Source organism: Cetobacterium sp. ZWU0022 (genome assembly GCF_000800875.1).
Taxonomy (GTDB): Bacteria; Fusobacteriota; Fusobacteriia; order Fusobacteriales; family Fusobacteriaceae; genus Cetobacterium_A.
In genome coordinates, this window is record NZ_JRJZ01000117.1 from 1 (window position 1) to 57,671 (window position 57,671).

Consider the following 57,671-nt stretch of genomic DNA (forward strand, 5'->3'; position numbering starts at 1 on the left):
GAATATCTTTATCCCTTTTCAAAGAACTGGACCTATTTTTCATCTTTAGTTAACAGATTCCATTTCTTTGAATAAATATTCAAAGAAAATAATAACACATAATGACTTTTTTATCAATGTTTTTACCCTATTTTTAAAATATATATTCAAATCCACATTTTATTTTTATGTAATAACTTGAATCTGAACTTTTAAACACCTCTGTTTTATTTTCTTCATAGTTATACCCTAAAACTCCTACCTTAGCAAAAACTCTAAACTCTCTGTTTATATCTTTGCTATATAAAAGATAAGGACCAACATTAATTTTGAAACTTTTATCTTGGTCTGTATTTTTAAAATAGTTATAGGAGTCAAGCTCTGATTCTATTGAAAATGCGAAGTCTTGACTTAAATCATAAGTCCATCTAAAATTATTTTCAACTCTAAATAGATATGTTCCATTATTATTTGCATAGTCTAAATACTCATTGTATATCGTGAAAAAATTCTGGAAACCATACCCTAAATTCATTCCACCAGTCAAATTTCCTTCTAGTGAAACTCCATCTCTATTATTTGAATCTATTGTTGATAAAAAAAAGTCAAATCCCCAATATGTATTTCCTAAAAGAAAATCTGAATTTGTACGAACTCTATATCTCATAGAATATTTATTCTCTTTTGAAAAATTCGCGAATTCTCCTTTGGATTTAACTGTATTTATCTTTATATACGGTCCTATATCTCTATACCATTTTTTTCCAAACCATTCAACATCTTCAAGCTCTTTATAGATAGAAAATGTATTCTCCCATCCATTACTATTTGATCCTTTATCAAACTTTCTTTCTAAATCATAAGTAAAATTCCATTTTTCATTTAATTCTGCCGAACCTGTTCCTATCTTCCATTTGTAAAGCTCTCGTCCACTTTTATTTTCTAATTCTAAATAGCTTTCATAACGATTATTTTCTGGTTCTTCAATATAAAAATTTAATATCTCTCTTCCTACTGAATAACTTCTCAGAGGAGATAAACTCAACAGCAAAAGTATTGAAAGCAAGTTTTTAATATTCATCACCTACATATACCCCCTTTCTATTAAAGCCATCTCTATCAATACCATTTTCATCATATCCATCTTTATCATAACCACTTTTATCATATATCTCTATATAATAATCACCATCGTCGTCGTCATTCGTTTCTAAGGTTGCCTCAAATTTTTTCCCTTCTTTATCATATCCATCTTTGTTATATCCGTTTTCATTATACCCTTCAAAATTATATCCCTCTTTATTATAGTATGAATTTGTATCTTTATTTAATCCATACCAAGTCCAACCATTTTTATCATACTCTAATCCTGTATCTTTATTTATTCCATTAAAATCAAATCCATTTTTATCATATTTAGAGTTTGTAATCTGATTTTCACCCAAATAATTAAATCCTCTTTCATCTACCAGTTCTTCGGTTTTACTATTAATTCCACTAAAATCAAATTCAAAATAGTCATATGGAGAATCAGTATACACATTCCATCCATCTTTTGTAAAACCTCTTGAATTAACTCCCTCTGTATTGTATTCTTCATAATCAAATCCATTTTTATCATAAAGAGTCATGGTATTCCAATTTCGTCCTGTCTTAGTATTAAATCCATCTTTTGTATGATTTATATTTGTACAGCCATTTAATAATAAAAAGATAACTATCATAATTGGAAGAAATAGACTTTTATTAAAAAATATCTCTATTTTTTCTAAAATAGGGGATTGTATTTTAAATGAAAAATTTTGCCGGTAAAATGTAATGTAATTTAAATTTTTAGAGATTCTGTCCAACACCAACTCTGATGCTATCAAACTTATAAAAGCTGCGATAAAAAAGCCGATACCACTGTAACTCTCTCCAAAATATGACCCACCTATCGAACAAAATACACTCAATACAAAAAATAAAATTGAGATAAAAAGTCCCTCTTTTCTAGAATCAAAATACAAAAATATAGTTATATAAACAGAAACAAAAACTGTACAATATGCTGCGAATATCATTACTCTAAATAGATCTAATAAATATAAATCCATTCCAAAATGTAAAAATATCAACTTAGAAAGAAGAGCCATTGAAAACGATACAAAAAATTGTAACTCCATTATATAATATATCTCCTCTTTCAGAACTCCAATCATACGCTTACGTTCATTATTTATCTCTCTCAAATTTCCATTTAAAGTCAATAGTGCATAGTATTTTTTATAGATTGGAAAGAATTTTGTTTCCATAAAAACTAAAAAATAAACCATAGTAGGTATTGTTATAAAAAATGAATAAAAAACCGCAACTTCATATAATGGAGAACTCAAAAATACTCCACTAACTTTATAGGAATCTCCGAATCTCCAATTCACAAATATATGACCCCACATAGCTAAATTGAAAAATATTCCTATGAAACTAAGTGATGTGTATCTTCTAAAAGCTCTTATAAATTCAAACTCACTCTCTTTGGAATCTTCAAATATGAATACCAAATATGAATACAGCAAGAAAAATGTTACTCCAATTCCTAAGGTATAAGCTAGTACAACTGCATATGCTAAATTCTCATTAAATATCTCTAATTTAGAAAATTTTAAAAAATAAACTCCAAATACAATTGCTACAAAATTTCCTGTTGCATATGATATTATTGAATAAGTATAGTTTTTTACTGCTGATATATAATTCATGCTTATCCATATTCCACATAAAAAACAAAACAACGCAATTAAAGTAAAGGAAAAGTAGTTTGGAAATTCAACTCCTTTAAAATATAAAACTCCTATCATAAAAGCTATAATCGTTACAAGCTTTATTGATCCTATATACGTTGATTTCAATTTTTTTTGCTCCCCCGAATATATACAATCAGATATAAATCTAGTTATTAAGTATTGAAAAGCACTCGTTAAAAGTTGAGAAAAAATGAAACTATAAACTATAGCTGTCATAAACAGATTTCTTTCAGCTCTTAAAACTATATATTGTTTCCCTATAAGCATCAAAATATTCAATGTTATAACCGTAATTAACCATGGTCCTACTCCTATTAATATAGAATAGGTCATAGCTTTTATATCGTCAAAACTACTATTATCATCTGAAAACAGATTTTTTAATTCAAATCCTATTCCTGCCATGATTACTCTCCTAACTCTTTATATAACTCTTTATATGAATCTATAAACTGTTTTTTAGTATAATATTTTGCTACTATTTTTTTACCATTCTCTCCCATCTCTTTTATCTTCTCTCTATTTTGGAAAAAAGTGACTATTGCTTCACCTAAATCAGAGTATGATGTTGGAGGAACTATTATTCCAGCTTCCCCCTCCTCCTTTTCTTTTAATATCTCTCGGCAATTTCCTACATCTGTAGCTATAAATGGTATCCCGCAAGCCAATCCTTCAAGTATACTAAGAGGTTGGCCTTCAGATAAAGATGTCAACATCAAAACATCTAAAAATTTATAGTATTTTTTTACATCAGCTCTTCCTGTAAAAACTACAAACTCCTTCAACTCTAAATTTTCAACTAACTCTAAGCACTCTTTGTAATACTCCTCGTTTTCTTCTGTCGGACCAATTAAATAAAGTTTTGTGTCTCTCAATTTAGGAAGAGCTACTTTAAATCCTTTCAGCATCATCTTTACATCTTTAATTGGAACAACTCTCAAAACTGATCCTATATTAAATCCTGGTAATCTTTCTCTTTCTACTTCAGAATACATCTGAATATCAATTCCGTTTGGTATAACCTCACATCTTTTTTCATCGGCACCATTCTCTATTTGAAGTCCTTTATTATATTCAAATAATGAAATTATCCTATCACAATGATCATAAGTCAATCTAGATAAAAAATAGAAAAAATCTATCCAAATCTTTTTGAACTCCTTTTCAATCCATTTTGCTCCTATCACTTCCTCTTCTCTTTCTCTCGGATATATCCCATGTTCTGTTAAAAGAAGTGATCCTCCATTTTTAAGCTTAGCTAAAACAGAGACATATCCCGAATAACCCGTTGCAACTGGATGATAGACATCTGCTAAAGGAAACTCCTCTTGTGCTAAAGCGATTATATTTAAAAATATATTTCTATATGTCCAATAAAAAGTATTAAATCCAACATCTTCATAATTTTGCTTATAATAAGATAGTAAGCTATTCCAAAAACTTTCATTTATTATTATTTCTAAAGGATTTCCATATTTTTTATCAGAAATTTTATTTATAACTTTTAAAACCTTTTCTGAATCATTACTTTTAAAATTTAATACACTCTTTATATCCTCTTCAAATTTTTTAAAAGATATCTTATTCCTTAAAACTTTTAAATGAGATATCTCATAAGGTTTATCTAAAAGAATATTTTTTATCTCTACTACATTTTTTGGAATTTCATATTTCACCTTTGCAAACTCTTCATTTGGGATTATACAAACTATTGAGAAGCTATGCTCTTCATTTGATTTTATCAAATCCTGTATCCACGATGATACTCCCCCTACAACATAGGGATAAGAGCCCTCGCATATCAGACAGACTCTTGCCATTCTTCAACCTCTTTCAACATTTTTTTATCGTTCTTATCATAATAATATTTTTTTTATAAACTCTATAATTTTTTCATCTTCGATTTTTTCTTGAAACAATATCTTTATTATTTCATTACACCTATAATCATTTTTCATCTCTTTAGATATTATAAGTTCCATGTATCTATCCTCTAATGAAAGATTTTCTTTTTGTGACAACAGTTCTAAGTATTTTCTTTGATAAAATTCCAACACTTCATCTTTTAAAAGTCCCGACTCACAATATTCAAAATAAATTTTACAAAGTTCATTCAAATCCTTCAGTTCAGTTTTTTCAATTATACTCTTTTGAAAACTTTCATCAATTTTATTAATCTCTGTAGCAGCATAATGAATTACCTCTATATCATTATCCCAAAGAGCCTTCTTCAAAACTTCGATTTTAAACTTTAAACTTTTTGCTTCAAATCCTATTAAAAAATCTTTTTTTTCATGAGGGGTTCCAACAGCCAACACATCATAAGCCCCTATTAAATTTAAGTCTATTGATTTATTAACGATAATTTCACTCTGTTCTTCCGATATATATTTTTCTAAATCCTCATTAACCTCTATATCGCTTTTAAATAGATCTCGAAAAAATAGAAATTGATTTATAAAAAGCATTAGAAATCCAACAACAGGAAAAACTAATATAAAAATATCAAACTCTTTTTCTTTATTCAATCTATTATTAAAAATGAAAAATAGAAAGCATAAAATAAAATGACAAATCCAAAATATTGAACGATAGCTTAAAATATTATTTTTAAATCTAAAAAACAGAGCAATTTCAGATAAAAGAAATAATAGAACTATAAATGAATACCCTATTTTCTTCATAACTCCTCCAATACTATTTCTAACTCAGGCTTTTTTGCTGTAATTATATATAGTGTATCATCTTCAGTTCTAGTAATTAGCTTAAATTCTCCTCCACTGATACTACTTATTTTTTTGCCTTTAACTCTAAAATGAGAATCAAATTCTCCACAATAGTTTTTTATATTTACAAATACTTTTTCACCTTTCATCTCATAATCAATCTCTAAATTCTCCATAACACTATAATCATATGTCATCTCACTTTGAATTTGTGGTTTAAGCAATGAATAGTTTTTATTCACAGTCGCAAATATCTTTTCAAACTCTGTTTTTAATTGTTCCCAAGTTTTACCATCGCCTCTTTCTTTGTCCATTATGTCATCTGGATGAATAAAATGAGATAGATATCCATAAGCAGCAATTCCATTATATATTTGCCATAAAAGAGTCTCATCATAAAAAAATCCAGACGACATTCTCGGAAGTGCATAAATCTTTGAAAAATCATTATCTCTACCTATTTCTTGAAGTAGTAATCCAGGTTCATTCTCTCCATAAAAAATTCCACAAAATACATTTAAGTCCTTCAAAACATTAATTAAAGCAAACTTCCCAGCTTGTGTTAAAAGATTGCTTGGAGCAACATAGCTGTATATATGAAAATCATCTCCATAAAGTTCTTGAATCTCTTTTTTTGCTACTTCAATACCTTTTTCCATAGCTTTAACATCTTCCCAAGGAGCATATCCATAATCTTCAAAATTTATAGTCTTCTCCAATCCAAGAGAATAGTGATTATATCCATGAAGTCCTATCTCACCACCTATAGATTTCAATTCTCTTCCTCTTTTACTCAAATCAGAAAATGTTTGTTTATTTATACCTACTATTTCATTTTTAGTTGTTATATCGTTATATTCCGCTATTAAAAAACCTGTCATTTTCAATTTTTGTCTTTGAGCTATTCCAAGCATATCTTGCCACCAGATTATATTGAAAAATTCCTTTGTATCCATTCCATACTCTTTTTTTATAATTTCGTTTTTTACAGACGGAATAGGTGATGGAAAATCATCTATATGCAAAACTTTAGAATTCAAAATTGGAAAAAATGAAACATTCGAAGTATAAGCTATCATTTGTTTCATTACTCCTCTAAATATTCTTCCTTGAAATAAGGTGGAATTTGTATAAAACACTCTTCCCTTTCCAAATTTATTTATCCACATCAATGGAGTTCCACTTTGACTTTCTGCTATTATCTCCACTTCTTTCTTCAATTTCACATTTAATCCTGAACTTATCAAAATGATATCATCAGGTTTTAAGTTTTTTATTCCCGGGAAAATATCTTTTTTCAAATTGAAACTTTTCGTTCCTAAGAAATTTCCAATAGCTTCAATTCCAGCTAATTGATTGAAAGGACTTCTAAAAGATCTTTGAGCTATAAAAAGATTCCCCCCATTTTCAATTCTTTCTTTAATTTTTATATAATTCTCTCGAAGTAATCCCGAATAGTTCTCGGTACTTATTATTATCATACTATATTGATCAAAGTTTAATATCTCTTTTGTATCAATAGAATATATATCATATTTAACTTTAGAAAATTTAAATAACTCTTCTAAAGCTACTTTAATAGTATAACTTCCCTCATTATTATTTCCATATAAAATCAAATATTTTTCTGGATTTTTAATTATCCTATCTCCTGATACAGGTTTTTCTAATTCAAAACTATAATTTTGTCTTAAATCAAATATATCCTCTAAACGATTTAGTCTTAATTCTTGAAAAAAAATCACTGCTATTAATACTAAACCCAATATATATTTAGATTTCATAAAACTCAACTCCTGGAAGAATATTTGAAACTCTTTCCATCAATAAATGCTTCTTATTTTTATCTGCATTTACAAACAGAAATTTAATTGTATTTGAATCCATTCCAACAACATCTATATCACGGATTTTCCCTTTCAATTTTTCATTTAATTCGATTGTTGATATTCCAGGATTATTTCCTTCTAGTGCTAAATATTCCGTTCCAAAAATTTTTCTTCTTTTTTTATCTTCTTCTAAAATATATGAAAAATAATTTAAATTATAAATTCTTGTACCTATATAAACATTATTTTCAATTTCAATCTCAGCTTTTTGAAAAGCATTTACTAAAGCATTATTTATCCAATCGCTTATAACTCTAAAAAGTTCTAAAAGATATTTCTCCTTATTTCCATACTTTAAACGTTCAATATTTATTATTCCTACCACTTCACCTTGATTCAATATTGGTGAAATATATACAGGTTCTTGTCTTTCAGCATCTCCCTCTAGTATCTTTTTTGAAGTTAAAACTTTTGAATAGATACTTGACTCTTTCACCTCGATAAAATTTGGAATAATACTATTACCAACTTTTAGTCTCGCTCTCAATACGTTCTTCTCTTTATTATAAATATATATTGAAACAACATCGCTTCCCAAAAAATCTATCAAAATTTCTATAACTTGTGTCAATATTTTTTCTACATTTTTAGTTAAAATTGAAGATGTTATTTGATGAAGTGTTAAAATACTCTCTTTACTTCCTACGATTCTTTCCTTTAATCTTTCATTTATTTGAACTAAATCAATATTTTTTTCTCTCTGATTTTTTAAAAGTTCTCCTAATTTAGTGTTACTCTCTTTTAAATCCTCTATTTTTTTTCTAAAATTATCTGAAAATCGTCCTAAAGATAAAGCTATAAAGAAGAATATTAAAATGAATTTATAATGTTTAAAGTCTAAAAAGAAGACAACTGGATCGTTGCCTAGTTTGTAATAAGATAAAATATAAAAAAACGAAGCTATAAAAACTGTTTGCAGACTCATATAAATACCGTATTTTAAAGCCATTATACCTATAAGAATTGCTAAAGGATGAATATTCATTGTCAAAAAATCAATCTTGTAACTCGACAGTTCAAAAAATATCATGTATATAAAAAAACAATAAACAAAACTTTCAATAATACTTAAAAAAAATCTTCTTTTCATACGACCACCTTTTAAAATTGTTCAAATGTATCTATAGTATCTAAATAATATCCGTCCACACCTATTTCATCTAACTTTCGTTGATAATCACTAACAATTTTTTTCCATTCTATGTTCCAATATTTTATTATATAATTTCCTTTCCAATTTGGATTTTCCTTCACAATCCACTCTGGTTTCTTCAAATTCCACTCTTTTTTCCAATAGAATCTATAATCTTCGGCTTCTCCAATACTAAAATATGCAACAACTAATCTTTTCCCTCCATTCTTTTTTATTTTTAACTCCTCTATCTGCTCCTTAGTTAAAAATACTCCGTTTAGACTTGGCTCTATTATCAAAAGATCAAAATCTGTATTTTTTAAAATTCTTACATAGTCTTTAATATTTTTAAATTTTTCTGGATTTAAAAGATAAAGAAAATTTTCAACTTCACTTAAGTTTTCTATATCTTTTTTGTTTGTTTTTTTTAACGATGAGTATATTTTATTTGCTTCATACGAAGGAACACACTCTCCAGTAAATCTATATTTTTGAAGCTCTTTCAACACTTTGTTTCTTATTTTCTTGTTATAGGCGTAATTTACAGAGAGTACAGTCTTTTTACTATCTCTCAATTGAGTTAAATTTTTTAAAAGATAATTTTTTTCATCTAAAGGTGTTTCTTCATTCACTCCTCCAACGCCATAAAATAAAGATTCTTGGGAAACTCCATCAACAACTCTAACAAAATTTTGATCAATATTTCCATCATTAAAAAATATGTTGCTTCCATTTTGTGTTATTAAAATACTTTCCTGGGATTGAAAACGAATTTGCTTTACAAGTTCACGCATCTCTAATTTACTCTCTTCATTCGCAAATATTAATGATGAAAAAATCAAAAATAAATACAGTATATTTTTCTTAAACTTATATTGAAACTTGTTTCTCATAAGTACCTCCTATTATTTATCTCTTCTTTATTTCGCTTAAAAGTACAGATCCAAATATTAAAATACCTCCCACTAAAACTTGTAAAGTCATTTTATCTCCCAAAACTAAAATTGAGAATAAAGCACCAAAGATAATTTCTGTTGTTAATATTAGTGATACTTGACTCGGATTAATCTGTTTTTGTGCATATGTTTGAATCGAGTAACAAATAAAAGTATTAAAAGCAATTATATAAGTTAGCGCTAAAATTTGTTTTAGATCATAACTTCTTGTAAAAATTGTACCACCCTCAACTAATAAATTCATTAAAATCCCTATAATTCCTGCTGAAAACATTTGAAAACCATTAATAGTAAATGGGTTTCTATTTTTTATACGACTTCCAATAACAACTATCTGCAATGCAAAGCCTATTGCACATATAAATGTTAAAAAGTCTCCAAAATTAACTGTCAAATCTTTCTCAAAAGATAGGATTCCAATTCCTAAAAAGCAAATTATTGATGAAAATATATACAATAGTTTAGGTCTTTGTTTTGTAAAAATCCAAGCTATGTACGGAACAAAAATAACGTTAGCACCAGTTATAAATGCATTTTTAGATGCTGTAGTATAGACTAATCCCACTGTTTGAAAAGCAAATGCTAAAAATAAAACTATACCTGCCACTAACCCTAGTTTAATCTCTCCTTTTTCAATTTTCATCTTTTTTATCCCCATAATTCCTAACATCACAACAGCTGTAATAAAAAATCTAATGGCTAAAAACTCATATGGTTGAACCCCTGTATCTAAAATTATTTTTGTAGCTGGAAAACCACTTCCCCAAATCATAGCAACTAAAATTAATAATACTTTACTTATATTCTCTTTTTTCATATCGATTCCCCTCTCATATTCATATTATAAGTTCAACATATATAAAAAAAAATAGCACCAAAGTACTATTTCTTTATTTTTATAGGTATGTTAGCTATTAAAGCCGTCTCCCTTCCTGTTTCAGACTCTTGTGAAACTTCTATATTTAAAGCATCTTTATCTATATCTACATATTTAGATATAACTAAAATAATCTCATTTTTCAATGCTTCTAATGTTTTTGGAGTAAGCATAGCTCTATCATGAATCAGTACCAACTTCAAACGATCTTTTGCTACTGAACTAGATTTTTCTTTATTTAAAAAATTAAAAAATCCCATAATTGCCCCTCCTTTTATTTTTTAAATATCTCTTTAATTTTATCAAAAAACCCGATTTTTGGGTCTAGATCTAAAAATTCCACATTTTGACCTAATGTTCTAGCCGCAATATTCATATAAGCTTTTGCAGCTAATGATTCACCTTTATAAACTAAAGGCTCACCTTTATTTGTAGATATAACTATATTTTCATCATCTGGAACAATTCCAATAGGTTTTATTCCAAGTATATCTGTTACATCCTCAACACTTAACATATTTCCATCTTTAACCATCTCTACTCTAAGACGATTTACAATAAGTTTAGGATTTCTAATCTCATTAGCTTCTAATAATCCAATAATACGATCAGCATCTCTAACAGCTGAAATCTCTGGAGTTGTAACTACATAAGCTTCCTCTGCTGCTGCTATAGCATTTTTAAATCCTTGTTCTATTCCTGCTGGACAATCTACAAGTATAAAATCATACTCAGCTTTTAATGTATCTATTAACTCTCTCATTTGTTCAGGTGTAACTGCATTTTTATCTCTAGATTGAGCTGCTGGTAGAAGATGTAAGTTATCATTTCTTTTATCCTTTATTATAGCTTGTTTGGGTTTACATGTTCCTTCTATAACATCTATTAGATCATAAACAATTCTATTTTCTAATCCCATTACAACATCTAAGTTTCTAAGTCCAATATCTGTATCAATCAGTAGGGTCTTTTGATTTTCCATAGCTAGTGCAGCCCCTAAATTTGCACTACTTGTTGTCTTTCCTACTCCACCTTTACCTGAAGTAATTACTATAACTTTTCCCATAATTCCTCCTGTCTTCCCCTTATATTTTTATCATATGCTCTAAGGTCGCTTTATTGAACTTTTCAATAAATATATTTCCATCTTTTAAGTATGCTACTTCAAAATCTACAGTTTTCTTAACCTTATTTACATCTAACACATTTGTACTTGGATTTTTTGCTATAACCTGCCCTATTTTTATTTGAATAGGATTCAATGAAAACGCACCCACAAATGCTTCAGAACCATCATCTTCACCTGCATACACAGTTCCGTTTAGATATCCTAAAACGACAACATTTCCTTTTGCCTTTATTACAGCTCCTGGATTAACATCTCCTAACACAACAACGTTTCCTTCAAATTCCAAATTGTGTCCAGAACGTAAAGTTCCTTTATGAAACTTCGTTACTCCTTCATCTGTCACATCTTTTATATTATTAAAAGGAAGCTTAAACTCCCCTACTGGCAACTGTGAAAAAATAGATCTTTCAGAAAAAATGAAAGCTATTTTTATTTTCGTCTCTTTATTAATTACTCCGATTAAGATATTTTCCTCTATTTCTGTAAGTTTTCTATTTGTAAACTCGATGGCTATTTTTGTATCACCTATAAATGCTTCTGCCTGTTTAATCTTTTCAGAAAATTTATCTTTTAAAGAACTAAAATCGATAGCACTATCTAATTGTACAACTAATCTGTCCTTTTTTCCTTTTAAAATTACACAGTCGTTCATATTTGTACGCTCCTAATTTTATTTTTTACATATCAATCAATTATAGCACTTTTATGTTCAAACTTCAATCGTTTTATGATTATATAGGTTTATTTTATAAAAAAAATGAGCCTATTTACTAAGGCTCATTTCTATTACATTAAATAGTTATATTTTGCTCTGATTCTATATCAAATAAATGGCACTTATCCATTTCGAAATAAAACTCCTCTTTCTGGTTAAAGTTTGCTCCAGTTGATTTTTCAGCTGGAATTCTAGCAGTGTATTGAGTATCTCCAATGAAGAAGTAAATAAACTCTTCATTACCCATTTGCTCTACTATATTTACTTTTCCTACTAATGATGCATCTCCATCCTTAGCTGTATTTTTATTTCCTACATTTTCAGGTCTAATTCCAAACCAAACATCTTTTCCAACATGATTTTTTACTTTTTCAGCTTTTTCTTTTGGTAGCGCTAATTTATCTCCATTAGCTAATTTAACAAAAGTTACATCCGCTTCTTTGATTAAAGAAGCTTTAACAATATTCATCGCTGGTGATCCGATAAATCCTGCAACGAATTTGTTTGCTGGGCTATTGTATAGATTTAATGGAGTGTCAACTTGCATTATCTTTCCATAATTTAATACACAGATTCTATCTCCCATTGTCATAGCTTCAACTTGATCATGTGTTACATATATCATAGTTGCATTTTGTCCCTCTTCTTTTAACTGTTTGTGTAGTTGAGTGATTCTTACCCTCATCGACACTCTAAGTTTTGCATCTAAGTTAGAAAGAGGTTCATCAAATAGGAAAACTTCTGGTTTTCTAACAATCGCTCTACCTACCGCAACCCTTTGTCTTTGTCCTCCTGACATCTCTTTTGGTTTTCTGTCTAAAAGATCTGTTATCTCTAACTTCTCAGCTGCTTCTTTAACCCTTTTATCAATCTCACCTTTAGGCACTTTCGCCATTTTAAGACCGAACGCCATATTATCATAAACTGTCATATGTGGATAAAGTGCATAGTTTTGGAAAACCATTGCAATTCCTCTATCTTTAGGAGGTAAGTCATTAACTAGCTTCTCCCCTATGTAGATCTCTCCACCTGTTATCTCCTCTAAACCTGCAACCATTCTTAGAGTAGTTGATTTTGCACAACCTGATGGTCCAACGAAAACCATGAACTCTCCATCTTTGATTTCTAAATCGATTCCATGAACTGCTTTAAACCCATTTGGATATTGTTTCTCAACTTTTTTTAACACTACTTCTGCCATATTAATTCTTCCTCCTTGTTTTTTACTAAATCTGAGGTCATTATATAGCAACTTTTTTCAAAAATCAAGTTTTTTTGTTTGTTTTTAACACTTTTTTTACTTTTTATTAACAATTAGTTAAAAATGAAAATTGTTTCTGCACTGTATACTAAATTTTTATTATATATCTTCACTCTCTCAGGTAAAAAATTATTTACATCTGGATAATCCTGCATCTCAAAACATATTCCATTGTGTTTTTTATCCAGATAGTTACCAGTGTATATTACCGCTACTGGCTCGCTACTTTTTACTTTCATAGATCTTCCTGAGATTTCATCTCGCAACTCTATATCGTATTCAGATTTTTTTGACATTTCGAAAGGATGATCTATACCCCCTCCTACAATTGAGAGTTGTGAACTTTCTCTATTTAAAACATCCTCTAACTTTTCAAAAACATTAAATTTTAAAAAATCAGAAATCTCTTCTAATTTTAAAGGCAGTGTCGTTTCGTCAACAACTCCATATGCCGAAGCATTGACTTTTAAATCACTACTTTTTATATCTCTTTTATTATCTCCACTCAAATTGAAATAACTGTGATTTGTTAAATTTAAATATGTATCTCTATCGCTTTCACCTATATAATCTATTTTTAAAATATTTTTTTCTAAAGTATACTGAACTGTAAAATCCACTTCTCCTGGGAATCCAGATTCTAAGTGTGAACTTTTATAAAATAAAGTTAAAATACCTTTCTCTCCAACAACTTCACCTTTCGCTTTCCACACTCTTGTATTCAATCCCTCTGGTCCACCATGTAGATTGTTTCCACTATTATTTTTTTCTAAATTATATATGCTATCTCCTATTTTTAAAACTCCATCTTTTATTCTTCCAGCAACTCTTCCAGTAATAGCTCCAAGATAACACTCATCCTCTTCATACTCTTTTAAAGTTTCATACCCTAATACAACATTTTCAAATTCTCCATTTTTATCGGCTGTTTTTAAAGATTTTATAACCCCCCCATAAGATATAATCTCTAACTCTACAAACTCATTTTTAAATTTAAAAATAGAAACCTCTTCACCACTTTTCGTTTTTCCAAACTCTGAAACCTTCATTCTCATAAACTATCCCTCCATATATTTTTTCTAAATAGATTGTGTCTAACTACCGATATAGGATTATAAGTATGCATCTCATTTAACATATCTGAAACTATCAAATCATACTTTTGTTCTTCTAAAGTTACTTTCTGTAACTCCAATTTCAAAGTACTTAAAAGAAGATTCTCTTTAAATATCTCTCCTATCAAAACTATTTTTTCAGGATTTATAAGAGAGATTATCATATCAATACTGTGAGCAATTGTAACCATTGCCTCTGTACTTACCTTAGTGCTTAAAAAATCTCTTTTTTTAACTGCTTCGATAACATCTAAAATATTTATAGAACCATTTTTTTTCAATCTTTCTTTCAGAGAACTGTAGTTATTCAGTTTTATCATTGAAACCAATCTATTTATTATAGCTGCATTTGATGCTTCAGCTTCTAAACAACCTCTTTTTCCACACGAACATTTTCTTAAGCTACTTCTATCCATAACAACATGTCCAATCTCACCGGATATAAAACCATATCCCGACAGTAGATCTCCATTCATAAAAATAGAACTTCCAATCCCTTCTGAAACATTTAAAACAACATAGTTTTCGCTCTCTCTTGCTTTACCGAAATATTTTTCCGTTAAAGCCATCGCTCTTACATCATTTTCTATTAAGACAGGAATTTTAAATCTTTCCTCTATCATTTTTTTTATCTCAATTTTTTTTCTTTTGTAATGAGGTGAAAAAAGAATGACTCCATTTTCTGAATTTATAAGCCCAGTTATAGCCATCGATATCACTTTGATTCCATTTTCATCTTTCAACTCTGTTTCTATTATATCCTCTAAATATGAGGCTAATTCATTGCTTCCCTCTATTTTATAACTATTACTTTTAAAAATTTCACCCTCTATATTTCCAACAGAGGTTATAATTGAGGTTGGTGTCAAAGAGATTCCAAAAATTTTTCCTACCCAATACTTATTCAAAGATAGATCAATCGCTCTTCTTCCCCCTGTCGATTCTCTTTGAGCCACCTCTAAGACTATTCCAGATTGCAATAGAGGTTCTATTGATTTTGTTATCGCTGCAGGTGTTAGCTCCAACTCATCCGCTATTTTTTTTCTAGATATTCTATTTTTATTTTTAATCATCTCCAATATTCTCAACTGAGATTGCGTAAATTGCATATATTCCCTCCCTAATCTATATACTTTATAATACCCCTTCGGATATCTTTTAGTCAATGTATTTAAGAATAACTTTTTTTACTTTTTCAATTAAGTTTGTTCTAAAACAGCATTTTTATCTTTTAAAACATTTTTTTTTGCAGTATACTCAAATCAAAATAACAAAACGAGTTAAAAAAGGGGAGAGATATTTATGGAACTTATCAAAAACTTAGTACACAATTTTAAAAAAGAGTTTAAAAAAGATAGTGATACAACTACAGAGGTTTTCTTTGCTCCAGGAAGAGTTAATCTAATCGGAGAACATATAGATTATAACGGTGGAAAAGTTTTTCCTTGTGCTTTAGACTTTGGAACATATGCTGTTTTAACAAAAAGAGAGGACAAAACATTTAGAATGTACTCTGAAAACTTTAAAGATTTAGGAATAATAGAGTTCTCTTTAGACTCTTTAATATATGATAAAAAAGATGATTGGGCAAACTATCCAAAAGGAGTTGTAAAAACTTTCTTAGATGCTGGCTTCAAAATAGATTCTGGTTTTGATGTTTTATTCTACGGAAATATTCCAAATGGTGCTGGACTTTCATCATCAGCTTCTATTGAAGTTTTAACATCAGTTATCATAAAAAATCTTTTCAATTTAGATGTTGATATGGTAGAGATGGTGAAACTGTGTCAAAAAACTGAGAACGAGTTTATTGGAGTAAACTGTGGAATTATGGATCAATTCTCTATTGGAATGGGTAAAAAGGACCACGCTATTCTTTTAGATTGTAACACTTTAGAGTACTCTTACGCTCCGTTTATTTTAAACGATATCTCTATTGTAATTGCAAATACCAATAAAAGAAGAGGACTTGGAGAATCTAAATACAACGAGAGAAGAGCTTCTTGTGAAAGTGCTTTAAAAGATTTAAAAGCAGCTGGTGTAGCGATTAACTCACTTTGTGATATGGATATGCAACTTTTTGAAAGTGTTAAACACCATATAAAATCAGAGGAAGCTATTCCTAGAGTGAGACACGCTGTAAGCGAAAATGTTAGAGTTTTAAATGCAATGGAAGCTTTAAAAGTTGGAGATATAAATAGATTTGGACAACTTATGATTGGATCTCACAACTCACTTAGAGATGACTATGAGGTTACTGGATTTGAATTAGATAGTTTAGTTGAAGCGGCTCTTGAAGAAAAAGGAACTATCGGTTCTAGAATGACTGGAGCTGGATTTGGAGGATGTACTGTTTCTCTTGTTAAAAATGATTCTTTAGAGGAGTTTATAGCTCATGTTGGAAAGAAATATTTTGAAAAAACTGGATTAGAGGCTGCATTCTATATTGGTAACCCTGGAGATGGGGCTAGAAAGTTAGGTGATTTCTAATGATATTCTCACTTATAAATGAACTTTTAAACTACGGTCTAGAGAAAGAGCTTATCGACAAGGATGAGCTTATCTATTCTAGAAACCTTATTTTAGACAGTTTAAATCTAGATGATTGGAAAGATGATGCTCCAAAAGTTGGTAGAGATATTGAAGCTATACTTTTAGATATTTGTGAATGGGCTATAGAAAACGACTTAATAAACAATTCACCTGCTGAGATGGAACTTTTAGATACAAAAATTATGAACTGTATCCTTCCAAGACCAAAAACTGTTATAGAAAAATTTAAAACTGATTATGCTATATCTCCAGAAACTGCAACTTTAAATTACTATAACTTCTCTAAGGCCACAAACTATATAAGAGATGCTAGAATCAAAAGAAATCTTCACTGGTTCTCTAAAACACCTTATGGAGATTTAGAGATTACGATAAATCTAGCTAAGCCAGAAAAAGACCCAAAGGATATTGAAAGAGAGAAAAATATGCCAAAGTCTTCATATCCTAGTTGCTTACTTTGCTTAGATAACGTTGGATATGCAGGAAGATTAAATCATCCAGCTAGAAGCACACATAGAGTTATTCCGATGACTTTAAAATCTGAGAACTGGTATTTCCAATTCTCACCATATGTTTACTACAATGAGCACTCAATAGTTTTCTGTGAAGAACACAGACCTATGAAGATGAGCAAAGACACTTTCGATCGTCTTTTAGAATTTGTAGAACAGTTCCCACACTACTGTATTGGATCAAATGCTGATCTACCTATAGTTGGAGGGTCGATTCTATCACACGATCACTATCAAGCTGGAAAGCATATCTTCCCTATGGAGAAAGCTGAAATTGAAAATAGATTTGATTTAAAAGATTTCCCAGAAATCGAATGTGGAACTGTTAAATGGCCTATGTCTGTTGTAAGACTTACAGGTTCTGATAAAGAGAGTTTATCAAACGCTGCTCTGCACATATTTAACTCTTGGAAAAATTACAGTGATGAAAGTGTACAACTACATTCACACTCTGGTGATACACCACACAACACTGTTACTCCTATCGCTAGAAGAGTCGGAGAAAAGTTCCAAATCGATTTAGCTCTTAGAAACAATAGAACATCTGATGAACACCCTATGGGAATTTTCCACCCTCACTCTGAGGTTCACAATATAAAGAAAGAAAATATTGGTCTTATTGAGGTTATGGGACTGGCGATTCTACCTGGAAGACTTCAAGAGGAGATGTCTCTTCTTGAAAAGGCTCTAAAGAATCCTAATTGGAAGGAGAATCTAAAAAATAATTCTGTACTTGAAAAACATTTCGATTGGATAAATGAAATCTCTTCTAGAAGAGACGAGATAATAGATAATGAAGTTTTAAAAGAGGAGATTGGAAAAACATTCTCAACAGTTTTAGAGCACGCTGGAGTATTCAAAAGAGATACTCTTGGAAAAGAAGCTTTCCAAAAGTTCATGAATACTCTATAATTAAAGTAAAACTTTATTGTGGGAGAATTACATGGAAAAAAAGTGGTATATTTATATTCTAAGATGTGAAAACAACTCTTTATACACAGGAATTACTACAGATGTCGAAAGACGATTTAAACAGCACCAAAGTGGAAAGGGTGCAAAATATACAAAAGTTAATAAACCTATTAAAATTTCTGCAATCTTCGAGAGAGAAAATAGATCTGAAGCAACTAGAGAAGAGATTCGAATAAAAGCTTTAACTAAAGCTCAAAAAGAGCTATTGTGCAAAAACTATCTAGATGATATACTAAGAAATAAATAATTTATTCGGGGGATTCTATGTTAGAACTATTTTTTTCAGAGATTTCAATTGTTAACTTTATGTTTTTAGCATCAGCTTGCTTTTGTGCTGCTTTTGTCGATGCTATCGCTGGAGGTGGAGGCCTTATAAGTTTACCAGCCTTTTTGGCTGCTGGACTAGATCCACACATGGCACTTGGAACAAATAAATTAGCAGCTTTCTTTTCAAGTAGTGGAAGTGCTTTAAAATTTGCTCGATCAGGTAAGATTAATTGGAATCTAATTAAATACCTTATTCCATTCTCATTTATAGGAGCAATCTTAGGAGTAAAATCAGTTATGCTAATAGATTCAAAATATCTTTACCCTATCGCTTTTGGACTTTTACTTGCTGTATTAATTTATACTTTAAAAAATAAAAAACTTGGAACCTGTGATAATTTCACTGGGCTTACTTCATCTAATATAAAGCTAGGAATTTTGCTTGCTTTTTCTCTTGGGTTTTACGATGGATTCTTTGGTCCAGGAACAGGTTCATTCATTATATTTGGACTTATTAGAATATTTAAATTTGATTTTATTAGAAGTAGTGGAAATTCAAAGTTCTTAAACTTGGCTAGTAACGTTGCTAGTGTAATAACTTTTATATACTACGGAAAAATAGCTTATATGTACGCTTTAGCGGTTGGAGCGGTTATGCTATTTGGGGCTAGCACAGGAGCTAAAGTTGCCGTAACAAAGGGGACTGGATTTATACGTCCTGTCTTTCTTATAATAACTACAGTTGTCACGGCAAAGATGGCTATCACATTCTTACAAAATTTATAACAAAAAGCAGGAAAAATTTCCTGCTTTTACTTTTTTATGTTTGACTTTTGATTTTTTAATAATTATAATAACAATAAAAAACACATCTTACTTCTGTGTTTTCGAGGGGGGCAAAATATGTCTTTAGAATTCAATACTAAACACCTAAGAGTTTTAAACCTCTTACAATTCACTAGGGGAGAAAATCTGGATTTTATTGAATCCATATTAGAAATTTCTAGACCTAATTTAAATAATTATTTAAAAGAAATTCATACCCTTATTTCAAATAAGGAAAAAACCGGAAAAATGGATATTATAATAAAAGATATCATTAAAAAAAAGGAAATAATTAATTCTTTTAAAGAGAATCATACAGTTTCAAAAGAAGATCGAATCTTTTTTTTAATTCTAAAACTTTTAATTGATAGCACTTTAAATTTAGATTCTCTATCAGATCTTTTAAAAATTTCCCGTAGAACCTTAAATGCTGATTTAGTAAATATGAGAAAAGATTTAAGCATCTTCGATTTAAAAATAGAAAGTCATGCTGGAAGAGGAATTTTTTTAGAAGGAGAAAAAATTAATAAAAAACGTGCCCTTTGCTGTTATATATACAAATATTTCGTTGAAGAGGAATTTCTTCCAAAAATTTTTAAAGATAACTTTTCATCTATAAAACTCGACCCAGAAATTGGAGAACAACTGATGAACGATATCGAAAAAATTATGTGTAACTCTAACTTTGATATGTTCTTTTACAATAGAGTACTTCTTCTTTCATTTTATATTAGTTTTAAATATGTACAATATGAAGATATCATAGAGGAGTATCCTCACAACACTTTAGAATTTACATTAAAAGATAAATTTTGCTTTAAAACATATTTTAGTAAAGCTTTTTCAGATGACGAATTATCCGAGTTTTATAACTATCTACATAACTCCCTTTTTAAACATGTCTCATTTGATGATATTAGCTCTTTTTTAAATATTTTAAAAATATGTCGAGGTAACTTTCCAGAAGAAAAAATATATCTGGAGAATCATACTTTAAAATGGAGAAAAATCATTAAAAATGCATTAGATAGAAATCTTACTATTCACCAAGAAGAGGCTCTTAGAAATCATATTATAAGATTAGGGTTTTCAAGTAAACAAAAACATTATCTGACGGTTTATGAACTACATTTTTTAAAATTAAATATGGATTTTCATACTTCAAAAAGTTGTATCGCACTCTATAAAGAATTTAAAAAATATTACTGGAATGTATCTTTTATGGATGTGATGATTATATATTTCATTTTAAATGCACCAAAAAAAACTGAAAATAAAAAAATTACTATTTTTTATGAAACAATACCCAAATACATTTTAGAAACTATGAAAGAACAACTTGAATACAAATACAATATTACCATTCTTGATTTTGTAAATATACATTTTTTTGAGGAGTATAAAAAAAATAATGATGTTAAAATTATTGGTGTTTTTGCAGATTTAAAACTATTTAATAAATTAAAAGACTCTGATGAAACATTAGAAATCATCCATTTAGATTTAAAAATATAATAGATAGGAGTCTAATGGGAAGACTCCTATCTATTATATTTTATCTATCTTAATTAAATTTCCATAAGAATCGAGTAGCTCCTTCACTATATCCTCTCGATTTATACTAAAACTATTCCTTTCTATGATATCTAACAAATGACTTAATTTTATTTTTTTCTGACTTTCTTTCCCTATCTCTTTCTCAATTTCACTTGAAATATAATATATCTCAAACTCTGTTAACTTTTCAGGTAAAAAATCCTCTTCGGCAGAATAAATAAAAACCATTTCATAAAACTTGCCTTTTTCTCCTATTTTTCCTATACTAAAGTTATTTCTAAGTCTATATATAGCTGGTATCAAATACCCCATCAATTTTATTTTCAACTCTTCTGAGAATTCAAAACTCTCGATAGATGAAGATAACTCCTCTATACATTTCATCTCTAATCCCTCAAGATATTTTTCAACACTACTTTTCAACTCTGAGATATTATCCTTGACACCACCACTAATAAAATACTCTGTCAAATGAACAAGCTCATAGCTGAATCTCTTTGGAATAACATCTTTAAGAATTCCCTCTATGATAGAGTAGTGTTCGGTGTTTATCAAAAATTTATAATTCGCTTTTCTATCTATTATAAATCCTTCCTCAATTCTTTCTAAAGTTACATATAAAAATATATTCATTAAATTTATAAATTTTATATCAAACGTCAAAGAAAATATCTCCTCTATTTTTAAAACTATTTTTTTGAGACTATCCAATCTCTCTATATCCATCTCAGAAAATAGATATTTTTTATCTAGCCAAGTTATGTCTTTTTCAACGTATTCAGTATACTTTAAAGCTTTTAAATGTCTAAGTTTTTTTTCATTTCCAACAATTCGAAATCTATTTTTTTCAGATTCTAATCTTAATCCAAATTTTTCTAATTTGAAATTAACCATCTCTATATCTTTTTTCAATGTAGCTCTTGTTATTTCCAATCTTTTTTCTATATTTGTTAAATTTATATCTTTCAAAAATAAGAATGCGACTACTATATATTCAACTCTTTCAAAACTATCTAGAACATAGTAATTTTCATATACAGTTGAAAAAAAGTTATCAATCTCTCTCTCATCTAAAGAGATTAATAACCTTTCTTTATCTTTTTCTATAACTTTATCTAAAATTTTCTTTAGATAAAAATTCAAATTTTGAAGCATATATCTTAAATTTCTTTCGCTTGTGTCTAACTTAGATAAAATCTCTCCAAATGTTTTGCCATCTATAACTAGCTTTAATATTTCTAACTCTTTTCTTTTTAGACTCATTATCATCACCTAAAATTATTATACTCTACTTTTTAAGTTTTTCAATAGCTCTTTTAATGCCGTTTACTCCAACTTTTACTTTCGATAGTGGACATCCTACATTTAGACGTATCCTATTACTATCACCATATGCTTCTCCAGACATAATTGCAACTTTTCCAGTTTCTATAAGATCCTTTTTAAATTCATTCATATCTATGCCACATTTTTTCAAATCGATCCACATCAAATATGTCCCCTCGGGAACAGCAACATCTATACCATAATATCCATCCAATTCATTTACAACGTATTCACAGTTTTTTGTTAGATATTCATTTAATTCATCCACCCAGTATTCACAACTATTATACGCAACCATCGTTGAAAGTACACCAAATATTGTTGGTGACGATACTGAATCTACCTCTTTTAAATGAGTTATAAAGTTATCTCTCAACTCTCTTTGTGGAATCAAGGCATATGATCCACCTAAAGCTGGTGTATTAAATGTTTTCGAGGCAGAACTTACAACAATACAGTTTTCTGAATCTATTTTCAGAACTGGAGTTACCTCTTTCCTAGCTATATCCATATGAATATCATCTGAAATTAATATTACAGAATACTTTTTGCAAAGCTCTATAAGTTTTTTTAACTCCTCATAAGCCCAAACTTTTCCAATTGGATTTTCAGGATTACAAAGTAAAAATAACTTTACCCCCTTTTTAAACCCTTCCTCTATTTTCAGAAAGTCAGTTTCATAGATACCTTTTTGAGTCTCTTTTAATTCTATCTCAAAAAGCTCATAAGGTTTCAAAATCTTGGTAAATCCATCATACTTAGGTGTATGAGTCATTACTTTCCCACCCTTTCCTACAAGTTTATCCACCAAAATAGAGATTGTATATATCACACTCGGAGCATACACAACCCACTCTGATTCTATAGATGTTTTGTATCTTCTATTGTACCATCCTTTTATAGCTCCCTTATAGTCTTCGTGATTCCAACGAGAATATCCAAAAATACCATGCTTTGTTCTTTCTAATATAACATTTAAAATTTCATCTGGACATCTGAAATCTGTATCAGATATTGAAAACGGAGTTAAATCTTTTGTTCCTTCTCCAAATCTATCCTCTATATAATCCCACTGCGTACAGTAGGTTCCTTTTCTATCTATAATTTCATCAAATCTCATAATATCCTCCTTCTTACAAAGAAAGAGAGAGATTACTCCCTCTCCTAATCTTACATTAATTTTTGCAGTTGCTTTTTCAGCACTTGCACCTTTGGTCCAATTATAACTTGAACATTTGTATCACTAAGTTTTACAACATTTACTGCTCCTGCATTTTTAACAGCTTCTACATCTATTAAATTTGCATCTTTAACTACTAATCTAAGTCTAGTTATGCAGTTATCTAAATTTACTATATTATCCTTTCCACCTAAAGCCTCTAACATAATTTTTGCCGTATATCCAGCTATATCTCCGCTTTCAACAGCTTCCTGAGCTCCTTCTGAGTTATCTCTTCCTGGAGTAGGAATATCATACTTTTCAATATACCACTTAAATACAAAGTAGTAAATAAGGAACCAAACTATTCCCACAGGAATAACTAAGTACCATTTTGTCCATAGGCCTTGGAACACTCCAAACACTAAGAAATCAATTATATTTCCATCTGTATTTCCAATAACTACTTTTAATAATCCCATAACCATAAATCCAAGTCCTGTCATAATAGCATGGAACACATAAAGAACTGGTGCTATAAACAGGAATATAAATTCGATTGGCTCCGTTATTCCTCCAACTGCTGATGCAACAACCGCTGATAAAAGAAGACCTTTTATTTTATTTCTATTTTTTAAATACGCCGATTTATATATTGCTAATGCTGCTCCTGCTAAACCAAACATGAATGTTGGCATTTTCCCCTGAGATAAGAACTTTGTTACATCTGGTGATACAAACTCTGGTCCTGCTGCAAACTGATTGTAGAATATATTTAAAGCTCCGTGAATTGTTTCTCCAGCCGCTGTAACATAAGTTCCCCCAGCTTCAGTAAATCTAATTGTTGCTACTAAAATATGGTGTAATCCAAACGGAAGTAACAATCTCTCTCCTGCTCCGAATAAGAATGGTCCAAACGCCCCTGCACCTGCAATAATAGCTCCAACTTTATTTATTCCAGCTGCAAAGAATGGCCATACCATAGGTACAAACAATCCTATAACTGACATTATTAAAACTGTAGCTACAGCTACAAATCTTGTTCCTCCAAAGAATGAAAATGCATCTGGTAACTCTATATTCTGGAACTTTTCATGAATAAAGAATACTATAACTCCACAAATTAAAGCACCTAAAGCTCCTGTATCTATACTTTGAATTCCCATAACCATTCTTGTATCTACAACATCTAGCAACCCTCTTTCACTCAGATAGAAATTTGTTCCAAGTTGCATAGATATATATCCCATAAGTCCTGCGAATGCTGCAATCTCTTTATTTTCTCTTGCCATCCCCAACGGTATTGCAACAGCAAACATCAATGGTAAAAATGAAAATGCTACCAAACTCACTTTTATCATAAAATTAAATATACCTTGTAAAAAACCATTTCCTAAAAATGGAAACATCTCAATTGTAGTTCCACCCGTAAATGCTGCTCCTATTCCTAAAAGTATTCCCATCGCTGCTAATAATGAAACTGGCAACATAAATGTTTTTCCTAAGCTTTGGAAAAATTCCCATGCACTTATTCTATTTTTAGTCGTCATCACACACTCCCCTTATTTTTTTATATACTAAATTGTATATTTAAAATTTATTTTGTTCAATTGTTAATCTTCTTCATATTTTTTTGAAACAAATTTATAGTATATATTTTTTGAAAATCATTTTTCATTTTTTTATATATAAAAAATATTTGATTTATGTACTTTTTTACTGTACAATTGTACATATTAAAGTGAAATATTTAACAAAAAGGAGTACTGTAACAATGGAATCAAAAAAATTAAACTGGCGTATGCTTGCAATGATGGGATTCACAATTGTTTGGGGATTTGGAAACGTTGTTAATAACTACGCAAACCAAGGACTTACAGTTGTTGTATCTTGGATTTTAATCCTTTCTCTTTATTTCTTACCTTATGCACTTATGGTAGGAGAGATGGGATCTGTATTTGAACAAAAAGCTGGAGGAGTTTCAGGTTGGGTTGGCTCAACTTATGGTCCTATGATAGCTTATCTTGCTGGATGGACTTATTGGGTTGTACACATCCCATACTTAGCACAAAAACCACAAAGTGCACTAGTTGCATTAAGTTGGGTTTTCTTCCAAAACGGAGATATTATAAAAACATTTAACCCATTACTTTTACAAAGTATTGTTTTAGGGATATTCATACTATTCCTTTGGTTATCATCTAAAGGAATGAACTCTTTAAAGAAAATCGGAGCCCTTGCTGGAACATCTATGTTCTTTATGGGTATTTTATATATCTTACTAACTGTAGCTGCTCCATCTCTTGTAGATGCAAAGTCTGCAACTGAGGTTTGGACACTATCAACGTTTTTACCTAAGTTTGACTTTACATACTTTACTACTATATCTATGTTAGTATTTGCTGTTGGAGGTTGTGAAAAAATATCTCCATATGTAAAAGATGTTGAGAATCCTAATAAGAATTTCCCTAAAGGGATGTTAGCTCTTGCAGCTATGGTTGGAATGTCTGCACTGCTTGGATCATTCGCTATGGGAATTATGTTCAACAGTAGCAACATACCAGCTGACTTAAAGATGAACGGTCAATACTACGCATTCAAACTTCTTGGTGAATACTATGGAGTTGGAAATGCTCTTATGGTTTTATATGCTGTAGCTAATACTCTATCTCAAATATCAGCACTTATGTTCTCGATTGATGCTCCACTTAAGATATTAATCGGAGAAGGGGATAGAAACTTTATACCAGCTGCTTTCACTAAAGTTAATGAGAATGGTGCACCAATAAATGGTTACAAATTGACAGCTGTATTAGTTGGAATTTTAATAATAATCCCTGCAATCGGTATTGGGGATATGAACAACCTTTATAACTGGTTACTAGATCTGAACTCTATCGTTATGCCTCTTAGATATCTTTGGGTATTCTTAGCATATATAGGACTTAGAGGATTTGTTAGAAACAAAAACTTACACTCTAATTCTGGATTTAAATTTGTTAAAAATGATAAGATCGCAACTGCTATCGGAGTTTGGTGTTTTGCCTTCACATCATTTGCTTGTCTAATGGGAATCTTCCCTAAAAATATTGAGACATTCAGTTCAGAGTGGTTCTTCCAAATTACTCTTAACATTATGACTCCAATAGTTTTAGTTGGACTTGGACTTATCTTCCCTAAGATAGCTAGAAAACATAATAAATAAGATACAAGAAAAGCTTAGAAGCTGGTTTTACTGGCTTCTAAGCTTTTTTTCTTGATTACTTTAATAATTTTTCATTATATTACATTTTTATAAAATTTATCCCGATAGAACTTTACAAAAATTGCAGCTTCTACTGTCCACTGAAGTGAGGTAATCCACCAGAAATATGTCACTGGCATCTTTTTTAAATATATAAAGTAGTACATCAACGGTAATCTTATACACCAGTTACAAAACAGAACTATTCTAAACGGTGTCTTTGTATCTCCCATTCCCTTCAAAGCTCCTGATAACACCATATCTATGGCCGTTGGAATCTGTTGGATTGCTCCAATCATAAGGCATGCTGCTCCTAAAGCTATAACCTCAATTTCATCACTTTTAATAAAAAGACGAACCAAATTTTCCGAGAAAAATAGAAATATCAAAGAGAAAAATCCCATGACCATAACAGCTAAGAATAAAGATACATTAGCATACTCTCTCGCTTCTTTCAGATCCTTTTTTCCGATACTATATCCTACTAACGACACCGAAGAGATAGCGAATCCCCATCCAGGCATAAAGGAGATACTTTCTATCGTCACTGAAATCTGATTAGCTGAAAATGCTAAACTTCCTAATCTCATCACCATCATTACGCTCAAAAGTCTCACTATGCTGAAGGCACCCTCTTGTAGTCCCGATGGGATAGCTAACTTTACCAGTTCCTTCATATTTTTAAATTCCATTTTATCTTTCAAACTTAATTTAAAAGGTAATTTTTTCAAACTGTTCAAAATAAATAGAAATGCTACGACATTTCCAGTTACCGTAGCTATAGCTGCTCCTTCAATACCTAGTTCTGGGAAGCCGAACTTTCCAAAAATAAGAACATAATCTAATGATAGATTAACAATATTTAAAAGTGCCGCCCCATAAAGTGGTGTCTTTGTATTCTTACACCCTCTAAATATACCATTCAATATATTTGTGCTCATATTAAATAAAAGTCCCATCGAACATATTCTCATATATCTATACCCCAGAGTTAAAACATCATCTTTGGCTCCAGCTAAAATCAAAATATCTTTTGAAAATATGTAAAAAACTAGGAAAACTAAAGTGGCTATTCCAATCCCTAGCTTCAATCCAACATTTGCCATATCCCTAGCTTTTTTTGTCTCTCCACCTCCAAGTGAACGAGCTACTATAGAGGTGATAGATATTGATAATCCCATACCAATTAGTATATTTATAAATGTGTACATAATCTCAGAACTGAACCCTACAGCTGAAACAGCTGTTTGTCCTCCATATTTACCTACCATAAGCGTATCAAAAACCCAGATAAGCATATATAGGATCATCTCTCCAACTGCCGGCACAGCTAACTTTATAATCTCTTTAGACCGATTTATAAAGACCGTTTTTAACATAATTTCACCCCTTTTATCACCGAATTAATTCATTCTAGCATAGCACCTTCTGAAAGTAAACGAAAAGGTGAGTCAAATTGACTCACCCTTCTATCCTATCCCTCCATATAAAACACCTAAAATCAGTATTATTATAACTCCGGGAACAAATATATATTTTCCTATTTTAACAACATATTTTCCTATCTTATAATTTGAACCAGAATCTATCTCATACTCTATAGCTTCAGCTTTTATACCATAGAAATAGAATCCTAAAACTAAAAGTGCACCTAGAGGTATTAGATATATCGTCATTAAATCAGCAAAAGCTCCAAACATATTCATATCTAAATCAAGTGGCAATCCTAAGCAGAAAAGCCCTAATCCAACAACAACACTCGCTTTAACTCTTGAAATCCCAAACTTTTGCATAGCTGCTTCTACTGGAACTTCTAACTGATTTATAGCTGAAGAAACCGCTGCAAAGATAACACTTAAAAAGAATATTATTCCTAAAAACTTTCCACCTGGAATATTATTGAAGACAGATGGTAAAGTTATAAACAGTAAACTTGGACCTGCTCCGGGATTAAATCCAAAAGCAAAAGCTGCTGGTATTATTATAAACCCTGCCATAAGTGCAGCCAAAGTATCTAAAACACATGTTTGAATTACACTTGTAGATATATTAACATCCTTATCTAAATAACTTCCATACACAAGAAGTGCTGACCCACTCACACCAACCGTGAAGAAAGCTTGTCCTAAAGCCATAACCCAAGTCACTGGATTTAAAAGTTTATCCCAATCTGGATTTAAAAGATACTTCACTCCCTCCATAGCTCCAGGTAGAGTTAACGATCTTATCATAAGACCGAAAAATATTAAAAACATCAGTGGCATTACAACTTTATTTATCTTTTCGATACCTTTTATAACTCCTAACGATATAACTCCAATACTGATTAATACCGCAATCAAATGCCAAACTATAGATTCGGCATTTCCAGCAAAACTACCAAAATATTGTTCGAAATTTATTGTTGCAACATCTAAAGTTAAATATGTCACAAAATATTTTATTATCCATCCAAAAACTATAACATAAAATGTAAATATTCCTGCTACAGATGCTATCGGCAAAACTGGTAAAATCTTTGCAAGAGGAACACCTCTTTTTTGCATCAACTCACCAACACCTAAAACACCCTTTTTCATCATTCTACCAAATGATATCTCTCCAACTAATCCTATATACGCAAATAATGCCATAAATATAAAATACGGAATTAAGAAAGCTCCTCCACCATATGTTCCTAGCTTCCAAGAGAAAAGCCAAATATTTCCAAGCCCTATAGCTGCTCCTACACATGATAAAATAAATCCAATTCTGTTACTAAACTTCTCTCTTTTGTCGTTCACTTAACGCACCTCCTAAATTTTAAATAAAAAAAATCCACAGACTATACCTGTGGAATAAATGTTTTTCTCATTTTTATCTATCAGATACAATCTTTTTTAGTTTTTACCAAGCTAAAATAAGTTTGTATCCTTTTTTCTAGGTTACAAACTGACTATGGCCACCACCAAAATAAAATTGTCGCTGTTAAAGATGTATTAATTTTTTGAATATCTATTCTTTTTATCATTTTTAATACACCTCCTAGATTTATTATTTCAGCTATTGTAGCATTATAAAATAAAAAAAACAAGGATTTTTTAATTTTTGTGATATAACTATAATATATATTTTTATTTAAAGGATGGAAACTATGGAAAATATTAATTTTAGTCAATTTCAAATTTTAAATTATTATAAAAAAAATAGAGAGCTCTACAGAAAAATGGGTAAAAGATTAGAACGTTTTCTTAAACACTCCTTTGAAAAAGAGAAAATTGTTTATCACTCAATAACTAGTCGTGCTAAAACACGTGAAAGTTTTCAAAAAAAATTAGAACGAAAAGGCTATACATCTATCGATTTAGCAACTGATCTTTGCGGGTTGCGTGTTATAACCTTCTTAGAAAGTGAAACAAAAATTGTCGAAGCCTATCTGAGAACTGTTTTTCTGATTGACGAGAGTAACAGTGAGGATAAAAGTGATAATCTTGGTGAAGATAAAGTTGGATATAAAACTATACATCTTGTTGCAACTCTACCTGAAAATCTTCTGGCTCTTCCAGAGTTTGAAAGATTTCGTGATTTAAAATTTGAGATTCAAGTAAGAACGATTTTACAACATGCTTGGGCCGAAGTTGAGCACGATAAAAACTACAAGTTTAGCGGACATCTTCCTCCAGATATAAAAAGACGTTTTAAACTTTTAGCTGGATTTTTAGAGATTGCAGACAGAGAGTTTGAGAGTATTTCAAAAGAGATAAGTGAGTATGAAAAGAAAGTTGTTAACACAATTGAAGGAAATACGCTTCATGAAATTGAAATCAACTCTACATCTCTTAGAAAATATCTAAATAACAAATTCAATATAAACTTCTCTCAAGGAATAAGTCCAAAAATTATCAATCTTCTTCATGAAAGAGGTATAAATACCTTAGAAGATTTTGTAAAAATAGAAGAGCTAGAGATTATGCAAAAATATTTTGGAAACAACAGTAAAAAATTTCCAGCTCGTTATGATCTGATGATAAAGCATCTTTTGGATTATCGTGAAAAGTTAAATTAATATAAGTTTAAGGAGGATTTTTTATGGGTATTTTAACTAATGAAAGTTGTCTTAAAATGAAAAGAAAAGAGTTTGAAAAAACAATTGAACCTTTAAAATTAAAACTTGGTGAACTTCAAAGAACAGCTAAAGAAAAGGGGCTACCTATTTTGATTATCTTTGAAGGCCTTGAAGCTTCAGGAAAAGGTGCTGTTATAAATGATATATTACTTACTTTAGATCCTAGAGGATATAAAGTTGTAAGTCATAATCATCCTTTAGAAGGAAACTCTCTACCTTTTAAACAATATATAGAAAATATCCCTGGAAAAGGAGATTTTCATATCTTTGACAGATCTTGGTATGATTATGCTTTTACAGAGGAAAGTAATCTTACAAGAAGATGTAAAGAGATAAATAAAATAGAACGTTCTCTTCTTAGAAGTGGAATGCTTATTATAAAGTTCTTTCTGCATGTATCTAAAAAAACTCAGAAAAAAAGATATATAAAAGCGAAAAAAAATCCAGCACAGTCATGGAAAGTAACCCCATACGCTTGGCAACAAAATTTTAATTATAAAACTATTGCTGGTACTTGGGAAGATATTTTAGAACGTACAAATAATTTCGATTGTGGTTGGAATGTGATTTCTTCAGATAGTATTTATGGAGCAAAGTCAGAGATTTTCAGAATTATTGTTGAAAAAATAGAGAGTCAATTAAATGCAAAGGAAGTTAGACCAGATGATGTTCTTTTACCTTATAAAAAACCGTTCTCTCTGGATAAAATAAATCTAGAGAAAGCCCTAGACAAAAAAGAGTATAAAAAAGAGCTCGAAAAACTTCAAAAGAAAATTTATAATCTTCATCATGAAATTTATACAAGACGTATTCCTGTAATTATAGCTTATGAAGGATGGGACGCTGCTGGAAAAGGTGGAAATATTAAAAGATTGGTTGGGCGTATGGACCCTCGTGGATATGATGTTATTCCTATTGCTGCACCAAGCACTATTGAAAAAAACCATCACTATCTATGGAGATTCTGGAAAGCTATTCCTAGAAATGGACACATCTCTATCTTTGATAGAACTTGGTATGGAAGAGTTCTTGTTGAACGTATTGAAAAGTTTGCTACAAATTATGAATGGAAGCGTTCATATGCAGAGATAAACGATATGGAAAAGCAGTGGATAGATGATGGAGCTATCGTTTTAAAATTCTGGTTACAAATCTCAAAAGATGAGCAGTTAAAACGTTTTAAAGAGCGTGAAAATACACCTGAAAAAAAATGGAAAATCACAGAGGAGGATTGGAGAAATCGTGAAAAATGGAAAGATTATAACTCTGCAATTGAGGACATGATATCTCGAACTTCAACGACTACAGCTCCTTGGCATATAGTTCCTGCCAATGACAAATATTACGCTAGAATCTTTGTTTTAAAAAGATTTATTGATGCTATCGAAAAAAGACTTTATGGTAAAAAATAGATTTTAACAAAAGAGAGGATTATCTCGAAATCCTCTCTTTTGCTTTTATAAAAGTTTTATTACAGTATAAACATCTTGAAGTAAGCTTATCCTCAGATTCATCTTGGAATTGAACCGAAAAATCATTGTTATTAACACTCTTACCACAAATTCTACAAATCTCATTTCTACCATCTCTTTGCTCAAAAATAAGTTCTATATTTTCTGAAATATTTCTGAAAATCTCCTGTATTTTTCTAAAATTGAAAAAACTCACCAAAGCGTCACCTCACATCTTAATTCTTATTCCTCTTAATACAAAAATTATAGCCTATTCCTTTAATATTTCCTATACTAATAAAAGGAAAATTTGTTTTTTTTAGAAAATAAGGATTAGAAGAATTTTCTACACTTTAGGAGGGATTTATTATGAAAAAAGTTGTTTTATTATTAAAAAACGGAAATAATTTAGATCTTATTTTAAAAAGCTACCAACATCTTAAAACTCACTTTGGCTTCGAACTTGTACCTTTATATATTAGAGACATCGCTTATAGAGCCCCTATAAGTGAAACACTTCTAAACTCAGGTGAAGCTGCCTTTGTTTTAAACGGAATGGAGGATGAGTTTATTTCTAAAATAAATTCAGCTTTTGAAAAATACAATATCGATACTAATTTATTGATTCAATCAGAAGTTGGAGTTGATGAAGTTAAAACTCTTTTAAAAACCGCAGATCTTTTAATGATTGAACAATCTTCATATTTAAATGATATCTTTCTAGAACTATTAAAAATATCATTTAGACCCATCCTTGTTTTAAGAGGAAAACCTCTTAGCTTTGAAAATATCTCCATAATATCTAACGATGGAATAAAAGTTAATAAGAGTGTTTATAATTTTTTAAATCTTTTCCCTAATTTAGATCTAGAAAGCTTCCCTATTTTAACTTGGAACTGTGATTATGAGAAACACCATCTGCTAGACCTTTTAAAAAACAAAGGATATAAAGGGGATATTATTCCTTTTAGTTCAAAAGATGAATCTCTTGAAGATTTCTATTTTGCAGCTAACAAATCTAGTTTGATTCTAATGGGAAATCTAAGTCGTTCATTCTTTATGGAGAAAATAACAAATAGAACAGGCTTAAATCTTCTAGAAAATTTAGAAACACCTATTTTTATAGGATAGAAAAAATGGATAAAAAAAGCCCTCGGTCTTATTATAAACCGAGGGCTTTTTTTAAGCCTCTATCTCTCTTTTCACTCTTATTGTTTCAACAATCTCATCGTAATAGTCTCCATTCAATTTATAGTATTTTCTATATATCACATACCCACAAATAGAAAGTAAAATTGGGAACACTATCATCAAATATTTTATCCCTAATACAGCTGAAGCTGTTTGAGCTACATTTGGTACATAACCAACCATCGATAATCCCATACCTATTAACCATCCACTAACTGCTGAAGCTGATTTAACAAGTAATGTTTGAACTGAGAATATAACACTTTCATTTCTAGAACCAAACTTGAACTCTCCATAATCAACAACATCAGCTAACATTACAGTTGAAATTCCAAGTGTTAATCCAGAACCTAACTTTGCAACGATTCCTGATATCGCAACCAATGTAGCATTTCCCGGAGCTATTACTCCAGAGAAGAATAACATCAGGAAACCAACAACTGGAAGAGCACACGCTAGGAAAAATACTTTCTTTCTTCCAATTTTACTAGAAAGAATCGGGAACATCAATAACGATCCAATCTCTGCAAGTCCAGAGAATCCTGTGAACACCGAGAATAGTTTTTCTATTCCAACAACATATTTAAAGTAATAGATTGCAACTCCACCAGATATTTGAGCCATTAAGTTGAACATTAAAACTGTTCCTATTAAAGCTACAAGTTGATCATTTTTTAATATTAGCTTGAAAGCTTCTTTAAGGTTTATCTTTTCACTCGCTTTTTTGCTAACAACCTGCTCTTTTACATTCATAACAGTTAAAATCGAAGTAAAAATAAATATCACTGCAATTCCTAATGAAAGTAATGAGAATCCTCTAGCTTCGTTTCCTTTTCCTAAATACGCTATAAGTGGTAATCCGAAACTTCCCAATGATAACCAAGCTAAACTTGCAAATATTCTTGGAACAACCGCAATTTGCTCTCTCTCCTTTTTATCACTTGAAAGAGATGGTATCATTGACCAGAAAGGTATATCCATAATTGTATAAGTCATTCCCCAAAGTATATACATTATTGAGATATAGATATATAAACTTTTACCTGTAAAAGCCTCTGGCTTTGTAAACATTCCAACAACAGTTACAGCATTTAAAATTGTTCCTATTAAAATCCAAGGTCTGAATTTTCCCCATTTACTTCTTGTGTTATCCACAAGCATTCCCATAGCAGGATCATTTATAGCATCCCACATTCTAGCAACTAAAAACAACGTTCCAACAAATGCTGGAGCTAATCCTAAAACATCTGTAAAGTAATACATTAAGAATATATAAACTATTGCACAAGCATAATCTTTTCCAAGAGCACCTAAACCGTATGATAACTTCATTTTTAAACTAACCATTGTTACTCCTCCCGTGAATATCTTTAAATTATCTTTAAATCACTATTTAACTTCTTTCAACTTAAAAACTTTACTTTTGAAATCTTGTGTTTCTGAATCTTTTGAAAAATATCTATCTGGTTGTGGAAATACAATTCCAACGTTCATAAGCTCATCCCCATAAGCTTCAAACTCACCATTTACAGAGTATTTTTTATCTGGATTTAATCCTTTTAATATCACTTTTGCATTGTACCCTGGATTTGGTGATGCTAAGATTGTAAAGTGCCCTACTAAAGCCTCTTCTCTCTCCTTATCAACAACCATCCAAGCCGCACTATTTCCTTCAAACGGACTTTCTAATCTATAGAAATCTCCGAACTGTATTAATCTCCTATTTTCTTTGTAAAATTCCAGATGTTTTTTTACACTCTCTTCAGTGCTCTCATCAAACTTTAAAAGATCCAACTCATATCCGAAATTTCCAAAAGCTGCAACATGATTTCTGCACTCTAAACTAGTTTTTCTAGCTGTTTGATGATTTGGTATATCTGAAACATGAGCTCCCATACTTATAAGCGGATAAGCTAGCGATGTTCCATGCTGAATGTTTAATCTTACAATTGCGTCTGTGTCATCACTTGTCCAAACTTGTGGCATATAGTGTAGCATCCCTGCATCAAATCTTCCCCCTCCTGATGCACAAGACTCAAATAGTATATGTGGGAACTTTGTCGTTAACTCCTCTAAAATCTCATAAAGTCCTAAAATATATTTATGAGGTAGATCTCTATAAGTTATCTCTGTCATATTTCTATTCATATCCCATTTTACATAAGATATTGGAGCCTCAGAGAATCTTTCAGATAAGATATCCACAATATACTTTCTAACCTCTGGCTTTGATAAATCTAAAATATACTGATTTCTTCCCATAGATAATCTTCTATTTTTTACACCAAGTATCCAGTCTGGATGCTCCTCGTATAGTTTACTATTTTTACTGATCATCTCTGGCTCAAACCAAAGTCCAAATCTTATATCTTCATTTACTACTCTTTCACCTAATCCTTTAACTCCATTAGGTAGTTTATCTAAATTCGGGAACCAATCTCCTAAAGATGTTTTATCATCATCTCTTTTTCCAAACCATCCATCATCTAAAACGAAAAGCTCGAACCCTAATTTTTTTGCCTTCGAAGCCATAGCTACAATCTTATCCTCGTTGAAGTCAAAGTATGTCGCTTCCCAGTTATTTACCAAAATTGGTCTCTCTTTATCTCTCCACTCACCTCTAGCAACTCTTTCACGGAATAGTTTATGGAAAGTTTTACTCATCTCATTCATTCCATTCTCACTGTAAACTATTATTGCTTCTGGTGTAGTAAAACTCTCTCCGGGATTTAAATTCCATTTAAAATCAAATGGATTGATTCCCATCGTAACTCTTGTGGCATCAAAATGATCTACCTCTACGTGAGCTAAGAAATTTCCAGAGTAAACAAGTGCAAATCCTATGCTCTCTCCTGAATCCTCTGTCGTATTCGGACGCTTTAAAATTATGAATGGATTTTGATGAGCACTACTTGCTCCTCTTGTACTATCTATATACTGTGATCCAACTTCTAATTTTCTAGTTTTTATGAATCTTTCTCTAGCCCAAGCTCCAGAAAGATGTATGATCTCATAGTTATAATCAGGTAGATCAAGGGCAAAACTCATAGCTCTATTTATATCTATCTTTTCCGTTCCATGATTTACAAATCTAGCATTTCTTGTTATTACATCTCTATTTTTATAAACCGTATATGTTAAGAATAATTTACAGTTTAAAACTTCATCTTTTAACTCAATTTCTAACGTATTTGCTTCATCCTCACTTTCAACATAGGTTGAAGGTAGTCCATCTAATCTCTCCTTACCCTTATAAACTCTATATCCCTTATATACGAAGTCACTAACTCTGCTGCCATCCTCTGACTCTAACTCAAAAGCTGGTTTTCTAAAATCTGTCGTTCCATAAGATGGATACTCTTGTTTGTAATACTCAAGTGAAAATCCTGGGTCATCTTCATGATGAGCTATTATTCCTATCCCTACTTCGGGTTGATAGAAAAAGTGTTTGAAGCTTTCTCTATGTCTTATTTTTTTTCCAAAATACAGATGACCTAACTGCTCATTTTTCATAACATTGAATATATAACTTGTATTTGGTCCTTGTAAGTGAAACTCTCTATTCTCTTTATTTATGTATATCATCTTTCCTCCCGACTAATCTAAATAACTCTCTTTTATATATTCATTCAAACTCTTTATAAGTCTAGTTTTTACAAAGTTTAATCTATTTTTTTCACTACTTTCAACTACCAAGAGTTCTACAGCTAATTTAGCTAAGCTATTTATATCTGGTGCGACTGACATTATTCCAAGCGGAATTGTATTTCTTAAATTATCAAATCCTACAATAGGGATTCCTTTAATCTCTCGCTCTTTTAAAATCTCATCCACACAATAACTCATATTATCATTTGCACAGAAAACTGCATCAAACTGAACATCTTTATCTAAAATAGATTTCATAATCTCTCTTGCTTTTTCATCAGAGTAATCTCCATTATAAACTATTGGAGAGATTCCAAAACTTTTAACCGCTTCTAAATACCCTTTTTCTCTCTCTTTACCTGAAAGTTTCTCTTTATCTCCTGAAATATGAACTATTTTTCTCTTTCCTATTTCTAACAGATGATTTGTAGCTAAAAGTGCACCTGTAAAATCATCTGTATTTATATAATAAACCTCATTGTTTGAAGATATTGGATTAGAGGTATAGTCTACCAAAACCATCGGTGAAAACTTCTGTAAAATATTTTCTATATTTTTATCTCCATCTTTAAATCCAATAAAAACTCCACCTACTATGCTTCTATTCATATATAGAGATTCAATTTTATGAAAGGTATCATCATTTATAACATCTACCAAAAGTTGATACTCCAATTTTAAAGATTCTTTCAAAACTCTATTTATAAAATCAAGATAGTAACCAAAAGATAATCCATTATCCAATATTCTATTTTTATCACTATTATCTCCATAGATAAAAAGTCCAATAGTTCTGCTTTTCTTTCCCGCTAAAACTTGAGCACTACTATTTGGAATATATCCTAACTCTTTTATTGCTCTTAAAACAATCTCCTTTGTTTCAGGCGGAACATTTGAATAGTTGTTTATAACCCTTGAAACTGTACTTCTTGACACTCCAGCTAACTGAGCTACCTTAGTACTATTTATTTTCATTCTTCCTCCATTCTCTAACAAAAAAATATTTTTTTGTTTCGTGAACACGTGTTTATTATATTTATAAAACGATTATATTGTATTTTGAACACTTTTACAATATTTTTTTATTTTTTAGATATTAGTTATTTTACCTCAGTAAAAAAAGTTAAAATATAAATGTTTTTCTTTTAAATAAAAGGAAGATTTATTTTTTTTTGTAGAAATTAAAGGATTAAATTACTTCGGGAGGTTTTTATGCTTACATTCGAACATTTTATTATGGATTTTTTTAAAGTTTTTCTACACTGGTTAGCTTTTTTCTTTACAGCTCTTTCTATTGGTGTTATCTGTTTTGGTTTTTTAAAAAGTTTAAAACTTTTATTTCCCAATAAAGAGAAATTAAGTTTTAGTAAAATTATGAGAGATAACTTTGATAAATATATTTTAGTCGGTTTGCAATTTCTGATTATCGCAGATATTATCGACACAATTATATTAAGAGATCTTCAAAACATAATTTTAGTTTTACTTATTGTAATTATAAGAACCATCATGAGTTGGGAGATTGAGAAGCATAAAAGCTGAAACTTTTCACAAGGTTTCAGCTTTTATGCTATTGACAATATTTTTTTAGTGTGCTACATTAAAGGTATTAACTAGTTTTAGGTGTAATTGTGTACACTATTAAATCACAATATATTATTTCGACATATTATTTAAGGAGATATTAAGAATGAAAAAAATCGTTGTTGTTGGAAGCATTAACATGGATTTAGTTACAATTTGTGAGAGAGCACCTCGTGGTGGAGAAACTCTTTTAGGTAAAAAATTCATGCAGATTCCTGGTGGAAAAGGAGCTAATCAAGCTGTTGCTATTGGAAAAATGAACAGCTCAGTAACTATGCTAGGAAAAATTGGTAAAGAGGGTATGGGAGATATTCTTTTAAACTCTATGAAAAAAGATGGAGTAGACGTTTCTAACATTGAATATTGTGATGAAGCTACTGGTATTGCGAAAATTATCGTTGAAGAGAATGGACAAAATAGAATAATCGTTGTTCCTGGTGCAAACTACTCTGTAGATAACGATTATATAGATAGACATATTGAAACTATAAAAAACTGTGACATAGTTGTTGCTCAACTAGAGATTCCAGTTGAAACTGTAAAATATTCTTTAAAATTAGCTAAAGAGTTAGGGAAAACTACAATTTTAAACCCTGCTCCAGCTAGAGAACTTGATTCTGAAATCATTAGTAACTCTGATTATATTATTCCAAACGAAACTGAATTAGAGATTTTATCTGGAATTCCTGTAACAGATGAGGAAAGTGTTGTGAAAGCAGCTCATATTCTACTAGACAAAGGTGTTAAAGGACTGATTGTAACTTTAGGAAGTAAAGGATGCATGTTTATAAGTAAAGAGATTAAAAAATCTTTCCCTGCTTATAAAGTAAAAGCTATTGATACAACTGCTGCTGGTGATAGTTTCATTGGTGGATTCGTAAATGGTTTAGCTGCTGGATTAACTTTTGAAGAGGCAATCGATAGAGGAACTCGTGTTGCAGCAATCTCTGTAACTAGAATTGGAGCACAAACTTCTATCCCAACTCTAGAAGAAGTATTAAATTTTAAAGGAGAATAGTAATGAAAAGAGGAAGACTTTTAAATAGCGAATTATCTTATGAAATATCAAAAATTGGACATACATCACACATAACTGTTTGTGATGCAGGCCTTCCATTCCCAAAAGGAGTTAAAAGAATTGATCTAGCTATAGAAGCTGGATTCCCTAGTTTTATAAAAACTTTAGATGCTATTCTTTCTGAGATGATGGTTGAAGAGGTTGTTTTAGCAGAGGAGATTAAAACTATAAATCCTACTGTTTATAATGAAATTCTTGAAACTTTCCAAAAAAATGGAATGAACCCTAAAATCAGTTTTGTAACTCATACAGAGTTTAAAGAGACTACAAAAGATAGTGAAGCGATTGTTAGAACTGGAGAGTGTACTCCTTATGCAAATATAATTTTAAAGTCAGGAGTAGTTTTCTAAAATGAATAAAGAGATTATTTTAAAAATGGAAGGTATACATAAATCTTTCCCTGGTGTTAAAGCTTTAGATGGAGCTTCTTTAAACGCTTACAAAGGAAGAGTTATGGCTTTGATGGGAGAAAACGGTGCTGGTAAATCCACTCTTATGAAAATAATGACTGGTATATACACTAAAGATGCTGGAACTGTGGCCTTCAAAGGAAAAGAGGTTGCCTTCAAGGGAACAAAAGATTCACAAGAGGCTGGAATAGCTATAATTCACCAAGAGCTAAATCTAATCGGACATATGAGTATAACTGAAAATATATTTTTAGGAAGAGAGCTTACTAATAGTTTTGGAAAAATTGATTGGACTCTTATGCATAGAGAAGCTAGAACTTTACTAGATCTTTTAAATGTTGAAGATAGCGAGAAAACTCTTATTAAAGATTTGACAATTGGAAAAATGCAGATGATAGAGATTGCTAAAGCTCTTTCTCAAAATGCTAAACTTATAGTTATGGATGAGCCAACTGATGCTCTAACTGATAAAGAAACTGAAAGTCTTTTCAATGTTATAAGAGAACTTACTTCAGAAGGAAGAAGTATCATCTATATATCACACAGATTAAAAGAGATTCCTGCAATCTGTGACGACATTACAGTTTTAAGAGATGGAAAGTTTATCTCTGAAGCTGAAGTTAAAGATATAGATGAAAACTACATTATACAAAGTATGGTTGGAAGAACTCTTGATGAGCAATTCCCAAATGTAGTTGTAACTCCTGGCGATGAAGTTTTAAAAGTTGAAAACCTTTCTGGTGAATATGTTAAAAATGCATCGTTCACTTTAAGAAAAGGAGAGATTCTTGGAATTGCTGGTCTTATGGGAGCAGGAAGAAGTGAACTTGTTAAAACTATATATGGTTATTATAAAAAATCTTCTGGAAAAGTTTTTGTAGATGGAAAAGAGGTTAATATCACTTCACCTGAATCTGGAGTAAATAATGGAATAGCTTATGTTTCAGAGGATAGAAAAGGAGACGGTTTAGTTCTAGGGTTAAGCGTAAAAGAGAATATGACTCTTTCATCTTTAAAATTCTTCTCTAAAAAGTTTGGATTAAATAAAAAATCAGAAAATAACTCTGTTCAAGAATACATTGAAAAATTCAGTATAAAAACTCCTTCAGAGAATGCAATTATCAAAAACTTAAGTGGTGGAAACCAACAAAAAGTTGCTATAGCAAAAGCTCTTTTAACAAATCCTAAAATTCTTATTTTAGATGAACCAACTAGAGGAGTTGACGTTGGAGCTAAAAAAGAGATCTATGATGTTATAAACGAACTTAAAACTAAAGGTTTAAGTATAATTATGATTTCATCAGAGATGCCGGAAGTTATGGGATTAAGCGACAGAATCATGGTTGTCCATGAACACAAAATCAGTGGAACACTTTTAAAAGATGAGTTCACTCAAGAAAAAATAATGAGATATGCAGTAGGAGTTGAAAATAAATAATGTTAAAAAAAATATATAACAATAAACCTTTAATCGGGTTAATTGTTTTCTCTATAATAGTTTCATTCTTAAATCCAAGATTTTTATCTATGGGAAATATTTTAAATGTTTTAAGACAAACATCTATAAACTCAGTTATCGCTATTGGGATGACTCTTGTAATTTTAACAGGTGGAATCGATCTATCTGTTGGTTCTATTCTAGCTTTAACTGGAGCTATGGGAGCAAGTTTAATAGCTAATGGAGTTAATCCTGTACTTGCTATTTTTATAGCTATTGTTCTTGGTGCTATATTTGGTATTTTTAATGGATTATTAATATCTTATGCAAAACTTCAGCCTTTCATCGTAACTCTTGTTACTATGACTCTTTTAAGAGGAGCAACTCTTGTTTTCACAGATGGAAAACCTATCCCTGTTAGAGATGGCGGAGATTTCTTTGATAATATCGGTGGAGGATATATCCTTGATATTCCTATTCCTATCTATATTATGATTGCTCTTTTCATTGCTGGATACTACATTTTAAATAATCTGAAATTTGGTAGATATATCTATGCTATTGGTGGAAACGAAGAAGCAACTAAACTTTCTGGAGTAAACACTTCTAAATATAAAACTCTTGTTTATGGAGTTGCAGGAGCTCTCTCTGCATTAGCGGGTGTTATCATCACATCTAGACTTGGTTCTGCTCAACCTACCGCTGGATCTGGTTATGAATTGGATGCTATCGCTGCTGTTGTTCTTGGAGGAACATCACTGGCTGGTGGAATTGGAAGTATTGCTGGAACTGCCCTTGGTGCAATTATCATAGGTGTTTTAGGAAACGCTTTAAACCTTTTAAATGTTTCGTCATACTATCAAATGATGGTAAAAGCTGCTGTAATTCTTATTGCGGTTTTAATAGATAAAAAATCTTCAAAATAACAGTATTTAAAATAAAAAAATGGGTGGTTAATTATGAAAAATAGATTGAAGTATTTAGGATTTATGACTCTAGTTTTAGGAATGAGTACTCTTGCTGAAGCTGCAAAAATTGGATTTGTTGTTTCAACACAAGATAACCCTTTCTTCGTTACTCTTAAAGAGGGAGCAGTTTCTAAAGCCAAAGAGATGGGACATGAGATTATAGTTTTAGACTCTCAAAATGACCCTTCTAAAGAGTTAGGAAATGTTGAGGATCTACTTATAAATAAAATAGACGTTTTACTTATAAACCCAACTGATTCTGATGCAGTTATATCATCAGTTAAAGCTGCTAACCGTCGTAAAGTACCTGTAATAACTTTAGATAGAGCTTCTAACAGTGGAAAAGTGGTAGCTCACATTGCATCTGATAACATTGCTGGTGGAGAGTTAGCTGGAAACTTTATCATCGAAAAGTTAGAGGGAAAATCAGTTAAAGTTGTTGAACTTGAAGGAATTCCTGGAACAACTGCTGCTCGTGATAGAGGAGAAGGGTTTAATAAAGCTGCTGCTGGAAAATTAGATATAGTTGCTAAGCAAGCTGCTGATTTTGATAGAACAAAGGGGCTTAATGTTATGGAAAACATACTTCAAGGTCAATCTGAAATCAATGCTGTTTTTGCTCATAACGATGAGATGGCTCTTGGAGCTTTAAGAGCTATTGAAGCTGCGGGTAAAAAAGATGTTTTAATCGTTGGCTTTGATGCTACAGAGGACGCTGTTAAAGCCGTTAAAGAGGGTAAATTAGCTGCAACAGTTGCACAAAAACCTGGAGAAATTGGTGCAGAGGGTATTATTGCTGCTGATAAAGTAATAAAAAAAGAAAATATTCCTACATTTATTCCTGTACCTTTAGAGCTAGTAACACAATAGTTTAAACATATTTAGAATAAATTTTGAGCTTTTTTATAGTAGTGTGACTTTAATCACACTACTTTTTTTTATTTAAAAGTATTATAATAGATAAAATACTTGTATACCAAGGAGGAGATGTATTATGAATAAAATTCAAACGACTTGCAACTATTGTTCGCTTGCTTGCAACATGGATTTTTATGTGGAGAACGGATCTATTAAAAAGGTTGTTCCATCTGAAAAATATCCTGTTAATAAAGGTTTCAGCTGTATTAAGGGGCTTAACTTAGATAAGCAACTTACTTCAGATGATTTTCCTAAAAACCCTATACTAAAAACATCTACCGGAAGAGAGGAGATATCTTGGGACTCTGCTTACTCACTTTTCAGCCAAAAATTAAAAGATATCACAGAGAAGTATGGTAAAGAAAGTGTAGCTGCTATAAGTACTGGTCAACTTGCCTTAGAAGAGATGGCTTTAGTTGGACATGTTTTTAGAAACTATGTAGGTGGACAACTAGATGGAAATACAAGACTTTGTATGGCAACTTCGGTTGTAGCTCATAAGCAAAGTTTTGGTTTTGATGCTCCTCCTTATACTTTAAACGATTTTGAACTTTCTGACACAATCATTTTTACTGGAGCTAACCCTGTTGTAGCTCATCCTATCATCTGGGATAGAGTAAGAAAAAATAAAAATAAAAATAAAAAAGTTATCGTTATAGATATCAGAAAAAGTGAAACAGCTATGAATGCTGACTATTTCTTCTGCATAAAACCAAAAAGTGATCTTGTTCTTTACTATACTATAGCTAACTACTTAATCGAAAAAAATTGGATAGACAACTCATACATAGAAAATTTCTCTGAGAACTTTGAAGATTTCAAAAAGCATGTAAGTAAGTTCTCAATAGATGATATTGAAGAAACTGTTGGAATTACAAAAGATCAGTTTATAACTTTAGCAACACTTATCCACGAAGGAGATGCCGTTTCTTTCTGGTGGACTATGGGTATCAACCAAAGTTACCAAGCTGTTAGAACTGCTCAAGGAATAATAAACTTAGCTGTTATGACTGGAAATATTGGAAGACCTGGAACAGGAGCTAACTCTATAACTGGGCAATGCAACGCTATGGGTTCTCGTTTATTCAGTAACACTACTGGACTTTATGGTGGTGGAGAGTATGCTGATGAAGCTAAGAGAAAAGTTGTTGGAGAAGCTTTAGGTTTAGACCCCGCTATATTCCCAACAAAACCAACTTTACCATACAATGTTATTATAGAAAAAATAATCTCTGGAGAGATAAAAGCTCTTTGGATTCTTTGTACAAACCCTAGACACTCTTGGACAAATAACTATGAGTTCAAAAAAGCAATTGAAAAATTAGAACTTTTCGTTGTTCAAGATTTATATCCAAACACTGATAGTTCAGAGTTAGCAGATCTATTCCTACCAGTTGTATCTGGAATTCAAAAAGAGGGAACTCTTATTAACACAGAGAGAAGAATCTCTAAACTAAATCCAGTGCTGCCAAAACCAGAGGGAAGATTCACTGACTTTGAAGTTATATACAATTTAGGAAAAGCTTTAGGAATGGGAGATTTACTAAATGGTTGGGAAACTCCTGAGTTAGTTTTCAATAAGATGAAAGCTGTTACAAAAGGAACTCCTTGTGATATAACTGGAGTTAGCTATAAACTTTTAGAAGAGGGATATGGTGTTCAGTGGCCATTCCGTGAGGGTGAAGTTTTAGTTGATCATGAAAGAAGACTTTATGAAAATAATGAGTACTACACTCCTAGCAAAAAAGTTAAATTTATGTTTGAAGATATCGCTGAAAATCCTGTTCCAACAAACGCAGAGTTCCCATACGTTTTAAACACTGGAAGAGGAACTGTTGGTCAATGGCATACTCAAACTAGAACAAGAGAGATAACTTATGTAAATGATTCAACATCTAATAAATCATATATCTATATCTCTAAAAGCTTAGGAGAGAAATTAGGTATTGAAAATGGAGAGGAGATTCTTGTTCACTCTATCAATGGTAGAAGTAGTAAATTCTATGCACTACTTACAGAAAATCTGCCTCACGATGTTTTATATGCACCTATTCACTATATAGAAACAAATAATCTTACACTTTCTATATACGACCCTTACTCTAAAGAGCCATCATATAAATATGCACCTGTCTCTATAGAGAAGATTAATTAGGAGGGATTACTTTGAAAAGAATAAAAATAGATAGAAGTAAATGTATTGGATGCCTAACTTGTGTTAGTGCTTGCTTAGTTTCACACGACTCTGCCGACTCTAGAAATAGAGTCGTGCTGAGCAGTGATTTTAAATTCTCACCAATATTCTGTAGAAATTGTGATTTGCCAGAGTGTGTTTACACTTGTATGAGTGGAGCTATGAGAAAAGACAGTGAAACTGGTTATGTTACTTATGATAAAAAGAAGTGTGCTAGCTGCTATATGTGTATTATGGCCTGCCCATATGGAACTTTAAAAGAGGATAAAGCTACTAAAAAAGAGATTATGAAATGTAATATGTGTACACATAATCCTGACGGGCCACAATGTGTGGCTAAATGTCCAATGGCTGCTATCACTCTTGAGGAGGTTTAAAAATGAGATATGTTATAATTGGTGCTTCGGCTGCTGGAATAAATGGAGCTGAAAACCTAAGAGCTTTAGATAAAAATGCAGAGATTATTTTAATCTCAAAAGATACAGAAGTTTACTCTAGATGTATTCTTCATCACTATATTGGAAATATGAGAGATGTTGAAGGAATAAACTTTGTCGATAAAGATTTCTTCCAAAAAAACAATATAAATTGGATGAAAGGTAGAGAGGTTATCTCTTTAGATGAAAAAAATAAGTCTATACAATTAGATAACGGTGAAGTTGTAACTTATGACAAAGTTTTGATTGCAACTGGTTCTAGACCATTCTTCCCTCCTCTTGAAAATATTCATGGAAAAACGAATATTGTTGGTTTAAAATCTTTAGATGACTGTAATACAATTTTAGAACTTTCTAAAACTAGCAAAAACATAGTTGTTGTTGGAGCAGGGCTTATCGGTATGGATGCTGTTGTTGGATTGCTACATAATGAAAATGTAGATGCTAAAATTTCGCTAATTGAGATGGCAGATAGATTGCTTCCACTTCAACTGGATAAAGAAGCTTCTTTAGCTTATGAAGAAAAAATGATTGAACATGGAGTGGATCTACACTTCACTTCAAAAGTAACAGGTCTTGATGTAAATCCTGAAAATGACTCACTGATAAATGGATTATATTTTGAAACTACTAGAGAGGACAGAACTGATATCGAGCACATCCCAGCAGATTTAGTTATAGTTTGTGCTGGTGTTCGTCCTAATATTCAATTTTTAGAAAATACATCTATTGCCACTGATAGATTGGGATTACTTTTCAATCCAAAAGGTGAAACAAATGTAAAAGATGTATATGGAGCTGGGGATGTAAGTGGTAGAGGAACTATCTGGCCTGTGGCTGTAAAAGAGGGGATTGCTGCAACATCAAATATGGCTGGAGTTGAAAGAGATATGGATGATTTCTTCTACGCAAAATCAACTATGAACTTCTTTGATATTCCTACTCTATCTTTAGGGTGTCACAGTGCATTTGATAAAATTGAAGGATTGACTGTTGAAAGCATCAGAGAAAGAAATGGTGTTTATAAAAAAATTGCTCATAAAGATGGACATATATATGGAGCTATAATTCAAGGTGACTTAGCTTACACAGGTGTACTAGCACAACTTATAAGACTTTATATAGATATATCAAAAATAAAAAAATCAGTATTCAATATTGATTATTCAGACTTCTTCAATATAGATTCAGAACTACAATTTGAATATAAAGACTAAAAACAAAAGGAGATGAAAATGATTAAAACAACACTTGATAGGCTTGAACGTTTTCCTGTAGGAGCTATCGCCACAACAGTTGGTGCATGTACTCTTGCAAACGCTTATCTACTACTAAACTTTACTCTTCTTAGAAGTATTTTTATGATTATTGGAATAGTAGTATTTATCTTAGCAACAATTAAAATATTTAGACACAAAGAGGCTTTTTTAGCAGAGTATAGCAATACAATTCCTGCTAGTTTATATGGAACATACTCTATGCTAGCGATGATCATAGGGGCATTTTTACTTCCATATAGCCCTTTCTTAGGAAAAAATCTATGGTTATTTGGAGTTTTCTTCCACGCATTTGCTATCTGTATATTCACATATAGAAATGTAATTAAAAACTTCAAAATTGAAACTTTTGTACCTAGCTGGTTTGTTACTTATAATGGAATAATGGTTTCTGTTGTTGTTGGTGGAGCTATGAATGAACCTACTATTTTAAAATGGGTTACAATCTATGGTTTGATAGCTTTCTTCTCAATAATACCATTTATGATTAGAAGACTTATTACAAAACCGTTACCAGATATGGTTTATCACACAAAAGCTATTCTATTGGCACCGTCAAGTCTTTGTGCTATTAGCTATTTAAATGTTATGAAAGAACCAAATCTTAAAGTTGCTATTTTCCTTTATGGAATAGTTTTCATTACTCTGATCTCTATTCTATTAAGTATTCCAAAGTTCTTCAGTTTTAACTTCCATCCAGGATTTGCAGGAACTACCTTCCCAATGGCTGTTGGAACAGTTGCAACATTCAGAATGAGTGCTTACTTAGCGAGTATAAATCTTGTAGAATATTCAAATATACTTAGAAATATAGCTGGAATTCAACTTTATATCACTACCGGAATAATTTCATTCGTATTTTATAATTTCTTGAAAAAAGTTAAAGCCACTTCTAAATAAGAAGTGGTTTTTTTTCATACGCAAAATATTGTATTTTTCTATTTATCGAACATATAAAACTACAAAAAACCACTAGTCCACTTAAAGCAAAATAAAGTGTATTTTTTCTGAAAAAATTATATTGCTTTTTCCTAATTTTAATGATATATTTATGAGGCATTTCATTTAATTTTTATGTCAAGGGGAGGAATAGTGGGCATTAATTTTATGCTTTTAATTTTCATCGTATTTCAAATAGGAGTATTTTTAAAGTATTTACAAGTAAAAAAGCAATTAACAAAAGATGATTTAACAAAGCTATATAGCAGAAAAACTTATAACGAGTTTTGTAAATCGAAAAACTCTAGTACAGGGGTTACATTTTTATTAAATCTTAATAATTTTAAAAAAGTAAATGATCTATACGGTCATGAAGAGGGAGATCTAGTTTTATCTCAAACAAGTATATTCTTAAAACAAATCTTTATAAAAGATGAGATTTTTAGAATTTCTGGAGACGAGTTCTACATATTTTCATATAATATCAAAAATCCTTCAGATAAAATAGAAAAACTAAGAGAGTTATTTTCTAACTCTTTTTTAATGAAAAAATATAATGTTTCATTTACTTTAGGTTATCATAAAAAATCTAGTTGTATCTCACTACATGAATCTTTAAAGTGCTCTGATATGGCTATCGCAGCAATCAAAAAAAACAGTGAACTTTGGTATAAAGAGGCAACAAGCAACTTTATTGAAAGAGCAAGAAGAAATGAAAAAATCAAATCTCTTCTTGAAACTTCAATAAACAACGAGTTTTATGCTGTTTTTCAACCTAAATACAATCTTAGTGACAATACTTTAAGCGGTGCTGAAGCTCTAGCTCGTTGGGAAAATCATGAACTTAAGTTTATAAGTCCTGCAGAGTTTATTCCTTTAGCTGAAAAAATGGGAATTGTTTATAAAATTGATTATAAAATCGCTGAAGAAGCTATAAAAAAAGTTGCATCTCTTTTAGATAAAAAATCTATTAAAAATGATTTTAGACTGTCATTTAATATGTCATCTGAAACTTTTATGAGAGAGGATATGATTCCATATATTTTTGATCTTCTAAATTTTTATAAAGTTGATGGAAAAAATATAGAGATTGAAATAACAAAAACTATGATTTTAACTAATTCAAAAACTACAATTGAAAGATTGGAAAAATTGAAAGAAAGAGATATACTTATATCTATGGATGATTTCACAGCTGGATATTCTACGGTTGGACTTCTAGCGACACTTCCAGTAGATATAGTAAAGTTTGATAGATCACTAATTTTAGCTATGAACGAAGATGAACAAAAAGGAAAAGTTATATACAAAGGTTTAGTTAAAATTATGAAAAGTTTAGGTTTAAAAATTGTTGCAGAGGGTATAGAAAAACAAGAGGATTTAGAATTTCTTATTCAAAACTCTGTCGAATATGGTCAAGGCTTCCTTTTAGGAAAGCCTCAAAGAGACTTTCTAAATTAGAAAGTCTCTACAGCTACTCCAAAATGATCAGAGATTACATCTCTATTTTTTCCATTAAAAATAACTTCACTAGATTTTATTTTTAATTCATCTCTATTACTTAAAATAAAATCTATTCTTTTTGAGGCATTACATTTTCCTTCCCATCCAGCTATAGCTCCAGGAACTGTAACTCCATCATCATTTTTTAAAGCATAGGAGTATGTATCCCTAAGCCCTCTTTCCAAAAGATAATCATATCCCTCTCCTCTAACATTGGCATCATTATTAAAATCCCCCATAAGAAAATATCTATTTCCTCTTTCATTCGCAAATTTTAATAAATCATCAACTTGCTTTTCAAAAGAGTTATCAGAATCATTCCACCAACCAAGATGACAGCTATAGAAATCTACAATCTCTTCCCCTATACTTTGTGATATCATAGTAAATTTTCTACTTTTCCAAAAATTAGTATCTTTTGAAGTTCCAATAAAATCACTTATATGCTCTTCAATCTCTCCTTTAAATAGAATGCCAGTCCCTTCATGAAAAACATCATAACCTATATGGTGATAATCCCAAACAAAGTTATAAATTACTCCTATTCTTTTCAACTCTTCACAAAGTATATATGCAAAATTACTTTCTCTCACATCACTATAGACAATTTTATCCGCTATAAGTTGATTCACCTCTTGTAACGCTATTATATCATACCCCTCTTGAACAATAACTTCGGCGAGGTATTTCATTTTTTCTATTTGATTTTCCTCCTGCCATGAGTGACAGTTCAAAGTAAGTAGTTTCATTTTATTTATCTCCCTAGTATATCTATTATTTTACATTTTAATATATCTGCTTTTGGTCCATATATAGCTTGAACTCCACAGTCTTTCACTATAAGACCTATCGAACCTGTTTTTTTCCAAAGGTTTTTATCTCCAACAACTTCTGAATTTTTGACTGTAACTCTAAGTCTAGTCATACACGCATCTACTTCAACTATATTTTCACTTCCACCTAAAAGTTCTATAATTTTAACAGGAATCATATCTGCTGATTCTGAAACCTCTTTCTTCTCTGTAACCGCTTCTTCATCATCAATATAGTTTCCTTTTCTTCCCGGTGTTGGTAAATCATATCTTTTAATAATAAAGTTGAATAAAGAGTAGTTCAAGAAGAAAAATCCTCCACAAGCTATAACAAAGTTTATCAAATCTCTATATAATCCTGCTTTTATCATCAGCGGTAAACGAGATAGTAACTCAAGAGATCCAAACGAGTGAACTCTTAAAGATATTATATCCACAAGAGCAAAAGCTACTCCTGTTAAAACTGCATATGCAACATACAATACTGGAGCTACGAACATAAACATAAATTCTATCGGTTCAGTTACTCCTGTTAAAAATACAGCTAACATAGATGATAAAAATATTGTTTTATACTGAGCTTTTTTATCACTATCTACATTATTTAACATCGCAAGTCCAATTCCTAACAGCGAAGCTGTTGAAAGAATCACTTGTCCAGCTTTAAATCTTGCAGGTACAACTGTTTCTAAAAGATTTTTATAACCTGCAATATCTCCTGCAGATTTCAGATTATTTAAATCAGTTATCCAAGCTAACCAGATTGGATCTTGCCCAGCCATTACACTTCCCGCTGCTGCTCCTGTTAAAACTGTATATGTTCCTCCAAGTTCTGTATAGTTCATAGGAATTGTTAACATATGATGTAATCCAAATGGCAGCAGTAATCTTTCCAAAGCTCCGTAGACAAATGGTGCAAGAACTGGTGCTGTATTTCTAGAAGTTGCTATCCATTCTCCAAAACTGTTTAGTCCCCACTGAACGAATGGCCAAACAAGCGATAAAATTGTTGCCATTACAAACGAACCAAATATAACTACAAATGGGACAAATCTTTTTCCATTGAAAAATGCTAAAGATTTTGGTAACTTATCAAAGTTTTGATATTTATTAAATAGTACCGCTCCTAAGAATCCTGATAGTATTCCTACGAAAACTCCCATATTTAAAGCTGGTGCACCCATAACGCTCGTGAAATAGTTTTTAACTAGCAACTCTTGCCCTGTAAGTGATTTTACAATAGCATCTGGATTGCTTAAAATCGCTCCATTTATACCAAATATGGCTCCTGTGATTCTATTCGTAAGTATAAATGCCATAACTCCTGCAAATGCTCCGCCAGCTTTCTCTTTTGCCCACGATCCCCCGATCGCCGCAGCAAAAAGAATATTCAAGTTTACTATGACTCCCCAACCCATATCCTCTATGATTCTTCCTAACATATCTAGTCCACTACTACCCAAAAGTTTTCCAATAGAAACCATAAGTCCTGCTGCAGGCATAACTGCTATAACCACAATTAAAGCCTTTCCTAATTTTTGCCAAAAATCAAATGATACTAAACCGTTCTTTTTCATTTTAACACTCCCCTATTATTAAATTTTATAAACTACACTTTCATAAGCTCTAATCTGAAACTCTTTAGATTCTCTAGTCATATTTTGATAATTAGATATCACTATGTTTTCATCTTTTAATTCAAACTCTGAAAGATCTAAAGTCTTCTCATTTTTACTCAGATTAGCTAAAACCAAATATTTTTTATCTTCTGATTCTCTTAAATATGCAAACACATCCTCATCACTTTCTAAAATCAGTTTAAAATCTCCATGTATTAAAGTTCTGCTTTCTTTTTTTAACTTTATCAAATTTTTATAATAGTTGTAAATAGAATTTTTATCATTCAGTTGATTTTTTACATTTATAACTCTATAATTCTCGTTTACTTTTAACCAAGGTTGTCCTAAAGTGAATCCAGCATTCTCTGAATCATCCCATTGCATAGGAGTTCTAGAGTTATCTCTAGATGTATTTGATAAAATCTCCAAAACATCTTTTTCCGGTACTCCAGCCTCTAGTTTTTCTTTTCCTTCATTTAAACTTTTTACATCTTTAAACTCTGAAAGTGAATCAAAATTTGTATTAGTCATACCTATCTCTTGTCCTTGGTATATAAAAGGAGTTCCCTTTTGTAAAAAATATGCTGTTGCAAAAGCTTTCGCTGATTCTGACCAATACTCCTTATCGTTACCCCATGTCGATGTACTTCTTGGTATATCATGATTCTCTATGAAAAGAGCATTCCACCCCTTATCTTTTAAAGCTATCTGCCACTTATTTAAAACATCTTTATATGCTTTTGGAGAAAATTCTGCTTTCCCCTCATAATCCCATAACTTTAGATGCTCAAACTGGAATATCATATTGAACTTTCCTCTTTTACTACAAACCCACTCATCGGAACTTTCAGCATCTACCCCATTCGCTTCTCCCACTGTAACTATATCATACTTATCAAAAGTTGACTCCTTTAGCTCTTTTAGGTATTTTTGGATTCCATCCACATTCATATGCATATCAAAAGAATCAACATATCTCTTTCCCAGAGGATTTGGCATATCCGGAAACCCTTCAGCTTTTTTTATATGACTTATTGCATCTACTCTAAATCCATCAATTCCTTTATCCAACCACCAATTCATCATTTTATAGACTTCTTTTCTCATATCCTCATTTTCCCAATTCAGATCTGGTTGTTTTTTAGAGAAAAGATGAAGATAGTACTCATCTGTTTTTGAGCAGTGCTCCCAAGCTGATCCTTTAAATATACTCTCCCAGTTATTTGGTTCAGCATCATCTTTTCCCTCTTTCCAAATATACCAATCACGTTTTGGATTGTCTTTTGATTCTCTGGCCTCTATAAACCATGGGTGCTCATCACTTGTATGATTTATAACAAGATCAATTATAAGTTTCATATCACGTCTATGAGTTTCAGCTAACAATCTATCAAAATCTGACATATTTCCAAACTCTTCTAAAATATCTTTATAATCACTGATGTCATATCCATTATCATCATTTGGACTCTTAAAAAACGGAGATACCCAAATCAAATCAATACCTAACTCTTTTAAGTAATCTAACTTTTCAATTATACCATTTAAGTCCCCAATTCCATCTCCATTAGAATCTTTAAAACTTCTTGGATAGATTTGATAACCCACAAGTTCTTTCCACCACATTTTATCTCCTCCAATTTTGTGCAAACGTTTGCCTTTTTTTATGAAACCATTCTAGCATTTTTTTAAAAATTTGTCTATATACAAAACAAAAAAGTTGCAAAAAAGTTACTACATGCTTTTTTACAACTTTATTTTAATATTATTACAACTCTATATTCACCACTCTGCTACTATTTTCAGATTTATCTTCGATATAATCAATCAAAATATCGACAGCCTCTATTCCTAACTTTTCAGGTTTTATATCTACTAAATAAACTTTTTCACGCCAACTCTCTTTTAAATTCGTCTTATTGAAACTTACAATATTTACATCATAATTTTTCTTCTCTTCTAAATATTCTAAAAATCCTTTCAATAGATTATCTTCAGAGATTATAAAATTCTTAGGATTTTCCAATTTAAATATTTCTTTAGCTAAACGATACCCCTCTTCTCTTGAAAAATCATTTCCTAAAAAGATTTCACTTTCCAACCCTAACTCATTTGAAGCAGATTGAAATCCATCTATACGATTGTTTGTCATTGTTAATTTTTTATCTCCTCCAACAAAAAATATCTTTGATTTTTCCAATCTCTTTATTGAAGGAAATAAAATCTTTTTTACAGCTTCATAAGTAGCTTTCAAATTGTCATTATCAACCCATAAAACCCCATCTTTATTTTCTGGTTCACCTATTATAACAAAAGGAAATTTTAACTCTTTCAAAAATTCTATACTTTTATCCTCTTTTCTAGTCGACATCAAGCAAATCCCATCTACAAATCCACTTTCAACGAGTTTTTTAGTACTCTCATACTCCTCTTTTTCATTTTTACAAAAGTCATACATAATATAGTAATCTCTTTCTTTAGCTTTTAAACTTATCCCTTGCATAATCTCTATAAAAAATGGACTCGAAAATAGTTTTATAGCTTCTTCAGGCATAATAACTCCAAGAACTCCACTTTTTTTCTTCACTAAACCTCTTGCCATTATATTCGGTTTATAATTTAATTTTTTTATTGATTCTCTAACTTTCTCTTTTGTACTTTCACTTATTTTAGAGCTATCAGATATCACTCTTGAAACTGTTGAAATAGAAACTCCTGCATCTATAGCAATCTCTTTTATTGTTATTTTCATTTTTCTAGCTCCCTATAACTTTATTTTTTTACATTATAGCGAACTTTTTTGTATTTACAAAACATTTTTTATTTCAATTTTATTTTTTAGTAGATTTTTTTTTATAATATAAGTATAATATAATGCACTAATATAATTACAAATCATTAATTATAAATATAAGGGAGGGTTATGTAAAATTATGTCTAATATAAATTTCTTTGAAAAAATAAGTTGTAGTGCTTTAATCTGTAAAAATGACCCTTATTCTACAATACTTCAGGCAAACTCTGCTTTTTACAAATTAATTGGATATACTAAAGAGGAGATGTTTCAACTTTTTGAAAATAAATTTTCTGAGTTAGTCATAGATGATCTAGAAGAGATCTTAAAAAAAATCGGTAATGCAGTAAAAGATAAAAATGTTTTGGATTATGAATATAGAATAAAAAATAAAAATGGAGATATCTTGTGGATTCACGATATAGCAACATATAATCCAGAAGATGATCTTTTTTATGTTGTTATTATGGATATTACATATCGTGAAAACATCTTAAAAAATATCTCTAAATCTTCAGAACTTGATTCTTTATCTAAACTTTTAAATAGAGGTGCTTTAGAAAAAAGAATTGAAAAAAAGATTTCAAATAAAAAAACTGAATCTCAAGCTATATTTCTGATTGATTTAGACAATTTCAAACAACTCAATGATACTATGGGACACCAAGTTGGAGATGAAATTATAAAAATAACTGGTGAAAAACTAAAATTAATTTTTGGAAAAGATTCTATTGTTGGTCGACTTGGAGGAGATGAATTTATTGTTTACTTAGATAATCCTTCTTCTGAAAAGCTACTTCATCATTATGCTGAAAACATTTTAAATAACTTAAAATTTGATTCAAATAACATTATTATCGAATCATCTATAGGTGTCATTTATGACAAAAATAAAATTTATAACTTCGATAACTTATATAAATTTTCAGATATTGCACTTTATGAAGTCAAAAATAAAAAAAAGGGCAATTATATACTAAAAAGTATTTGAATTCCAAAAATAAATGAAATATACTTAGAGGCTTTTTATTGAGCCTCTTTTTTTATATTTATCTAAATTTATACATAGAAATTTGAACGTAACATGTTACGTTCTTTGTAATGTGTGTTTTTAAACCTTCAAGTATTGATTATGAACTTTTTTTATTGTATACTCAGATTAACAAAGGATCCTAGAAAAAAATTAGGAGGTACAAAATGTTAAAATTCTTTCAAAGATTAGGTGGGGCACTTTTTGCACCTGTGCTACTTTTCCCGTTTGCAGGTTTAACAGTTGCTTTAACTATTATTTTAAAAAATCCAGATTTCGTTGGTTCTCTTGCAGATCCAAATGGTACTTTCTACAAACTTGTTTACATAATCGAAGAGGGTGGTTGGACAGTATTTAGACAGCTTCCATTAATTTTCGCTGTTGGTTTACCTATTGGTTTAGCTAAAAAAGCTCATCCGAGAGCTTGCTTATCAGTTTTAGTAACTTATCTTACTTACAACTACTTTATTAATGCCATCTTAACATTTTGGGGGAGTAGTTTCGGAGTAGATTTCACACAAAATATCGGTGGCTTAAGTGGACTTACTACAATTGCAGGTATTAAAACTCTAGATACAAGTATTGTTGGGGCTATTGCTATCTCCGGTCTAACAATCTATATACACAATAAATTTTTCGATACAAAACTACCTGACTTTTTGGGTATATTCCAAGGAAGTGCCCTTGTTGGAATGATTGCCTTCTTAGCTATGATTCCAGCATCATACGTAACATGTTTGGTGTGGCCAAAAGTTCAGATGGGAATCTCATCTTTACAGCTACTGATGACATCATCTGGAACTTTTGGAGTTTGGTTATACACTCTACTTGAAAGAATTCTTATTCCTACTGGACTACATCACTTTGTTTATGGTCCATTTATATTCGGACCAGCTGTTATTGATGGTGGTATTCAAGTAGCTTGGGCACAAAATTTATCGACTTTTGCAAACTCAACTCTGCCGTTAAAAGAACTTTTCCCTGCTGGTGGATTTGCACTACATGGAAACAGCAAAATGTTTGGAGCTATTGGTATAGCCTTAGCTATGTATAAAACAGCTCGGCCAGAAAAGAAAAAAGTCGTTGCTGGACTTCTAATACCAGCTGCACTTACAGCTGTTTTAGTTGGAATAACTGAACCATTAGAATTTACATTTCTATTTATTGCACCTTTCCTGTTTGCAATACATTCTGTTTTAGCAGCTACTATGGCCGCAGTTATGTATGCATTTGGAGTTGTTGGAAATATGGGATCAGGACTTATTGAAATTGCCGCTATAAACTGGATTCCACTT

General features: G+C 30.8%; 49 protein-coding genes (1 of these 49 running past the window's edge). 22 read left to right on the forward strand and 27 right to left on the reverse strand.

What is annotated here, in order from left to right:
* Positions 1 to 133: 133 nt before the first annotated feature.
* The 14 genes from L988_RS09095 to L988_RS09160 all read right to left on the reverse strand — a co-directional run bounded on the left by L988_RS09095 (position 134) and on the right by L988_RS09160 (position 15,674).
* The gene (locus L988_RS09095) at positions 134 to 1,063 is read right to left on the reverse strand and encodes a hypothetical protein (protein ID WP_156111951.1); all 930 of its coding nucleotides are present in this window, start codon (positions 1,061 to 1,063) and stop codon (positions 134 to 136) included.
* Positions 1,050 to 3,170: an exopolysaccharide Pel transporter PelG gene (pelG, locus tag L988_RS09100; protein ID WP_052191782.1), complete on the reverse strand. Its 2,121-nt coding sequence runs from the start codon at positions 3,168 to 3,170 to the stop codon at positions 1,050 to 1,052. The genes L988_RS09095 and pelG overlap by 14 nt, the downstream gene beginning before the upstream one ends.
* 2 nt (positions 3,171 to 3,172) lie before the next feature.
* Entirely contained in the window at positions 3,173 to 4,585 is a 1,413-nt protein-coding gene (gene pelF, locus L988_RS09105) for a GT4 family glycosyltransferase PelF (protein ID WP_047383626.1), read from the reverse strand.
* Positions 4,586 to 4,621: 36 nt separating this feature from the next.
* Positions 4,622 to 5,449, reverse strand: a complete 828-nt coding sequence (locus L988_RS09110) for a hypothetical protein (protein WP_047383627.1) — start codon at positions 5,447 to 5,449, stop codon at positions 4,622 to 4,624.
* Entirely contained in the window at positions 5,446 to 7,275 is a 1,830-nt protein-coding gene (locus tag L988_RS09115; RefSeq protein ID WP_047383629.1) for a DUF2194 domain-containing protein, read from the reverse strand. The genes L988_RS09110 and L988_RS09115 overlap by 4 nt, the downstream gene beginning before the upstream one ends.
* A complete protein-coding gene (locus tag L988_RS09120; RefSeq protein ID WP_047383630.1) occupies positions 7,265 to 8,470 on the reverse strand; it encodes a GAF domain-containing protein in 1,206 nt (401 codons plus the stop codon). The genes L988_RS09115 and L988_RS09120 overlap by 11 nt, the downstream gene beginning before the upstream one ends.
* Before the next feature lie 11 nt (positions 8,471 to 8,481).
* Positions 8,482 to 9,405, reverse strand: coding sequence for an endo alpha-1,4 polygalactosaminidase (locus L988_RS09125; RefSeq protein WP_047383632.1), 924 nt, complete (start codon positions 9,403 to 9,405; stop codon positions 8,482 to 8,484).
* Positions 9,406 to 9,421: 16 nt separating this feature from the next.
* Positions 9,422 to 10,285, reverse strand: coding sequence for a DMT family transporter (locus tag L988_RS09130; RefSeq protein WP_047383634.1), 864 nt, complete (start codon positions 10,283 to 10,285; stop codon positions 9,422 to 9,424).
* 65 nt (positions 10,286 to 10,350) lie between these two features.
* Positions 10,351 to 10,605 (reverse strand): cell division topological specificity factor MinE, encoded by a 255-nt coding sequence (gene minE, locus L988_RS09135; protein WP_047383636.1) that lies wholly within the window; start codon positions 10,603 to 10,605, stop codon positions 10,351 to 10,353.
* 14 nt (positions 10,606 to 10,619) lie between these two features.
* Positions 10,620 to 11,411 (reverse strand): septum site-determining protein MinD, encoded by a 792-nt coding sequence (minD, locus tag L988_RS09140; RefSeq protein WP_047383638.1) that lies wholly within the window; start codon positions 11,409 to 11,411, stop codon positions 10,620 to 10,622.
* 19 nt (positions 11,412 to 11,430) lie between these two features.
* Positions 11,431 to 12,126: a septum site-determining protein MinC gene (gene minC, locus L988_RS09145; RefSeq protein WP_047383640.1), complete on the reverse strand. Its 696-nt coding sequence runs from the start codon at positions 12,124 to 12,126 to the stop codon at positions 11,431 to 11,433.
* Positions 12,127 to 12,265: 139 nt separating this feature from the next.
* Positions 12,266 to 13,390 carry an ABC transporter ATP-binding protein gene (locus tag L988_RS09150; protein ID WP_047383641.1) on the reverse strand — a complete coding sequence of 375 codons (1,125 nt, stop codon included), beginning with the start codon at positions 13,388 to 13,390 and terminating at the stop codon, positions 12,266 to 12,268.
* A 113-nt stretch (positions 13,391 to 13,503) separates the two neighbouring features.
* Positions 13,504 to 14,505, reverse strand: coding sequence for an aldose epimerase family protein (locus L988_RS09155; protein WP_047383642.1), 1,002 nt, complete (start codon positions 14,503 to 14,505; stop codon positions 13,504 to 13,506).
* Positions 14,502 to 15,674 (reverse strand): ROK family transcriptional regulator, encoded by a 1,173-nt coding sequence (locus tag L988_RS09160; protein ID WP_047383643.1) that lies wholly within the window; start codon positions 15,672 to 15,674, stop codon positions 14,502 to 14,504. The genes L988_RS09155 and L988_RS09160 overlap by 4 nt, the downstream gene beginning before the upstream one ends.
* A 193-nt stretch (positions 15,675 to 15,867) precedes the next feature.
* On the opposite strand from L988_RS09160, the gene L988_RS09165 reads away from it, so the two are divergent.
* From L988_RS09165 to L988_RS09185, 5 genes are all read left to right on the forward strand, one after another.
* A complete protein-coding gene (locus L988_RS09165) occupies positions 15,868 to 17,055 on the forward strand; it encodes a galactokinase (RefSeq protein WP_047383644.1) in 1,188 nt (395 codons plus the stop codon).
* Positions 17,055 to 18,542, forward strand: coding sequence for a UDP-glucose--hexose-1-phosphate uridylyltransferase (gene galT, locus L988_RS09170; protein ID WP_047383645.1), 1,488 nt, complete (start codon positions 17,055 to 17,057; stop codon positions 18,540 to 18,542). The genes L988_RS09165 and galT overlap by 1 nt, the downstream gene beginning before the upstream one ends.
* A gap of 31 nt (positions 18,543 to 18,573) precedes the next feature.
* On the forward strand, positions 18,574 to 18,849 hold the full coding sequence (locus L988_RS09175; RefSeq protein WP_047383647.1) for a GIY-YIG nuclease family protein: 276 nt from the start codon (positions 18,574 to 18,576) through the stop codon (positions 18,847 to 18,849).
* A 17-nt stretch (positions 18,850 to 18,866) separates the two neighbouring features.
* Positions 18,867 to 19,655 carry a TSUP family transporter gene (locus L988_RS09180; RefSeq protein WP_047383648.1) on the forward strand — a complete coding sequence of 263 codons (789 nt, stop codon included), beginning with the start codon at positions 18,867 to 18,869 and terminating at the stop codon, positions 19,653 to 19,655.
* A 288-nt stretch (positions 19,656 to 19,943) separates the two neighbouring features.
* Positions 19,944 to 21,209 carry an HTH domain-containing protein gene (locus L988_RS09185; RefSeq protein WP_197053959.1) on the forward strand — a complete coding sequence of 422 codons (1,266 nt, stop codon included), beginning with the start codon at positions 19,944 to 19,946 and terminating at the stop codon, positions 21,207 to 21,209.
* A 33-nt stretch (positions 21,210 to 21,242) separates the two neighbouring features.
* On the opposite strand, the gene L988_RS09190 is transcribed toward L988_RS09185, so the two are convergent.
* The 3 genes from L988_RS09190 to malX are packed head-to-tail and all read right to left on the reverse strand — an operon-like array spanning position 21,243 to position 25,286.
* Complete coding sequence (locus L988_RS09190) at positions 21,243 to 22,514, reverse strand: helix-turn-helix domain-containing protein (protein ID WP_047383651.1); 1,272 nt, start codon at positions 22,512 to 22,514, stop codon at positions 21,243 to 21,245.
* A 25-nt stretch (positions 22,515 to 22,539) separates the two neighbouring features.
* A complete protein-coding gene (locus tag L988_RS09195; protein WP_047383652.1) occupies positions 22,540 to 23,697 on the reverse strand; it encodes a MalY/PatB family protein in 1,158 nt (385 codons plus the stop codon).
* Between the two features lie 50 nt (positions 23,698 to 23,747).
* Entirely contained in the window at positions 23,748 to 25,286 is a 1,539-nt protein-coding gene (malX, locus tag L988_RS09200) for a maltose/glucose-specific PTS transporter subunit IIBC (protein WP_047383653.1), read from the reverse strand.
* 224 nt (positions 25,287 to 25,510) lie between these two features.
* On the opposite strand from malX, the gene L988_RS09205 reads away from it, so the two are divergent.
* The gene (locus L988_RS09205; RefSeq protein ID WP_047383654.1) at positions 25,511 to 26,941 is read left to right on the forward strand and encodes an amino acid permease; all 1,431 of its coding nucleotides are present in this window, start codon (positions 25,511 to 25,513) and stop codon (positions 26,939 to 26,941) included.
* Positions 26,942 to 27,015: 74 nt separating this feature from the next.
* Here the strand turns inward: L988_RS09205 and L988_RS09210 are convergent, their stop codons facing one another.
* Positions 27,016 to 28,359, reverse strand: coding sequence for an MATE family efflux transporter (locus L988_RS09210; protein WP_047383655.1), 1,344 nt, complete (start codon positions 28,357 to 28,359; stop codon positions 27,016 to 27,018).
* A gap of 90 nt (positions 28,360 to 28,449) precedes the next feature.
* Complete coding sequence (locus tag L988_RS09215; protein ID WP_047383656.1) at positions 28,450 to 29,763, reverse strand: sodium-dependent transporter; 1,314 nt, start codon at positions 29,761 to 29,763, stop codon at positions 28,450 to 28,452.
* Between the two features lie 350 nt (positions 29,764 to 30,113).
* On the opposite strand from L988_RS09215, the gene L988_RS09220 reads away from it, so the two are divergent.
* Complete coding sequence (locus tag L988_RS09220) at positions 30,114 to 31,025, forward strand: GTP pyrophosphokinase family protein (RefSeq protein ID WP_052191783.1); 912 nt, start codon at positions 30,114 to 30,116, stop codon at positions 31,023 to 31,025.
* A gap of 23 nt (positions 31,026 to 31,048) precedes the next feature.
* Positions 31,049 to 32,497, forward strand: a complete 1,449-nt coding sequence (gene pap, locus L988_RS09225; protein ID WP_052191784.1) for a polyphosphate:AMP phosphotransferase — start codon at positions 31,049 to 31,051, stop codon at positions 32,495 to 32,497.
* Positions 32,498 to 32,516: 19 nt separating this feature from the next.
* Here pap and L988_RS09230 read toward each other — a convergent pair whose 3' ends face one another.
* Positions 32,517 to 32,753, reverse strand: coding sequence for a hypothetical protein (locus L988_RS09230; protein WP_047383658.1), 237 nt, complete (start codon positions 32,751 to 32,753; stop codon positions 32,517 to 32,519).
* A gap of 152 nt (positions 32,754 to 32,905) precedes the next feature.
* On the opposite strand from L988_RS09230, the gene L988_RS09235 reads away from it, so the two are divergent.
* Positions 32,906 to 33,667: a hypothetical protein gene (locus L988_RS09235; RefSeq protein WP_047383660.1), complete on the forward strand. Its 762-nt coding sequence runs from the start codon at positions 32,906 to 32,908 to the stop codon at positions 33,665 to 33,667.
* 51 nt (positions 33,668 to 33,718) lie between these two features.
* Here the strand turns inward: L988_RS09235 and melB are convergent, their stop codons facing one another.
* From melB to L988_RS09250, 3 genes are read right to left on the reverse strand one after another with little or no spacing between them, the layout of a single operon-like run.
* Positions 33,719 to 35,074, reverse strand: a complete 1,356-nt coding sequence (gene melB / locus L988_RS09240; protein WP_047383661.1) for a melibiose:sodium transporter MelB — start codon at positions 35,072 to 35,074, stop codon at positions 33,719 to 33,721.
* Positions 35,075 to 35,116: 42 nt separating this feature from the next.
* Positions 35,117 to 37,312, reverse strand: a complete 2,196-nt coding sequence (locus L988_RS09245; RefSeq protein ID WP_047383662.1) for an alpha-galactosidase — start codon at positions 37,310 to 37,312, stop codon at positions 35,117 to 35,119.
* Between the two features lie 12 nt (positions 37,313 to 37,324).
* Positions 37,325 to 38,350 (reverse strand): LacI family DNA-binding transcriptional regulator, encoded by a 1,026-nt coding sequence (locus L988_RS09250; protein WP_047383664.1) that lies wholly within the window; start codon positions 38,348 to 38,350, stop codon positions 37,325 to 37,327.
* Positions 38,351 to 38,587: 237 nt separating this feature from the next.
* On the opposite strand from L988_RS09250, the gene L988_RS13300 reads away from it, so the two are divergent.
* The 11 genes from L988_RS13300 to L988_RS09305 all read left to right on the forward strand — a co-directional run bounded on the left by L988_RS13300 (position 38,588) and on the right by L988_RS09305 (position 50,079).
* Positions 38,588 to 38,917, forward strand: coding sequence for a DUF1622 domain-containing protein (locus tag L988_RS13300; RefSeq protein ID WP_052191785.1), 330 nt, complete (start codon positions 38,588 to 38,590; stop codon positions 38,915 to 38,917).
* A 148-nt stretch (positions 38,918 to 39,065) separates the two neighbouring features.
* Complete coding sequence (gene rbsK, locus L988_RS09260; RefSeq protein WP_047383665.1) at positions 39,066 to 39,977, forward strand: ribokinase; 912 nt, start codon at positions 39,066 to 39,068, stop codon at positions 39,975 to 39,977.
* 2 nt (positions 39,978 to 39,979) lie between these two features.
* Positions 39,980 to 40,387 carry a D-ribose pyranase gene (rbsD, locus tag L988_RS09265; protein WP_047383666.1) on the forward strand — a complete coding sequence of 136 codons (408 nt, stop codon included), beginning with the start codon at positions 39,980 to 39,982 and terminating at the stop codon, positions 40,385 to 40,387.
* 1 nt (position 40,388) lies between these two features.
* Entirely contained in the window at positions 40,389 to 41,885 is a 1,497-nt protein-coding gene (gene rbsA, locus L988_RS09270) for a ribose ABC transporter ATP-binding protein RbsA (RefSeq protein WP_047383667.1), read from the forward strand.
* On the forward strand, positions 41,885 to 42,811 hold the full coding sequence (rbsC, locus tag L988_RS09275; protein WP_047383668.1) for a ribose ABC transporter permease: 927 nt from the start codon (positions 41,885 to 41,887) through the stop codon (positions 42,809 to 42,811). Before rbsA ends, rbsC begins: the two co-directional genes overlap by 1 nt.
* Before the next feature lie 33 nt (positions 42,812 to 42,844).
* Entirely contained in the window at positions 42,845 to 43,723 is an 879-nt protein-coding gene (gene rbsB / locus L988_RS09280) for a ribose ABC transporter substrate-binding protein RbsB (RefSeq protein ID WP_047383670.1), read from the forward strand.
* A gap of 124 nt (positions 43,724 to 43,847) precedes the next feature.
* The gene (locus L988_RS09285) at positions 43,848 to 45,926 is read left to right on the forward strand and encodes a molybdopterin oxidoreductase family protein (RefSeq protein WP_047383671.1); all 2,079 of its coding nucleotides are present in this window, start codon (positions 43,848 to 43,850) and stop codon (positions 45,924 to 45,926) included.
* 11 nt (positions 45,927 to 45,937) lie between these two features.
* Entirely contained in the window at positions 45,938 to 46,342 is a 405-nt protein-coding gene (locus tag L988_RS09290; protein ID WP_047383672.1) for a 4Fe-4S dicluster domain-containing protein, read from the forward strand.
* Between the two features lie 2 nt (positions 46,343 to 46,344).
* Positions 46,345 to 47,619 (forward strand): NAD(P)/FAD-dependent oxidoreductase, encoded by a 1,275-nt coding sequence (locus L988_RS09295; protein WP_047383673.1) that lies wholly within the window; start codon positions 46,345 to 46,347, stop codon positions 47,617 to 47,619.
* Positions 47,620 to 47,637: 18 nt separating this feature from the next.
* Positions 47,638 to 48,579 (forward strand): TDT family transporter, encoded by a 942-nt coding sequence (locus L988_RS09300; RefSeq protein ID WP_047383674.1) that lies wholly within the window; start codon positions 47,638 to 47,640, stop codon positions 48,577 to 48,579.
* Between the two features lie 192 nt (positions 48,580 to 48,771).
* Positions 48,772 to 50,079, forward strand: a complete 1,308-nt coding sequence (locus L988_RS09305; RefSeq protein WP_047383675.1) for a bifunctional diguanylate cyclase/phosphodiesterase — start codon at positions 48,772 to 48,774, stop codon at positions 50,077 to 50,079.
* On the opposite strand, the gene L988_RS09310 is transcribed toward L988_RS09305, so the two are convergent.
* The 4 genes from L988_RS09310 to L988_RS09325 all read right to left on the reverse strand — a co-directional run bounded on the left by L988_RS09310 (position 50,076) and on the right by L988_RS09325 (position 55,304).
* On the reverse strand, positions 50,076 to 50,870 hold the full coding sequence (locus tag L988_RS09310) for an endonuclease/exonuclease/phosphatase family protein (RefSeq protein WP_047383676.1): 795 nt from the start codon (positions 50,868 to 50,870) through the stop codon (positions 50,076 to 50,078). The two genes, L988_RS09305 and L988_RS09310, sit on opposite strands and share 4 nt — an antisense overlap.
* Positions 50,871 to 50,875: 5 nt before the next feature.
* The gene (locus L988_RS09315) at positions 50,876 to 52,510 is read right to left on the reverse strand and encodes a PTS transporter subunit IIBC (protein ID WP_047383677.1); all 1,635 of its coding nucleotides are present in this window, start codon (positions 52,508 to 52,510) and stop codon (positions 50,876 to 50,878) included.
* Between the two features lie 18 nt (positions 52,511 to 52,528).
* Positions 52,529 to 54,178 (reverse strand): alpha-glucosidase, encoded by a 1,650-nt coding sequence (locus L988_RS09320; protein ID WP_047383679.1) that lies wholly within the window; start codon positions 54,176 to 54,178, stop codon positions 52,529 to 52,531.
* A gap of 142 nt (positions 54,179 to 54,320) precedes the next feature.
* Positions 54,321 to 55,304, reverse strand: coding sequence for a LacI family DNA-binding transcriptional regulator (locus L988_RS09325; RefSeq protein ID WP_047383680.1), 984 nt, complete (start codon positions 55,302 to 55,304; stop codon positions 54,321 to 54,323).
* Between the two features lie 181 nt (positions 55,305 to 55,485).
* Between L988_RS09325 and L988_RS09330 the strand changes: the two genes are divergently transcribed.
* Both L988_RS09330 and L988_RS09335 read left to right on the forward strand, forming a co-directional pair.
* Positions 55,486 to 56,337, forward strand: a complete 852-nt coding sequence (locus L988_RS09330) for a sensor domain-containing diguanylate cyclase (protein ID WP_047383681.1) — start codon at positions 55,486 to 55,488, stop codon at positions 56,335 to 56,337.
* A gap of 206 nt (positions 56,338 to 56,543) precedes the next feature.
* Positions 56,544 to 57,671: the 5' portion of an alpha-glucoside-specific PTS transporter subunit IIBC gene (locus L988_RS09335; protein ID WP_047383686.1), read on the forward strand. The gene runs 489 nt beyond the window's last position; 1,128 of the gene's 1,617 nt are visible here — the first part of the coding sequence; its start codon is at positions 56,544 to 56,546; its stop codon lies beyond the right edge, outside the window.

Coding starts and splice junctions, on each gene's coding strand:
- pelG (WP_052191782.1), bottom strand. CDS start 3,170: ATGGCAGGAATAGGATTTGAATTAAAAAATCTGTTTTCAGATGATAAT.
- pelF (WP_047383626.1), bottom strand. CDS start 4,585: ATGGCAAGAGTCTGTCTGATATGCGAGGGCTCTTATCCCTATGTTGTA.
- L988_RS09110 (WP_047383627.1), bottom strand. CDS start 5,449: ATGAAGAAAATAGGGTATTCATTTATAGTTCTATTATTTCTTTTATCT.
- L988_RS09115 (WP_047383629.1), bottom strand. CDS start 7,275: ATGAAATCTAAATATATATTGGGTTTAGTATTAATAGCAGTGATTTTT.
- L988_RS09120 (WP_047383630.1), bottom strand. CDS start 8,470: ATGAAAAGAAGATTTTTTTTAAGTATTATTGAAAGTTTTGTTTATTGT.
- L988_RS09125 (WP_047383632.1), bottom strand. CDS start 9,405: ATGAGAAACAAGTTTCAATATAAGTTTAAGAAAAATATACTGTATTTA.
- L988_RS09130 (WP_047383634.1), bottom strand. CDS start 10,285: ATGAAAAAAGAGAATATAAGTAAAGTATTATTAATTTTAGTTGCTATG.
- minE (WP_047383636.1), bottom strand. CDS start 10,605: ATGGGATTTTTTAATTTTTTAAATAAAGAAAAATCTAGTTCAGTAGCA.
- minD (WP_047383638.1), bottom strand. CDS start 11,411: ATGGGAAAAGTTATAGTAATTACTTCAGGTAAAGGTGGAGTAGGAAAG.
- minC (WP_047383640.1), bottom strand. CDS start 12,126: ATGAACGACTGTGTAATTTTAAAAGGAAAAAAGGACAGATTAGTTGTA.
- L988_RS09150 (WP_047383641.1), bottom strand. CDS start 13,390: ATGGCAGAAGTAGTGTTAAAAAAAGTTGAGAAACAATATCCAAATGGG.
- L988_RS09155 (WP_047383642.1), bottom strand. CDS start 14,505: ATGAGAATGAAGGTTTCAGAGTTTGGAAAAACGAAAAGTGGTGAAGAG.
- L988_RS09160 (WP_047383643.1), bottom strand. CDS start 15,674: ATGCAATTTACGCAATCTCAGTTGAGAATATTGGAGATGATTAAAAAT.
- L988_RS09165 (WP_047383644.1), top strand. CDS start 15,868: ATGGAACTTATCAAAAACTTAGTACACAATTTTAAAAAAGAGTTTAAA.
- galT (WP_047383645.1), top strand. CDS start 17,055: ATGATATTCTCACTTATAAATGAACTTTTAAACTACGGTCTAGAGAAA.
- L988_RS09175 (WP_047383647.1), top strand. CDS start 18,574: ATGGAAAAAAAGTGGTATATTTATATTCTAAGATGTGAAAACAACTCT.
- L988_RS09180 (WP_047383648.1), top strand. CDS start 18,867: ATGTTAGAACTATTTTTTTCAGAGATTTCAATTGTTAACTTTATGTTT.
- L988_RS09185 (WP_197053959.1), top strand. CDS start 19,944: ATGGATATTATAATAAAAGATATCATTAAAAAAAAGGAAATAATTAAT.
- L988_RS09190 (WP_047383651.1), bottom strand. CDS start 22,514: ATGAGTCTAAAAAGAAAAGAGTTAGAAATATTAAAGCTAGTTATAGAT.
- L988_RS09195 (WP_047383652.1), bottom strand. CDS start 23,697: ATGAGATTTGATGAAATTATAGATAGAAAAGGAACCTACTGTACGCAG.
- malX (WP_047383653.1), bottom strand. CDS start 25,286: ATGACGACTAAAAATAGAATAAGTGCATGGGAATTTTTCCAAAGCTTA.
- L988_RS09205 (WP_047383654.1), top strand. CDS start 25,511: ATGGAATCAAAAAAATTAAACTGGCGTATGCTTGCAATGATGGGATTC.
- L988_RS09210 (WP_047383655.1), bottom strand. CDS start 28,359: ATGTTAAAAACGGTCTTTATAAATCGGTCTAAAGAGATTATAAAGTTA.
- L988_RS09220 (WP_052191783.1), top strand. CDS start 30,114: ATGGAAAATATTAATTTTAGTCAATTTCAAATTTTAAATTATTATAAA.
- pap (WP_052191784.1), top strand. CDS start 31,049: ATGGGTATTTTAACTAATGAAAGTTGTCTTAAAATGAAAAGAAAAGAG.
- L988_RS09235 (WP_047383660.1), top strand. CDS start 32,906: ATGAAAAAAGTTGTTTTATTATTAAAAAACGGAAATAATTTAGATCTT.
- melB (WP_047383661.1), bottom strand. CDS start 35,074: ATGGTTAGTTTAAAAATGAAGTTATCATACGGTTTAGGTGCTCTTGGA.
- L988_RS09245 (WP_047383662.1), bottom strand. CDS start 37,312: ATGATATACATAAATAAAGAGAATAGAGAGTTTCACTTACAAGGACCA.
- L988_RS09250 (WP_047383664.1), bottom strand. CDS start 38,350: ATGAAAATAAATAGTACTAAGGTAGCTCAGTTAGCTGGAGTGTCAAGA.
- L988_RS13300 (WP_052191785.1), top strand. CDS start 38,588: ATGCTTACATTCGAACATTTTATTATGGATTTTTTTAAAGTTTTTCTA.
- rbsK (WP_047383665.1), top strand. CDS start 39,066: ATGAAAAAAATCGTTGTTGTTGGAAGCATTAACATGGATTTAGTTACA.
- rbsD (WP_047383666.1), top strand. CDS start 39,980: ATGAAAAGAGGAAGACTTTTAAATAGCGAATTATCTTATGAAATATCA.
- rbsA (WP_047383667.1), top strand. CDS start 40,389: ATGAATAAAGAGATTATTTTAAAAATGGAAGGTATACATAAATCTTTC.
- rbsC (WP_047383668.1), top strand. CDS start 41,885: ATGTTAAAAAAAATATATAACAATAAACCTTTAATCGGGTTAATTGTT.
- rbsB (WP_047383670.1), top strand. CDS start 42,845: ATGAAAAATAGATTGAAGTATTTAGGATTTATGACTCTAGTTTTAGGA.
- L988_RS09285 (WP_047383671.1), top strand. CDS start 43,848: ATGAATAAAATTCAAACGACTTGCAACTATTGTTCGCTTGCTTGCAAC.
- L988_RS09295 (WP_047383673.1), top strand. CDS start 46,345: ATGAGATATGTTATAATTGGTGCTTCGGCTGCTGGAATAAATGGAGCT.
- L988_RS09300 (WP_047383674.1), top strand. CDS start 47,638: ATGATTAAAACAACACTTGATAGGCTTGAACGTTTTCCTGTAGGAGCT.
- L988_RS09310 (WP_047383676.1), bottom strand. CDS start 50,870: ATGAAACTACTTACTTTGAACTGTCACTCATGGCAGGAGGAAAATCAA.
- L988_RS09315 (WP_047383677.1), bottom strand. CDS start 52,510: ATGAAAAAGAACGGTTTAGTATCATTTGATTTTTGGCAAAAATTAGGA.
- L988_RS09320 (WP_047383679.1), bottom strand. CDS start 54,178: ATGTGGTGGAAAGAACTTGTGGGTTATCAAATCTATCCAAGAAGTTTT.
- L988_RS09325 (WP_047383680.1), bottom strand. CDS start 55,304: ATGAAAATAACAATAAAAGAGATTGCTATAGATGCAGGAGTTTCTATT.
- L988_RS09330 (WP_047383681.1), top strand. CDS start 55,486: ATGTCTAATATAAATTTCTTTGAAAAAATAAGTTGTAGTGCTTTAATC.